55 protein-coding genes, 1 tRNA gene and 1 pseudogene are annotated in these 55419 nt (G+C 65.5%); 20 read left to right on the top strand and 37 right to left on the bottom strand.

Going from position 1 to position 55419, the window contains the following annotated elements; translation table 11 throughout:
* The first annotated feature begins 24 nt into the window (after window positions 1–24).
* Together RIC54_RS23085 and ptsP are read left to right on the top strand one after the other, a co-directional pair.
* Window positions 25–294, top strand: a complete 270-nt coding sequence (locus tag RIC54_RS23085; RefSeq protein WP_350091804.1) for an HPr family phosphocarrier protein — start codon at window positions 25–27, stop codon at window positions 292–294.
* Window positions 284–2062 (top strand): phosphoenolpyruvate--protein phosphotransferase, encoded by a 1779-nt coding sequence (gene ptsP / locus RIC54_RS23080; RefSeq protein ID WP_350091801.1) that lies wholly within the window; start codon window positions 284–286, stop codon window positions 2060–2062. The genes RIC54_RS23085 and ptsP overlap by 11 nt, the downstream gene beginning before the upstream one ends.
* Before the next feature lie 22 nt (window positions 2063–2084).
* Here the strand turns inward: ptsP and RIC54_RS23075 are convergent, their stop codons facing one another.
* The 9 genes from RIC54_RS23075 to sdhC form a co-directional block, all read right to left on the bottom strand.
* Window positions 2085–2537: a GNAT family N-acetyltransferase gene (locus RIC54_RS23075; RefSeq protein WP_350091798.1), complete on the bottom strand. Its 453-nt coding sequence runs from the start codon at window positions 2535–2537 to the stop codon at window positions 2085–2087.
* A 5-nt stretch (window positions 2538–2542) separates the two neighbouring features.
* Window positions 2543–3694, bottom strand: coding sequence for a cell division protein ZapE (zapE, locus tag RIC54_RS23070; protein WP_350091795.1), 1152 nt, complete (start codon window positions 3692–3694; stop codon window positions 2543–2545).
* Entirely contained in the window at window positions 3681–4430 is a 750-nt protein-coding gene (locus tag RIC54_RS23065; RefSeq protein WP_350091792.1) for an SDR family oxidoreductase, read from the bottom strand. Before RIC54_RS23065 ends, zapE begins: the two co-directional genes overlap by 14 nt.
* Before the next feature lie 35 nt (window positions 4431–4465).
* Window positions 4466–5233 (bottom strand): hypothetical protein, encoded by a 768-nt coding sequence (locus RIC54_RS23060; protein ID WP_350091789.1) that lies wholly within the window; start codon window positions 5231–5233, stop codon window positions 4466–4468.
* Between the two features lie 146 nt (window positions 5234–5379).
* The gene (locus RIC54_RS23055; RefSeq protein WP_350091786.1) at window positions 5380–6216 is read right to left on the bottom strand and encodes an FkbM family methyltransferase; all 837 of its coding nucleotides are present in this window, start codon (window positions 6214–6216) and stop codon (window positions 5380–5382) included.
* A gap of 90 nt (window positions 6217–6306) precedes the next feature.
* Window positions 6307–7086 carry a succinate dehydrogenase iron-sulfur subunit gene (locus RIC54_RS23050; RefSeq protein WP_350151467.1) on the bottom strand — a complete coding sequence of 260 codons (780 nt, stop codon included), beginning with the start codon at window positions 7084–7086 and terminating at the stop codon, window positions 6307–6309.
* A gap of 45 nt (window positions 7087–7131) precedes the next feature.
* Window positions 7132–8922 (bottom strand): succinate dehydrogenase flavoprotein subunit, encoded by a 1791-nt coding sequence (gene sdhA, locus RIC54_RS23045; RefSeq protein WP_350151465.1) that lies wholly within the window; start codon window positions 8920–8922, stop codon window positions 7132–7134.
* 4 nt (window positions 8923–8926) lie between these two features.
* Window positions 8927–9325: a succinate dehydrogenase, hydrophobic membrane anchor protein gene (sdhD, locus tag RIC54_RS23040; protein WP_350091777.1), complete on the bottom strand. Its 399-nt coding sequence runs from the start codon at window positions 9323–9325 to the stop codon at window positions 8927–8929.
* A gap of 11 nt (window positions 9326–9336) precedes the next feature.
* Window positions 9337–9723, bottom strand: coding sequence for a succinate dehydrogenase, cytochrome b556 subunit (sdhC, locus tag RIC54_RS23035; RefSeq protein ID WP_350091774.1), 387 nt, complete (start codon window positions 9721–9723; stop codon window positions 9337–9339).
* A 235-nt stretch (window positions 9724–9958) separates the two neighbouring features.
* Between sdhC and RIC54_RS23030 the strand changes: the two genes are divergently transcribed.
* Both RIC54_RS23030 and RIC54_RS23025 read left to right on the top strand, forming a co-directional pair.
* Window positions 9959–10474: a pentapeptide repeat-containing protein gene (locus tag RIC54_RS23030; RefSeq protein ID WP_350091771.1), complete on the top strand. Its 516-nt coding sequence runs from the start codon at window positions 9959–9961 to the stop codon at window positions 10472–10474.
* 103 nt (window positions 10475–10577) lie between these two features.
* The gene (locus tag RIC54_RS23025; RefSeq protein WP_350091768.1) at window positions 10578–11354 is read left to right on the top strand and encodes an Hpt domain-containing protein; all 777 of its coding nucleotides are present in this window, start codon (window positions 10578–10580) and stop codon (window positions 11352–11354) included.
* Between the two features lie 12 nt (window positions 11355–11366).
* Here RIC54_RS23025 and RIC54_RS23020 read toward each other — a convergent pair whose 3' ends face one another.
* The 13 genes from RIC54_RS23020 to RIC54_RS22960 form a co-directional block, all read right to left on the bottom strand.
* Window positions 11367–12980, bottom strand: coding sequence for a phosphoenolpyruvate carboxykinase (locus tag RIC54_RS23020; protein ID WP_350091765.1), 1614 nt, complete (start codon window positions 12978–12980; stop codon window positions 11367–11369).
* 162 nt (window positions 12981–13142) lie between these two features.
* Window positions 13143–14336, bottom strand: a complete 1194-nt coding sequence (locus RIC54_RS23015) for a phosphoglycerate kinase (protein ID WP_350091762.1) — start codon at window positions 14334–14336, stop codon at window positions 13143–13145.
* 130 nt (window positions 14337–14466) lie between these two features.
* Window positions 14467–15639 carry an ABC transporter permease gene (locus RIC54_RS23010; RefSeq protein ID WP_350091759.1) on the bottom strand — a complete coding sequence of 391 codons (1173 nt, stop codon included), beginning with the start codon at window positions 15637–15639 and terminating at the stop codon, window positions 14467–14469.
* Entirely contained in the window at window positions 15636–16634 is a 999-nt protein-coding gene (locus RIC54_RS23005; protein ID WP_350151463.1) for an ABC transporter permease, read from the bottom strand. The genes RIC54_RS23010 and RIC54_RS23005 overlap by 4 nt, the downstream gene beginning before the upstream one ends.
* 7 nt (window positions 16635–16641) lie before the next feature.
* Window positions 16642–18600 (bottom strand): ABC transporter substrate-binding protein, encoded by a 1959-nt coding sequence (locus RIC54_RS23000; protein WP_350091753.1) that lies wholly within the window; start codon window positions 18598–18600, stop codon window positions 16642–16644.
* Window positions 18597–20498: an ABC transporter ATP-binding protein gene (locus RIC54_RS22995; RefSeq protein WP_350151461.1), complete on the bottom strand. Its 1902-nt coding sequence runs from the start codon at window positions 20496–20498 to the stop codon at window positions 18597–18599. The genes RIC54_RS23000 and RIC54_RS22995 overlap by 4 nt, the downstream gene beginning before the upstream one ends.
* Window positions 20495–21028 (bottom strand): hypothetical protein, encoded by a 534-nt coding sequence (locus RIC54_RS22990; protein WP_350091747.1) that lies wholly within the window; start codon window positions 21026–21028, stop codon window positions 20495–20497. Before RIC54_RS22990 ends, RIC54_RS22995 begins: the two co-directional genes overlap by 4 nt.
* Window positions 21025–21828, bottom strand: coding sequence for a polysaccharide deacetylase family protein (locus RIC54_RS22985; RefSeq protein ID WP_350091744.1), 804 nt, complete (start codon window positions 21826–21828; stop codon window positions 21025–21027). The genes RIC54_RS22990 and RIC54_RS22985 overlap by 4 nt, the downstream gene beginning before the upstream one ends.
* On the bottom strand, window positions 21825–22991 hold the full coding sequence (locus RIC54_RS22980) for a glycosyltransferase family protein (protein WP_350091740.1): 1167 nt from the start codon (window positions 22989–22991) through the stop codon (window positions 21825–21827). Before RIC54_RS22980 ends, RIC54_RS22985 begins: the two co-directional genes overlap by 4 nt.
* Window positions 22988–23578: a histidine phosphatase family protein gene (locus RIC54_RS22975; protein WP_350091737.1), complete on the bottom strand. Its 591-nt coding sequence runs from the start codon at window positions 23576–23578 to the stop codon at window positions 22988–22990. Before RIC54_RS22975 ends, RIC54_RS22980 begins: the two co-directional genes overlap by 4 nt.
* On the bottom strand, window positions 23575–24720 hold the full coding sequence (locus RIC54_RS22970) for a glycosyltransferase family 4 protein (RefSeq protein ID WP_350091734.1): 1146 nt from the start codon (window positions 24718–24720) through the stop codon (window positions 23575–23577). Before RIC54_RS22970 ends, RIC54_RS22975 begins: the two co-directional genes overlap by 4 nt.
* Window positions 24717–26015: a glycosyltransferase family 4 protein gene (locus tag RIC54_RS22965; protein ID WP_350091731.1), complete on the bottom strand. Its 1299-nt coding sequence runs from the start codon at window positions 26013–26015 to the stop codon at window positions 24717–24719. Before RIC54_RS22965 ends, RIC54_RS22970 begins: the two co-directional genes overlap by 4 nt.
* 2 nt (window positions 26016–26017) lie before the next feature.
* On the bottom strand, window positions 26018–27247 hold the full coding sequence (locus RIC54_RS22960; RefSeq protein ID WP_350091728.1) for a glycosyltransferase family protein: 1230 nt from the start codon (window positions 27245–27247) through the stop codon (window positions 26018–26020).
* A 177-nt stretch (window positions 27248–27424) separates the two neighbouring features.
* Between RIC54_RS22960 and RIC54_RS22955 the strand changes: the two genes are divergently transcribed.
* The 3 genes from RIC54_RS22955 to RIC54_RS22945 are packed head-to-tail and all read left to right on the top strand — an operon-like array spanning window position 27425 to window position 31077.
* Window positions 27425–30082 carry an ABC transporter transmembrane domain-containing protein gene (locus RIC54_RS22955; RefSeq protein WP_350091725.1) on the top strand — a complete coding sequence of 886 codons (2658 nt, stop codon included), beginning with the start codon at window positions 27425–27427 and terminating at the stop codon, window positions 30080–30082.
* Between the two features lie 18 nt (window positions 30083–30100).
* Window positions 30101–30559, top strand: a complete 459-nt coding sequence (locus RIC54_RS22950; RefSeq protein ID WP_350091722.1) for a cyclic nucleotide-binding domain-containing protein — start codon at window positions 30101–30103, stop codon at window positions 30557–30559.
* Between the two features lie 26 nt (window positions 30560–30585).
* Window positions 30586–31077: a class I SAM-dependent methyltransferase gene (locus tag RIC54_RS22945; RefSeq protein ID WP_350091719.1), complete on the top strand. Its 492-nt coding sequence runs from the start codon at window positions 30586–30588 to the stop codon at window positions 31075–31077.
* A gap of 9 nt (window positions 31078–31086) precedes the next feature.
* On the opposite strand, the gene RIC54_RS22940 is transcribed toward RIC54_RS22945, so the two are convergent.
* Both RIC54_RS22940 and RIC54_RS22935 read right to left on the bottom strand, forming a co-directional pair.
* On the bottom strand, window positions 31087–31881 hold the full coding sequence (locus RIC54_RS22940; RefSeq protein WP_350151458.1) for an exodeoxyribonuclease III: 795 nt from the start codon (window positions 31879–31881) through the stop codon (window positions 31087–31089).
* A gap of 1 nt (window position 31882) precedes the next feature.
* On the bottom strand, window positions 31883–32569 hold the full coding sequence (locus RIC54_RS22935) for a fumarylacetoacetate hydrolase family protein (RefSeq protein ID WP_350091713.1): 687 nt from the start codon (window positions 32567–32569) through the stop codon (window positions 31883–31885).
* Window positions 32570–33002: 433 nt separating this feature from the next.
* Between RIC54_RS22935 and RIC54_RS22930 the strand changes: the two genes are divergently transcribed.
* The 3 genes from RIC54_RS22930 to RIC54_RS22920 are packed head-to-tail and all read left to right on the top strand — an operon-like array spanning window position 33003 to window position 35918.
* Complete coding sequence (locus tag RIC54_RS22930) at window positions 33003–34031, top strand: TRAP transporter substrate-binding protein (RefSeq protein ID WP_350091710.1); 1029 nt, start codon at window positions 33003–33005, stop codon at window positions 34029–34031.
* Window positions 34032–34062: 31 nt separating this feature from the next.
* Complete coding sequence (locus tag RIC54_RS22925) at window positions 34063–34602, top strand: TRAP transporter small permease (RefSeq protein WP_350091707.1); 540 nt, start codon at window positions 34063–34065, stop codon at window positions 34600–34602.
* Window positions 34599–35918, top strand: coding sequence for a TRAP transporter large permease (locus tag RIC54_RS22920; protein ID WP_350151456.1), 1320 nt, complete (start codon window positions 34599–34601; stop codon window positions 35916–35918). Before RIC54_RS22925 ends, RIC54_RS22920 begins: the two co-directional genes overlap by 4 nt.
* Before the next feature lie 12 nt (window positions 35919–35930).
* Here the strand turns inward: RIC54_RS22920 and RIC54_RS22915 are convergent, their stop codons facing one another.
* The 5 genes from RIC54_RS22915 to RIC54_RS22895 all read right to left on the bottom strand — a co-directional run bounded on the left by RIC54_RS22915 (window position 35931) and on the right by RIC54_RS22895 (window position 41922).
* A complete protein-coding gene (locus tag RIC54_RS22915; protein ID WP_350091701.1) occupies window positions 35931–36719 on the bottom strand; it encodes a gamma-glutamyl-gamma-aminobutyrate hydrolase family protein in 789 nt (262 codons plus the stop codon).
* 75 nt (window positions 36720–36794) lie between these two features.
* Window positions 36795–37430 (bottom strand): LolA family protein, encoded by a 636-nt coding sequence (locus RIC54_RS22910; RefSeq protein ID WP_350091698.1) that lies wholly within the window; start codon window positions 37428–37430, stop codon window positions 36795–36797.
* A gap of 101 nt (window positions 37431–37531) precedes the next feature.
* On the bottom strand, window positions 37532–39964 hold the full coding sequence (locus RIC54_RS22905) for an FtsK/SpoIIIE family DNA translocase (protein ID WP_350091695.1): 2433 nt from the start codon (window positions 39962–39964) through the stop codon (window positions 37532–37534).
* Between the two features lie 259 nt (window positions 39965–40223).
* Window positions 40224–41561, bottom strand: coding sequence for an ammonium transporter AmtB (locus RIC54_RS22900; protein ID WP_350091692.1), 1338 nt, complete (start codon window positions 41559–41561; stop codon window positions 40224–40226).
* A 22-nt stretch (window positions 41562–41583) separates the two neighbouring features.
* A complete protein-coding gene (locus RIC54_RS22895; RefSeq protein ID WP_007677283.1) occupies window positions 41584–41922 on the bottom strand; it encodes a P-II family nitrogen regulator in 339 nt (112 codons plus the stop codon).
* Window positions 41923–42269: 347 nt separating this feature from the next.
* Between RIC54_RS22895 and RIC54_RS22890 the strand changes: the two genes are divergently transcribed.
* Together RIC54_RS22890 and RIC54_RS22885 are read left to right on the top strand one after the other, a co-directional pair.
* Entirely contained in the window at window positions 42270–43478 is a 1209-nt protein-coding gene (locus RIC54_RS22890; protein WP_350091689.1) for a UbiH/UbiF/VisC/COQ6 family ubiquinone biosynthesis hydroxylase, read from the top strand.
* 26 nt (window positions 43479–43504) lie between these two features.
* Window positions 43505–43891, top strand: coding sequence for a fluoride efflux transporter FluC (locus RIC54_RS22885; protein WP_350091686.1), 387 nt, complete (start codon window positions 43505–43507; stop codon window positions 43889–43891).
* Between the two features lie 6 nt (window positions 43892–43897).
* Here the strand turns inward: RIC54_RS22885 and RIC54_RS22880 are convergent, their stop codons facing one another.
* The 5 genes from RIC54_RS22880 to RIC54_RS22860 form a co-directional block, all read right to left on the bottom strand.
* The gene (locus tag RIC54_RS22880; protein ID WP_350091683.1) at window positions 43898–44281 is read right to left on the bottom strand and encodes a gamma-butyrobetaine hydroxylase family protein; all 384 of its coding nucleotides are present in this window, start codon (window positions 44279–44281) and stop codon (window positions 43898–43900) included.
* Entirely contained in the window at window positions 44278–44520 is a 243-nt protein-coding gene (locus RIC54_RS22875) for a Trm112 family protein (RefSeq protein WP_350091680.1), read from the bottom strand. Before RIC54_RS22875 ends, RIC54_RS22880 begins: the two co-directional genes overlap by 4 nt.
* Entirely contained in the window at window positions 44507–45172 is a 666-nt protein-coding gene (locus RIC54_RS22870; protein ID WP_350091677.1) for an LON peptidase substrate-binding domain-containing protein, read from the bottom strand. The genes RIC54_RS22875 and RIC54_RS22870 overlap by 14 nt, the downstream gene beginning before the upstream one ends.
* 12 nt (window positions 45173–45184) lie before the next feature.
* Complete coding sequence (trxA, locus tag RIC54_RS22865; protein WP_350091674.1) at window positions 45185–46117, bottom strand: thioredoxin; 933 nt, start codon at window positions 46115–46117, stop codon at window positions 45185–45187.
* Between the two features lie 92 nt (window positions 46118–46209).
* On the bottom strand, window positions 46210–46833 hold the full coding sequence (locus tag RIC54_RS22860) for a prolyl-tRNA synthetase associated domain-containing protein (protein WP_350091671.1): 624 nt from the start codon (window positions 46831–46833) through the stop codon (window positions 46210–46212).
* A 152-nt stretch (window positions 46834–46985) separates the two neighbouring features.
* Between RIC54_RS22860 and RIC54_RS22855 the strand changes: the two genes are divergently transcribed.
* Window positions 46986–47060 (top strand) — tRNA-Gly (locus tag RIC54_RS22855).
* 154 nt (window positions 47061–47214) lie between these two features.
* Here RIC54_RS22855 and RIC54_RS22850 read toward each other — a convergent pair.
* The gene (locus RIC54_RS22850; RefSeq protein ID WP_350091668.1) at window positions 47215–48102 is read right to left on the bottom strand and encodes an ImmA/IrrE family metallo-endopeptidase; all 888 of its coding nucleotides are present in this window, start codon (window positions 48100–48102) and stop codon (window positions 47215–47217) included.
* The gene (locus tag RIC54_RS22845; RefSeq protein ID WP_350091665.1) at window positions 48099–48422 is read right to left on the bottom strand and encodes a helix-turn-helix domain-containing protein; all 324 of its coding nucleotides are present in this window, start codon (window positions 48420–48422) and stop codon (window positions 48099–48101) included. The genes RIC54_RS22850 and RIC54_RS22845 overlap by 4 nt, the downstream gene beginning before the upstream one ends.
* 198 nt (window positions 48423–48620) lie before the next feature.
* Here RIC54_RS22845 and RIC54_RS22840 point away from each other — a divergent pair, with 198 nt between their 5' ends.
* From RIC54_RS22840 to RIC54_RS22815, 6 genes and pseudogenes are all read left to right on the top strand, one after another.
* The gene (locus RIC54_RS22840) at window positions 48621–49880 is read left to right on the top strand and encodes a nucleotidyltransferase domain-containing protein (protein WP_350091662.1); all 1260 of its coding nucleotides are present in this window, start codon (window positions 48621–48623) and stop codon (window positions 49878–49880) included.
* Entirely contained in the window at window positions 49856–50335 is a 480-nt protein-coding gene (locus RIC54_RS22835; RefSeq protein ID WP_350151453.1) for a type II CBASS E2 protein, read from the top strand. The genes RIC54_RS22840 and RIC54_RS22835 overlap by 25 nt, the downstream gene beginning before the upstream one ends.
* Complete coding sequence (locus RIC54_RS22830) at window positions 50316–51383, top strand: CBASS cGAMP-activated phospholipase (protein ID WP_350091656.1); 1068 nt, start codon at window positions 50316–50318, stop codon at window positions 51381–51383. The genes RIC54_RS22835 and RIC54_RS22830 overlap by 20 nt, the downstream gene beginning before the upstream one ends.
* A 36-nt stretch (window positions 51384–51419) precedes the next feature.
* Window positions 51420–51488 (top strand): annotated as a pseudogene (locus RIC54_RS22825) (SEC-C metal-binding domain-containing protein); the annotation flags it as partial.
* Between the two features lie 15 nt (window positions 51489–51503).
* Window positions 51504–53057: a hypothetical protein gene (locus tag RIC54_RS22820; protein WP_350151487.1), complete on the top strand. Its 1554-nt coding sequence runs from the start codon at window positions 51504–51506 to the stop codon at window positions 53055–53057.
* A gap of 55 nt (window positions 53058–53112) precedes the next feature.
* A complete protein-coding gene (locus RIC54_RS22815; RefSeq protein WP_350091653.1) occupies window positions 53113–54087 on the top strand; it encodes a DUF4917 family protein in 975 nt (324 codons plus the stop codon).
* Between the two features lie 182 nt (window positions 54088–54269).
* Here RIC54_RS22815 and RIC54_RS22810 read toward each other — a convergent pair whose 3' ends face one another.
* Window positions 54270–54878 (bottom strand): recombinase family protein, encoded by a 609-nt coding sequence (locus RIC54_RS22810; protein WP_350091649.1) that lies wholly within the window; start codon window positions 54876–54878, stop codon window positions 54270–54272.
* Between the two features lie 363 nt (window positions 54879–55241).
* Here RIC54_RS22810 and RIC54_RS22805 point away from each other — a divergent pair, with 363 nt between their 5' ends.
* Entirely contained in the window at window positions 55242–55370 is a 129-nt protein-coding gene (locus RIC54_RS22805) for a hypothetical protein (protein ID WP_350091646.1), read from the top strand.
* The last annotated feature ends 49 nt before the right edge of the window (window positions 55371–55419 follow it).

The following is a 55419-nucleotide window of genomic DNA, read 5'->3' as shown; positions in this document are numbered from 1 at the left end:
CCGCGCGGTCGCAGTGAGGCCGTCATGACCAACCGTCGTGTCCTGCTGATCACCAACAAGCGCGGGCTCCACGCGCGGGCCGCCGCGAAGTTCGTGCAATGCGCCGGATCGTTCGACGCCGAGATCACCGTGACCAAGGACGGGCAGTCGGTCTCCGGGCGGTCGATCATGGGGCTGATGATGCTGGCCGCTGCGCCCGGCAGCTCGATCGAGGTCGCTGCAGCCGGCTGCGAAGCACAACCCGCCCTGGAGGCGATCACGCTGCTGGTCGATGGCAAGTTCGATGAAGACTGAAACGCCCCGCAAGCGCAAGGCGACACGGGTTGCGTTCGACGGCATCGGGGTTTCCGGCGGCATTGCGATCGGGCCGGCCTATGTGCTGGACGGCGGAATCGCCCAGGTTCCCGAGTTCACCGTGGAGCCCGACGCGCTCGCAGCCGAGGTCGAGCGGTTTCAGGCGGCATTGGGCAAGGCGCGCGGACAGATCCGCAAGCTGCGCCGCAAGGCCGAGGCACTGCCCAAATCGGTGCTCGAAGAACTTGGCCCGCTGCTTGATGCCCATGGCGCCATGCTGGACTCCAGCCGTCTCGGTGCCGGTGTCGAGGCGATGATCCGGACCCGCGGCACCAACGCCGAGGCCGCCGTGCAGGCCGTGGTCGGCGATCTGGCGCGCGGGCTGGAAGCGGTCGGCGACGCTTACCTGGCATCGCGCGGCCAGGACGTTCGCGATGTCGGCGACCGGATCCTTCGGCACCTGACCGCCACCCCCTACCACGCGTTCTCGATGCTGCCGCCCGGCAGCATCGTGGTTGCCGAGGAACTGAGCCCGGCCGACACCGCGCTGATGGATCCGAACCAGGTGGCCGGGTTCGCCACTGCCCTGGGCGGCGCCGACAGCCACACCGCGATCATGGCCCGCTCGATGGGCATTCCCGCCGTGCTCGGGGTCTCCGCCCTGTCGTCCCGGGTACGCTCCGGTGTCCGCCTGATCGTCGACGGCGAGGCCGGCCGGATCGTGGTCGACCCCGACGCGGACACGTTGGCCGAGTACCGGCGCAAGGCCGAGGCCCGCAAGCGGCTGGAGCGCCAGTTGGCGCGGCTGCGCGCCCAGCCGGCGATCACCACCGACGGCGTGCGAATCGCCCTGCAGGCCAATCTGGAGCTGCCGCGCGACCTGGAGACCGCGCATCATGGCGGTGCCGAGGGCGTCGGCCTGCTGCGCACCGAATTCCTGTTCATGAACCGTCCGGACCTGCCGAGCGAGGACGAGCAGTACGCAACCCTGCGGCAGGTGGTCGAGTCGATGCAGGGTCGGCCGGTCACCATTCGCACCCTGGACGTCGGCGGCGAGAAGCTGGCAACCGCGCTGGGCGAACGTATCGCCGATTCGGCCAATCCAGCCCTCGGCCTGCGCGCCATTCGTCTCGCGCTGAAGGAGCCGAAACTGCTCGAGGCCCAGTTGGCAGCGATCCTGCGGGCCGGCGCCCACGGCCCGGTACGGATCCTGTTGCCGATGATCTCGTCGGTCAGCCAGGTGCGGGCGGTGCGGGTGATCCTGACCCGGGTCGCCAACCGCCTGAAGCGCCGGAAGGTCCGGATTGCCGATCCGATCCCGCCGCTCGGCAGCATGATCGAAGTGCCCGGCGCGGCCCTGACCGCCGACGGGCTGGCCCGCGAATGCGAGTTCCTGGCGGTCGGCACCAACGACCTGACGATGTACACCCTGGCCATTGACCGCGGCGACGAGCAGGTGGCCGATCTCTACAACCCCTTGCACCCTGCGGTCCTGCGGCTGATCCAGTTCACCGTGGAAGCGGCGATGCGCAACGGCATCCCGGTCAGCGTCTGCGGCGAGATCGCCGGCGATCCACGCTATGCCCCGCTGCTGGTCGGGCTCGGGGTGCGCGAATTGTCGATGGCCGGAACCGCCCTGCCGCGGGTGAAGCAGCGGATCCGCCGGCTGGCGGTCGGCCCCGCGACCCAGCGTGCCCGCGCCATCATGGACCAGACCGACGAGGGCCGGATCGCGGCTCTGCTGGACGACTTCAACGAAGGCCTGTGAGCGGCCGGGCTGCACGCCCCGCTCAAACACCGGTCTCCCGCACGAAGCGTTCGTCGTTGCGTTCTTGCAGCCCGAGGCGACGGTAGAAGGCGCAGGCCGGGTTGCTTCGGTCCACCAGAAGCTCCACGCGCGACCGCCCGGTCGCCCGGGCATGGTGCTCGACCACCGCCATCAGCGCCGTCCCCACACCACCGGTTCGGCAATCCGGATTCACCCACAGGTTCGCCAGATAAAACACCTCGTCGCCGCTCCAGGTCGAGTATTGACCGAAGCCCTGGGCGAAACCGATCGGTTCACTCGCCGAGGTTTCCGCGATCCAGGCATCGAACCGGGCTGGCTCCAGCCAGCCATGGTCGATGAAGGTCTCCCGACTGATCGACGCCTCGCGGCCATGGAACCGCGCCAACGCCCGAAGCATCGCGAACAGCGCGTTGGCATCGGCCCGTACCGCACGCCGGACCGCAATGTCCGACATCCGCTTCACGGCCGGTGCGGTTCAGCGAAGTAGTCGGCGGAACGCATTTCCATCAGCCGCGAGACGGTGCGGTCGAACTCGAAGCCCCAGTCGGTCCCGGCATACAGTTCGCCGGCCTCCGCTTCCGCCGAGCAGACCAGCGACACCCGGCGTTCGTACAGCGAGTCGATCAGCATCATGAAGCGGCGCGCCTGGTCGCGGATCGCGTCGGTCATGCGCGGCACATCGTCGATCAGGACCGCACGGTAGCGGCGGGCGATCGCCAGGAAGTCGCCGGGCCCGAGCGGACGGGCGCACAGCTCCCGGAACGCGAAGCGCGCAACACCCTTGGCGGCGGCCGGCACTGCCAGCTCCCGGCCGAGCACCACCACGCTGTCCGGCTCCGGCAGGGCACCGCCGGTCAACTCGCCAAACAGCCGGTCGAGCGCGGCGCGGGCCGCTTCGTCGGCCGGGGTGAAGAACAGCGGCTCGCCGGCGAGCCGGTCACGGCGGTAGTCGGTGCCGTCGCCCAGATCGATCGACGCCAGGCGATCCTTCAACAGGTCGATGAACGGCAGGAAGCGATCACGGTGCAGACCGCCGCGATACAGGTCGTCCGGCGGGCGGTTCGACGTCGTGACCACCACCACGCCGCGCTCGAACAATGCGGTGAACAGCCGCGAGAGGATCATCGCATCGGCGATGTCCTTGACCTCCATCTCGTCGAAACACAGCAGCGAGACCTGATCGGCAACCGCCGCCGCGGCCTGCAGGATCGGCGTGTCACCGGCCCCGCCCTCGGTGCGGAACCGGTGGATCGAGCCGTGCACCTCCTGCATGAACTCCTGGAAATGCACCCGGCGCTTCGCCGCCACCGGCGCCGCGTCGAAGAACAGGTCCATCAGCATGGACTTGCCGCGTCCGACCGGACCGTAGAGATACAGGCCGACCGGGGCGGCCACCTCCTTGGCGTGGCGCAGCCCCAGCTTGGACAGCCAGCCACCGGCGGACGCCGAGCGCGCCTGCCAGCCGTCGACCGCCCGCGCCAGAGCGTCGAGCCGCGCGGCGGCGGAGGCCTGGACGTCGTCCTCCTTCAAGGCCCCGGACGCGACCCGGGCCCGGTACAGGGCCAGCAGGCCGGACTTCGGCGACGGCGGCTCCGCCTCAGCGGCCGCCATTGACCGACAACACGGTGCCGATGCAGTAGCGTGCGGCGTCGGACAGCAGCCAGACCACCGCTTCGGCAACCTCGTCGGCCGTGCCGGCACGGCCGATCGGCACGGTGGCGCCGAGCCGCTGGGCGCGGTCCGGCGCGCCGGCCGTGGCGTGGATGTCGGTGTCGATCATGCCGGGCGCGACCGCGTTGACCCGCACGCCCTCGCCGGCCACTTCGCGGCTGAGACCCAGGGTCCAGGCATCCACCGCGCCCTTGGAGGCGGCGTAGTGCACGAACTCGTTCGGCGAGCCGACCCGCGGCGCAATCGACGACAGGTTCACGATCGCCCCGCCCGTACCCTTGCGCTTGGTCGACATCCGCCGCACCGCCTCGCGGTTGGCGATCATCACGCCCAGCACATTCAGGTCGATCACGCCGCGCATCGCTTCGACGCTCATGTCCTCGACCCGGGTGATCTTGCCGGTGATGCCGGCGTTGCAGACCACCCCGGTGATCGGCCCGAGTTCCTTCTCCGCGGTCTCGAACAGGCGCTGTATGTCCGCTTCCTGCGCCATGTCGCCCTGCACGACGATCGCCCGCCGACCGGCTTTACGAACGGCAGCGGCGGTAGCCTCGGCCGCTTCGGCATTGCCGGCGTAGTTCACCGCCACGTCCCAGCCGTCGGCTGCGGCACGGCGGCACACCGCGGCGCCGATCCCGCGCGAACCGCCGGTCACAATCAGAACTTTCGCGGACATCCCGCCCTCCCCAATGAGTTGCCTGGTGTGTTCCGTCAGCCGCCGGAAGCGACCGCGGCAAGGATGACCCGCGCCGAGAGCCGGGCCTTCTCGGCACCCGCCAGGCCGCCGCCGGCGTCGGCCATCTTGGCGGCACCCGCCGATTCGCTGCGCACCATTCCCATCATCTGCGGCTGCGGCCGGTAGTTCGGCGTGAAGTCGATCATCCGGATCCGGAAGGTCCGGTTGCCGAATGCGCTGTTCAGCGCGACGATTTCGCGCGCCACGCGGCCGTAGATCCGTGCCCGCAGCCGATCAACCACCGCCTCCCGCTCCGCCATGGTCGGGCTGTAGTCGATGCTCGCGACGGTCAGCGCCCGGCCGGGCTTGGTCGCCTCCTTGGTCTTGCCGGCGAGGTCGGCCAGGCTGGCTTCCGGCACCCTTGCCTCGGCCACCAGCCGCCAGCGCTCGAAGCCGGCGTCGTCACCCATTTTTCCGAAATCGACGATCCGCCACTCCGCCCCGGTGCCGAGCCCCTGAAGCGTTCCGACCAGATCCTGGCGGGCCGCGCCGAACCGGCCGGATTCGACGGCGAGATCGGCGGCGATCCGGACCGTCGCTGTCTTGGTCTCGACCCAATCCTCGACCTCGAACTCCAGCGTGACTTCGTCGTCGGCCGCACCCTCACGTTGGATGACCGTGTCGGACGCGGCTGATTCGATCGATTCGCTGTGTTTCTGGGCCGCCGCCGGGGTCGGCTGCAGCGGCAGTCCGAGGGCAGCGGCAACGATCAGGGAGAGGGGCAGGAGGCGGGCCTGGCGCATGATCTGTCCTTTCGTCCGAAGCGGTTACGGACGGCGAAGCGACCATAGCCAGGGGGCGAAAGGATGGCAATCTGGGGACGAGATGGTTTGTATCGTGCGCCGTGCGATCTCCGACCTGTCACCGAGCCGGGCAGATCCAACACAAATCATGAGAACTTACGGTCGAAATGCGCGAGATACTCGGATCCTCCACGGATCTCGCTGCCCCGGAACCCGGCCTGCCACCAGTCGGGGATCGCGGCGCCAAATCCGATCACGTGGACGTGCAGGTTGCGGCAGTGCACGCTGCTCGAATCGTAGTTCGGATTGGTCGCCGAGATCACCCTGAACAACGTCAGGTAGACCCGATACCCGAGTGCGATCAGGAGATCCACGGCTCGGGCACTCGTGTCGCGCCGATCCGCCTCCACGGACACGATCGGCGACACGCTCCGAAGCGTCTCCGTACCCCCCGCCAGCACCCGCGCCTCCATGCCCTCGACATCGATCTTGATGAGGTCGGGAACGATGGCCTGGCGGAGTAGGAATCCGTCGATGGTCGTGGCGGCAGCGGGATGCTGCCGGTCGGCGTGGCGAACGTTCGAAATGTCGAGCGCCCCGTAGTTGGCGACCCGGTCGGGGTGAATCTCCGCGACTTCGAGCAGTTCTTCACGGTCGGACAGCGCCAGCGGGTAGATCGATGCGTTCGGGAACCGCCGCAGGTTTGCCGCCGCGGCCCCGAAATAGCTGAGCTGTGGTTCGAACGCGACCACCCGGCGCCGCTCGTCCAGACTGGCCATGGCAACGCTCACCACTCCGACATTTGCGCCGATGTCGAGGAACGTCCCGGCATCGCCCAGAAGTCGATGGTAGAGGTCGATCTCGTAGGCGCCGTATTCGCCGAACCGGCGCAGCGCTTCCGACACGCCGGTATCGTTGGCAAAGCACACCATCGGCCCCCAGCGAGTATCGACCAGAGCCTCACCAGGGCGCAAAGGGGCCATCTCGATATCCTAGAGGCATTGCGGCGCGCCAAGATCGCCGACTGTGATCAGAGCGTCCGCGACACGCGGGCCTCGCAGGCCCGACCCATCCTACTGCCGCAGCACCATCAGCTTCTTGATCTCGGCGATCGCCTTGGCCGGGTTCAAGCTCTTCGGGCAGGTCTTGGTGCAGTTCATGATGGTGTGGCAGCGGTAGAGGCGGAACGGATCCTCCAGCGCGTCCAGGCGCTCACCGGTGAACTCGTCCCGGCTGTCGGCGATCCAGCGATAAGCCTGCAGCAGCACTGCCGGACCGAGATAGCGGTCGCTGTTCCACCAGTAGCTGGGGCACGAGGTCGTGCAGCAGAAGCACAGCACGCACTCCCACAGCCCGTCGAGCTTGGCCCGCTCGTCCGGGCTCTGACGGCGCTCCTCGGTCGGCGACGGCAGGGTCTGGGTCTGCAGCCACGGCTCGACCGACGCCAACTGGGCGTACGGCACCGACAGGTCGGGCACCAGGTCCTTGATCACCGGCATGTGCGGCAGCGGGTAGATGTGAACCTCGCCGTCGACCTCGTCGATCGGCTTCAGACACGCCAGCGTGTTGGTGCAGTCGATGTTCATCGAGCACGACCCGCAGATGCCCTCGCGGCAGGACCGCCGGAAGGTCAGGGTGGTGTCGATCTCGTTCTTGATCTTGATCAGCGCGTCCAGGACCATCGGCGCGCAGCTGTCCATGTCGATCTCGTAGGTGTCCAGGCGCGGGTTTCCGCCCTTGTCCGGGTCCCAACGGTAGATCTTGAACGTCTTGATCCGCTTGGCACCTTCCGGCGCCTTGTAGGTGTCGCCAATCTTGACCTTGGAATTGGCGGGCAGGGTGAACTCGGCCATCGATGATCCTCGGCTGGGGGTTGGAGCAGCGGTCCGGGCGCGGCGTCAGTAGACGCGGGCGACCGGCGGGATGCTCTCCACCTCGTTCGAGAGAGTGTTCATGTGGACGTCGCGGTACAGCACCTTGTGCTGGTTCTTCTCATCCAGCCACATGGCGGTGTGCTTCATCCAGTTCGCGTCGTCGCGGTCCGGGAAGTCCTCATGGGCGTGCGCCCCGCGGCTTTCCTTGCGCAGCGACGCCGACGTCAGCGTGACGATCGCCTGACTGACCAGGTTCTCCAGCTCCAGCGCCTCGACCAGATCCGAGTTCCAGATCAGCGACCGGTCGTTCAGCCCGACGTCGGCCATGCTGTCGGCGACCTCGTGGATCTTCTTGAGGCCGGCCTGCATCAGCTCGTCGGTGCGGAACACCGCGGCGTTGGTCTGCATGGTGCGCTGCATGTCGAGACGGATCGCCCCGGGCTTGCGGTCACCCTTGGCGGTGCGCATTCGCTCCAGCCTGGCAACCGCCTGCTCGCCGGCGTCGGCCGGCAGGGGCTTGTGGCGTTCGCCCGGGGTGACGACTTCGGCGGCGCGGTGGGCGGCGGCCCGGCCGAACACCACGATGTCGAGCAGCGAGTTGGTGCCCAGACGATTGGCGCCATGCACCGACACGCAGGCCGCCTCGCCGATCGCCATCAGGCCGGGGACCACCCGGTCGGGATCGCCGGCGGTCGGGCTCAGCACCTCGCCGTGGTAGTTCGTCGGAATGCCGCCCATGTTGTAGTGCACGGTCGGCAGCACCGGGATCGGCTCCTTTGTGACCTCGGCACCGGCGAACACCTTGGCGGTCTCGGAGATGCCCGGCAGGCGGTGGTGCAGGACCTGCGGGTCGAGGTGCTCCAGGTGCAGCATGATGTGGTCCTTGTTCGGACCGACGCCGCGCCCTTCATTGATCTCGATGGTCATCGCCCGGCTGACCACGTCGCGGCTCGCCAGGTCCTTGGCGGTCGGAGCATAGCGCTCCATGAAACGCTCGCCCTCGGAGTTGGTCAGGTATCCGCCTTCGCCCCGCGCACCCTCGGTGATCAGGCAGCCGGCGCCATAGATTCCGGTCGGGTGGAACTGCACGAACTCCATGTCCTGCAGCGGCAGGCCGGCGCGCAGCACCATGGCGTTGCCGTCGCCGGTGCAGGTGTGGGCCGAGGTGCAGGAGAAGTACGCGCGGCCATAGCCGCCGGTCGCAAGCACCGTCTCGTGGGCGCGGAACCGATGGATGGTGCCGTCTTCCAGGCACAGCGCCATGACCCCGCGGCACGCCCCTTCCTCGTCCATGATCAGGTCGAGGGCGAAGTACTCGACGAAGAACTCCGCGTGGTTGCGCAGCGACTGCTGGTACAGCGTGTGCAGGATCGCGTGGCCGGTACGGTCGGCGGCGGCGCACGCCCGCTTGGCCATCGCCTTGCCGTGGTCCAGCGTGTGGCCGCCGAACGGCCGCTGGTAGATCTTGCCCTCGTCGGTCCGCGAGAACGGCACGCCGAAGTGCTCCAGCTCGATCACCGCCGGGATGGCGTTGCGGCACATGTACTCGATGGCGTCCTGGTCGCCGAGCCAGTCGGATCCCTTGACGGTGTCGTACATGTGGAAGCGCCAGTTGTCGCCTTCGCCCATGTTGTCGAGCGCGGCGCCGATACCGCCCTGGGCGGCGACGGTGTGGCTTCGGGTCGGGAAAACCTTGGTGATGCAGGCGGTCTTCAGCCCCTCCATGGTCATGCCCAGGGTGGCGCGCAGCCCGGCACCGCCGGCACCGACCACCACCGCGTCATACTCATGGTCGATGATCTTGTAGGATTCCATGGCCTCAGCCTCCGAACGCCAGTCGCAGAACGGCGAAGATCGACGCGACGCCAAGGGCGATGGCCGCAAATTTCAAGACGATCAGCGCCGTCAGCTTGACCGCTTCGTTATGAACATAATCCTCGATCACCACCTGCACGCCGAGTTGGGCGTGCCAGTACACCGCGGCGATCAGCAGCACCAGCAGCACCGCGACCGGTGCCGAGCCGATCCAGGCGACCGCACCGGCATGATCCACCCCGGCGAGACCGGCAATCGACATCACGAACCAGATCGTGAGCGGCACCAGCGCAATAGCCGTCAGGCGCTGCGCCCACCAGTGATGCACGCCTTCCTTGGCGGAGCCGAGGCCGCGGACCCGTGCCAGCGGGTTGCGCATCGACTGCATGGTCTTTCCAGCCATCCGTCCCTCCCTTACGCCGACACGATGGCGATCGCCCAGGCGAGCACCGTGAGCGCCACCGACGCGATCACAACCGCCCATCCGGACCTGTAGACCGTATCAAGCTCGAAGCCCCAGCCGGCGTCCCAGAACAGGTGCCGGACGCCGTTGCACAGATGGAACATCAGCGCATAGCTGAAGCCGAACAGGATCAGGTAGCCGAGCCAGGAGCCGAGAAAGCCCTGAACCACGGCAAACGAATCGGGGCCCGCCGCCGCCGCAAGCAGCCACCACGTCAGCAGCAGCAGCCCGGCCGCGAGGCCGACGCCGGTGGCACGGTGGGAGATCGACAGCACGCTGGTCAGCTGCGGCTTGTAGATCTGGAGATGCGGCGACAACGGCCGACGGTCAGCGCTCATGCATACCCCCTCACGGCGTTCCAATCCGAGCGCGCGTCCCAATGGCCGCGACCCGGTCGACCCAAAGCCTAGCGCGAGCGCGCCCGGCGGTCGACGCGGCCGTTATAGACCATCGGCGGTCCGGCACAAACCCGCCGAATAACGCAGTGCAGCATTCTGGGTGTGGCGCGAAATTGCGAGCGGGCAGCGGTACGCACTCTTTTCCACCGCCGCGCACGTGCTAGGGTTCCAACCCATGGACCCCACAGTAAAAATCGCGCTTGGCGCTGCAGCCGTCGCCTTCGTGTCGCTCGTCGCCGCCACCGGGTCGGCATTGGCCGCCTGCACCGACCCGCCGCAGCCGGGCGTCGACTGGCGGCAATGCAGCTTCGATCGCTACGACCTCGCCCAGATCGACCTGACCGGCGCGCGCCTCGACAACGCCAGCTTCAACCGCGCCACCCTGGCCGGCACCACCTTCACGCGGCTGGAAGGCGGCCGGGTCCGGTTCCTCGGGGCCGATCTCAAGGGGGCGATATTCGATCAGGCGCGGCTGCGCAGCGCCGACTTCACCGAGGCCAATCTGGAAGGCGCATCCTTCCGGGACGCCGACCTGGCGGAGTCGCGGCTGGTCTCGGCCAACCTGCGGGGTGCGGACCTGACCGGCGCCAAACTGCGCGGCGTGGACTTCTTTCGCGCCAACCTGTCCGGCGTCACCTGGGTCGACGGCAAGCGGGTGTGCGCCGAAGGTTCGGTCAGCTTCTGCCGTTAGGCCCTTGCCCCGGCCTCGCACCGCCTGTCAGCGTTAACGGATCATTATCAACTGCGTCGGCATGATCCCGGCTGGGTCAACACGGACTCAAGAGGGATCCCGCATGGCAATCGCGGACGAAATTGCGGCCCGGCTTACAGGAGAGTTCCTGGACGACGCCGGCGACCGGCTGGCACGGGCCCAGATCGCGCTGAACAAGCTGGCAAATCGCCCCAAGGAAGCCCGTCCCCTGCTGCTCGATCTGGCGCGGGAAATCCACAACCTGAAAGGCACCGGCAAGACCTTCGGGTTCCCGACCATCTCGCTGATCGCCGACCGGTTCGAAGACTATCTGGAAGCCAACGCCGAGAAGACGCCGTTTCCGATCGCCGACCTGCAACGCTTCGCCGACGCCCTGAGCGACATCATCGAGCGCGGGCGCAACCCGGAAGCCGATCGCGCCACGTCCATTCTGCGCGGCCTGCCGTCGGTCTTCGACTTCGACCCGGAGGCGATCAGCGGCCAACCGGGCCGCGCCCTGGTGATCACCCGGGCACGTACCCTCGGTCACATGCTGGCCCGCGAGTTGGCGAACTGCGGGTACCGCACACAGACCGCCTCCGATCCGTTCGAGGCCATGCGCTTCGCGGTGGCCGAGAAGCCGGACATCGTTCTCAGCTCCGCCGTCCTGGACGGCATGTCGGGAATCGATCTGCTCCGGGCGATCCGCTCGATCCGGCCAACCGCATCATTGCCGACCGCCGTGGTCACCTCGTTCGACGCCGGCCATCCGGAACTGGCGGGCCTGCCAAAAGAGGTGTCGGTGATCCGGCTCGGCAAGACCCTGTCCGACGACCTGGCGCTGGTTCTGACCAACGCCGGCGAGGTGTCGCGCGCCTGACGGCCGCCCGGATCAGGCTGCCTGGCGGATACCGGCGGCCTTCACGCTGTCCTCGACGAACGGCTCGAACTTCTTGAAGTTCGCCTCGAAACGCCCGCACAGGTCATGGGCGGTGGCATCGTAGGCGCCCTTGTCGTTCCAGGCTCCGCGGGGCAGCAGCACCGAACTCGGCACATCCGGGCACGCCTCGGGCACCAGCAGGCCGAAGCGACCATCCTCATGCACCGGCGCGGACGACAGGCGCCCATCCACCGCCGCCCGCACCATCGCGCGGGTGTAGGCGATCTTCATGCGGTCGCCGCCATCCCCGGCACGGCCGCCGGACCAGCCGGTGTTGACCAGCCAGCAGGTCGCCCCGTGCTTGGCGATCTTGTCGCGCAGCATCGCGCCGTAGACCGACGGGTGCCTTGGCATGAACGGCGCGCCGAAGCAGGTCGAGAACGTCGCCTGCGGCTCCTTGCCGAGGCCCTTCTCGGTGCCGGCGACCCGCGCGGTGTAGCCTGACAGGAAGTGGTACATCGCCTGTTCGGGCGTGAGCTTGGCGATCGGCGGAAGAACGCCGAAGGCATCGGCGGTCAGCATCACCACGTTCACCGGATGCCCGGCCACGCCGGTCTCCGAGGTGTTCGGGATGAAGTCGATCGGGTAGCAGGAACGGGTGTTCTCGGTCAGCGAATCGTCGTCCAGCATCAGGGCTCGCGAGACCGGGTCGTGGACCACGTTTTCCAAAACGGTGCCGAAACGATGGCTGGCCGCCCAGATTTCCGGCTCGGCCTCGGCCGACAGGCGGATCACCTTGGCGTAGCAGCCACCCTCGAAATTGAAGATGCCGGTGTCCGACCAGCCATGCTCATCGTCGCCGATCAGGGTGCGCGTGCCATCCGCCGACAATGTGGTCTTGCCGGTACCCGACAGGCCGAAGAACACGGCGGCATCGCCCTTGGCGCCGACGTTCGCCGAGCAGTGCATCGGCATCACGCCGCGGTCCGGCAGCAGGTAGTTCAGCACGCCGAAGATCGACTTCTTGATCTCGCCGGCGTACCAGCTGCCGCCGATCAGGATCAGCCGCCGGTCGAAGTCGACCAGGATGAAGGTCCCCGAGTTGACGCCATCGGCCTTGCCGTTCGCGCTCAGCCCCGGCGCGTGCAGCACGGTGAAGGCCGGCTCGAAGCTCGCCAGATCCGCCGGCTTCGGGCGAATGAACATGTTGCGGGCGAACAGGTTGTGCCAGGCGGTCTCGGTCACCACCCGTACCGGCAGCCGGTACTCCGGATCGGCGCCGGCCCAGCAATCGAGCACGAAGGCGTCGCGGCCCTTGTAGTAATCGGTGACACGGGCGTACAGGGCGTCGAACCGCTCGCGGGTGATCGACTGGTTGATCGTGCCCCAGTCGACGGCGTCGTGCGTGCTGTCGCTGTCGACGATGAACTTGTCCTTGGGCGACCGGCCGGTGTGCTCGCCGGTTGTCACCAACAGCGCGCCGCCGGCGGTGACCACGCCTTCGCCGCGGCGGATCGCTTCTTCATACAGCGCCGCCGGACCCATGTTCCAACGCACGGACTTCAGATTGGTCAGGCCGACGGTGTCGAGCCCGACATGGCTCGTGTGACCGGTGAAGATCTGCACGATGTTTCCTCCAACCTTAACCTTGCGGGGCCGTGTCGCCCGACCCGCTCCGTTGCTGCCAGAAAGGGATAGGGGAGCGGTTCCCGGTTGGCAACGCTCGACGCCGCCCAGCGTTGCGCCGAACTCCGGCAGCGCCGGATCTGCGACGTTTGGCCGCGACCGTCAGAGCTTCAATACCGCGACCCCGGGCAGGTCCTTGCCTTCGAGCCACTCCAGGAACGCGCCGCCCGCCGTCGAGACATAGGAGAAGCGTTCCAGCACGCCGGCGTGCGCGAGCGCCGCGACCGTATCGCCGCCTCCGGCCACCGTCAGCAACCGACCCTGGTCCGTCAGCTCTGCCGCGGCCTTGGCCACTGCGTTGGTTCCGGCGTCGAACGGCGCTGTCTCGAACGCCCCGAGCGGCCCGTTCCAGACCAGGGTCCGGCAGGTTGCCAGGCGCTCCGACATGGCGGCGACGGTCGCCGGCCCGACATCCAGGATCATCGCGCCCGACGGTACCGCGTCGACTCCGACCACCGTCGTCGCCACACCCGGCGCCAGCTTGTCGGCAATCACCGCGTCGATCGCCAGCAGAACGTCGCAGCCCTTGGCCTCGGCCTTTTGCAGGATCGCCCGCGCGGTATCTGCGAGGTCGCGCTCGGCCAGCGAGGCGCCGATCTCGACTCCTTGCGCGAACAGAAAGGTGTTGGCCATGCCGCCACCGATCGCCAGCACGTCGACGCGCTCGACCAGATTGCCCAGCAGGTCAAGCTTGGTCGACACCTTGGCCCCGCCGACCACCGCCGCCACCGGGCGGGTCGGCGATTCCAGCGCGCGGCCGAGGGCGTCGAGTTCGGTCTGCATCAGCCGGCCGGCGTAAGCCGGCCGCAACCGCGCCACCCCGTCGATGGACGCGTGGGCGCGGTGGGCCGCCGAGAAGGCATCGCTGACATAGAGATCGCAGAGCTCCGCCAGGGCGGCCGCGAACCCCGGGTCGTTGGACTCCTCGCCGGCATGGAAGCGCAGGTTCTCCAGCAGGGCCACACCGCCGTCGGCCAGACCACCGACGGCCCCCGCTGCCGCCGGACCGATGCAGTCCTCGGCAAACGCCACCGGTCGGCCAACCGCCGCGGACAGCGGATCGACCAGCGGCTTCAGCGACATTGTCGGATCGGGTTTGCCTTTCGGCCGGCCATAGTGCGAGACCACCACGACCTTCGCGCCTTTATCGGCAAGTTCCTTGACGGTGGGCGCCGCGCGCTCGATGCGGGTCGCGTCGGTGACCCGACCGTCCTTCATGGGAACATTGAGATCCAGCCGCACCAGCACCCGTCGCCCCGCGACTTCCACCTGATCCAGGGTCCTGAACGCCGACATGGCTGTGCTTCCACCTCGTGTCACTGTCGGCGGGATGTGCCACACCGCCGACCGGGGAGCAAGAGCGGGAAAACTCCCACGCCCTGAAGCCGGCGTCGATCGTTGCTTTCCATCGCAAGCCGGCGATCCATCACCGGTACGGATCCGCCGCGTCGCGCAGGCCATCGCCGAAGAAGTTGAACGCCAGCACCACCAGGATGACCGGGATCACCGGGGTCATAATCCAGGGGTAGAGTTCCACCGCGTTGATGTTCTGGGCTTCGGTCAGCAGCACGCCCCACGACGTGATCGGCGGCCGCAGGCCGAGGCCGAGAAAGCTGAGCGCGGTCTCGCCCAGGATCATCGTCGGGATCGACAGGGTGGCCGAGGCAATCAGGTGGCTCATGAAACTCGGCAGCAGGTGCCGGCCGATGATCCGCCGGGGTTTGGCGCCCATGAGTTCGGCGGCGACGCAGAAATCCTCCTCGCGCAGCGCCAGGAGCTTGGAGCGCACCGCCCGGGCGAGGCCGGTCCAGTCGAGCAGGCCCAGGATCAGCGTGATCCCGAAATAGATCACGATCGGGCTCCAGGTCACCGGCAGGGCCGCCGACAGCGCCATCCACAGGGGCAGCTCCGGAAACGACCGGAGGATCTCGATGACCCGCTGGATCGATGCGTCGATCCAGCCGCCGTAGTAGCCGGCAACCCCGCCGATCACGATGCCCAGTACGAAACTGATGGCGATGCCGATCAGCCCGACGGTCAGCGAGATCCGGGTGCCGTATACGATGCGCGAGAACATGTCGCGCCCGAGCCGGTCGGTTCCGAGCAGGAACAGCGTCCCGTCCTCGGCCGGACAGACCAGATGCAGGTCGGCCTCGAACATTCCCCAGAACCGATAGGGGTCGCCGGAGCAGAAGAACCGCAGTTCCTGCCGCTTGTCCGGGTTGGCGACGTACTCCCGCTTCAGGGTCCGCAGGTTCAGGGTGTAGTCGAGCCCCAGCACGTAGGGCGCCACGAACCGGCCATCGTGAAAGACCTTCACGCTCTGCGGCGGCGCATAGATGAACTCGGTGTTGCGGCTGGCCAGCGCGTACGGCGCGATCATCTCGGAAATCAGGACGGAGACGTACAGCAACAGTAGGAACAGGCCGGAAACCACCGCGAGGCGGTGGCGGCGCAGCTTCCACCACATCATCCGCCACTGCGACGCCATGTAGTAGCGTTCCTGCTGCGGCGTCAGGACCTCGTCGGCGCTCGGATTGAACGGCGCCCGGTCGACGAAGTGGCGCGCGCGCGGGCGCGGCGTGTCGGAGACGCTCATCGCCCGGTCCCCGCGCCCAGCCGGATGCGCGGGTCAAGCCACGCCAGCGCCAGATCCGAAATCAGCATGCCCACCACGGTCAGCGCGGCCAAGAACATCAGGAACGACCCCGCCAGGTACATGTCCTGGCTCTGCAGCGCGGTGATCAGCATCGGCCCGGTGGGCGGCAGCGACAGCACCATGGCGACCACCGCGGAACCCGACACCACCTGCGGCAGCATGTTGCCGATGTCGGCGATGAACGGGTTGAGCGCCATGCGCAGGGGGTATTTGAGCAGCGCCCGCATCGGCGACAGCCCCTTGGCGCGCGCGGTGATCACGTACTGCTTCTGCAGCTCGTCGAGCAGGTTGGCCCGAAGCCGCCGGATCATCGCCGCCGTGCCCGCTGTACCGATCACGATGACCGGCACCCACAGGTGTTCCAGCACCGACAGCACCTTCGGCCAAGTCCAGGGCTGGTCGATGTAGGACGGGTCCATCAGCCCGCCGATCGAGGTGCCGAACCAGACGTTGGCGAAGTACAGCAGCACCAGCGCCAGCAGGAAATTCGGCGTCGCAAGGCCGATGAAGCCGAGCAGGGTCAGGCTGTAGTCGCCCCAGCTGTACTGGTGGGTGGCCGAATAGATCCCGATCGGAAACGCCATCAGGTAGATGAACAGGATCGTGCCGAAGTTCAGCACGATGGTCAGCATCACCCGGTCCCCGACCACGTCGGCAACCGGCAGCTGGTATTCGAAGCTGTAGCCGAAGTCGCCGCGCAGGAAGCCGATCGCCCAGTAGAAGTACTGCTCCCACATCGGCTTATCGAGACCGTACTGGGCCCGCAACGCGGCGATCTTGGCGACGTCGACGCTCTCGCCGCGGCTTTCCATCTCAGCGATCAGGGTCGACAGATAATCCCCCGGCGGCAGCTGGATGATGATGAAGGTGATGATGCTGATCGCAATCAGGGTCGGGATCATCACCAGCAGGCGGCGGGCCAGGTAGTCGAGCATATCCACCCTATCTCCGGCTGCGGACGGCGGCGGTCAGCACCGATTCCGGCGTGCGCGGGCGCGCCGGGCCGAAGAAGAAGGTGTCGGGCCGGTAGATTCCGAAATGCGCGCCTGGGTCCCAGGCATACACGCCCTGGACCGGCACGTTGTGCAGTTCCAGGTCCACCACGACCGGCTGCAGCACCCCGGCGATCAGCCCGATGCTGTAGACCTGCTCGGACCAGATATCGAGCATCTCCGCCCAGATCAGGGTGCGAGTCTCCGGCGAGTCGGCGGACCGCCAGGACCGATACAGCTCCATCAGCCGGCTGGCCTCGGGCAGGTCCGGCTTTTCGCCCGCCTTGCCGCCGGTCTGGTAGTACTGCCCCCATTTCGGCCACATGTATTGGATCTGGTCGGTTGGCGCGAACGCCTGCGGGCTGGTCTCGGCGGTGGCCAGGCCGTTCTCGGTTCCGGAAGAGATCGCCATCAGGGTCTTGCCGGCGAACACCCGGTTGCGGAACACCGTGCGTTGGGTCGGCCGGCTGTACAGCTTGATGCCGGCGGCCATCCAGCCGTCGTGGATCAGTTCCAGGACGTCGGTCTGCTCGGTGCTTTCACCGGCGGTCTCGACCACGATCTCGGCCGGCCGGCCGTCGGGAAGCAGCCGCACGCCCCGGGAGTCGCGCTTGGTCAGGCCGATCTCGTCGAGCAGCGCGTTGGCCGATTTCGGGGAATAGCTGGCCCACCGCTCGCGCAGCCCCTCGCGGTACAGCGGCGAGGTCGGCAGCAGCGTGTCGGCCCCGTCGAGCGCCAGGCCGTAGTAGATGACCTCGTTGATCTCATGCCGGTTGATGGCGAGCGACAGGGCGCGACGGAACCGGACGTCGCGCATCAGCGCGCGCCACACCGGATCCTCGGCGTTCATGTTCGGGAACAGAGCCAGATGCGCGCCGTAGGCGGTGCGCCACAGGTAGGTCTCGTACCCGGACCGGGTCTCGCTCTGCCGCAGGAAGGTGTAGTCGTCGAACGACAGGTAGCGGGCCTGCAGCGCGGATTCCCCCGCGCCGGTCTTGGCCGGGATCAGGCCGGGTGCCGCGACCTGGAACACCGCTTCGTCGATGTACGGCAGCTGCCGTCCCTCGGCGTCGACCCGGTGGTAGTAGGGGTTGCGGCGGTACACAAAGCGGTCCGACGGCGGCTCGGTCACCGCCATCCACGGCTGCAGGGTCGGCAGCGCCGGATTGTCGAACTTGTACATGTTGTCGAGCTTGTTGTGCAGCGCCGCCCAGTTGCGCTGGTGCCCGGATTTGATGCGCTTCTCCAGCTCGGCCGGGTCGGCATAGTCGCCGTGCACTGTCTTCAGGTAGTGCGCCGGGCGGTACAGGTACAGCGGGCTGGCGCCGGCCAGCGCCGGCAGGAACTCAGGATTCGGTTTCGACCAGGAATACCGCACTACCGTCGGCGACAGGATCTCGACGGTCGGGGCCTCGCCGTCAACCATCAGCTCGCTTGGCGGACCGGTCGGAGACAGCGCCGGGTTGTTCGCCACGTCGTGCCAGAAGTAGCGGAAATCCTCGGTGGTGAACGGCTGGCCGTCGGACCACCGATGGCCTTCGCGCAGCGTGAAGGTGAACACCCGGTCGTCCTGGACATCGACCTTGGCCGCCAGATCCGGCACCAGCTCGTAAGTCTTTGGCCGGTACACCACCAGCCGGGCGTAGCCATATACCACCATCTGCCGGGTGTCCTTGTCCCGGCCCATGATCATGGTCAGCGTCCCGCCGTACTGGCCCGGCTCCTTGTGCTCGGCGCCGAAGTCGACCACGGAAGGGTTGCGCGGCAACCGCTCGGCGACCGGCGGCAACCGCCCGGCCGCCACGTCCTCGGCCAAGACCGGCGGCTCGACAAAGGTCTGCGCGACCCCCGGCCGACTGGGCGTCAGCAACAGCAGGGCCGCCAATGCCAGAGCGAAGCGGCCGGTCACGAGGCCAACCTGAAAGTGAGGATCTGCGGGTCGGCGCGCACGAAGTGCTCGTCGCCCAGGTCCACGAACTGCGGCGTGTGCTGCGCGTCGATGGTGAACGGCGCCGGCCAGTCCGCGGGCTGCGACGCCCGCTCGTCCATGATCCGGGCGAAATCCAGCGGATGATCCAGGCTCGGGTCCGGAACCGCGGCCAGAAGCGCCTGGGTGTAGGGATGCACCGGGTTGCGGAACAGTTCCTCGCGGGTCGCCAGCTCCACCAGGCGGCCCGCGCACATTACCGCGATCCGGTCGGCGATGTAGTCCACCACCGCGAGGTTGTGGGAGATGAAAAGATAGGTCAGCCCCAGGGACGCCTTCAGGTCCTTGAGCAGGTTCAGCACCTGGGCCTGGATCGAGACGTCGAGCGCCGAAACCGGCTCGTCGCAGATCAGCATCGGCGGCCGCAGGGCCAGGGCACGGGCAATGCCGATGCGCTGACGCTGGCCGCCGGAGAAGCTGTGCGGGTAGCGGCTGAGGTGGCGCGCGTCGAGCCCGACCAGCTTCATCAGCTCCGACACCATTTCACGCCGCCAGGCCGCCGTTCCGATATCGTGGATCACCAGCGGCTCGGCGATGATGTCGAACACCGGCATCCGCGGGTTCAGCGAGCCGAACGGATCCTGGAACACGAACTGCAGCTTGCGCCGGAACGCCGCCAGTGCCTCGCCCTCCAGGCCGAGCACGTCGACCGGACCGTCGTCATCGGTGAAGGTCACCCGGCCGCTGTCCGGCCCGATGGCCCGCATGATGACCTTCGACAGCGTGGTCTTGCCGCAGCCCGACTCGCCCACTAGGCCCAGGCACTCGCCGCGCCGGACCTCGAACGAGACATCGTCCAGCGCCATCACCCGCTTTGCCGCACCGCCGAACAGCCCGGCCTTGCGAATGGCGTAGGTCTTCGACACGCCTTCCACCGACAGCAACGGCTCGGTCTGCGGCGTGGCACGGGCCGTCTGGTTTCCGGTGTCGGCCAGCAGGTGGCCGGTCTCGGCCCTGATCTCGCGGATCGGCTTCAGCCGCTCGCCCGGCGCCATGTCGAAGCGCGGCACCGCCGCCATCAGCGACCGCAGATACGGATGTTCGGGCCGCCGGAAAATGTCCTCGACGTCGCCGGATTCCATGACCCGGCCGCGGTACATCACCACCACTTCCTCGGCCACGTTGGCGACCACGCCGAGGTCGTGGGTGATCATCAGGACCGCCATCCGCAGTTCCGTCTGCAGATCGCGGACCAGCTTCAGAATCTGCGCCTGGATGGTGACGTCGAGCGCGGTCGTCGGCTCGTCGGCAATCAGCAACGCCGGCCGGCAGACCAGGGCCATGGAGATCATGGCGCGCTGGCGCAGCCCGCCCGACAGCTCGAACGGATAGGTCTTCAGCGCCCTTGCCGGATCCGGGAACCCGACCAGGCGCAGCATATCGCGGGTCAGCTCGCGGGCTTCCGACCCGGAGACCGTGCGGTGCAGGCGCAACGCCTCGGTGATCTGGTCGCCGATGGTATGCAGCGGCGACAGCGAGGCCATCGGTTCCTGGAAGATGATCGAGATGCGGCCGCCCCGCAGGTCGCGCATCGGCCGGCCGTCGGGCGCCAACCGGACGATATCGGTGATCGTGCCGGGCTTGTCGGGGTCGGCGAACAGGATAGAGCCGCCCAGCACGCGGGCCGGCCGCGGCAGCAACCCCATGATCGCCTGGCTGACCACTGATTTTCCGGATCCGGACTCACCGACCAGCGCCACGGTGCCGCCGCGCCGGATCTGGAACGACACACCGTCGACTGCGACCAACCGCCCCTCCGGCAGGTCAAAACCAATGCGCAGGTCGTTAACGCGGAGCAGCGGCGTCGCGCGATCCTTCATTCCATCCCCACACGGCCGTCGTCTCCGGACGCCGTCTCCCTCGGCACCCCAGCGCCGGCGGACAAACCGAGCGCTTTCAAATTCTCTTGGGTGGCGTCGGAAAGTGCAAGTCGATTGCCGGCTGCCGCCTGCGCCGCCCGCGCCGTCACAGCCTCGAAGTCGTCAAGCGTGGATTCGAGCGACAACACGCTCCCGTCGCCCTGCAGGCGGAGCTGCATCCAGCCGCCTTCCTTGTCGCGCCGGGTGGCGAAATACCGCAGCTGCATTGCGGCCAGCGCATCCCAGCGGATCGCCCGTCCGAACGGCCCGGATGCGCGGATGCCGGTATCGTCGATCTCGATGACGGTAGCGCTGCGCTGCCAGGCCCGGAACAGGTAGACCGCGAACAGCAGCGCGAACACGCCAAAGGCCACGGCAAGCCACGTTACCATCGGCAGGAACACCAACGGTCCTGCGGTAACCAGCAGACCGAACCCGCCGCGCAGAAAGTCGCCTGCAATGGAGCCTCGTTCATAGCGGTGGGTGGTCACGCGGTCCTCCGAATGTCGCTTCCGGCTTCCACCGCCGGAGTGGTCGCAACCGCCGCCAGCGCCGCCGCCGGGTCCAGCCATCGCACTGCTGCATGCCGTGATAGTCCCGCGAGCAACGGCTCCCAAGCCTGCCACGTCCGTGCGTCGGTCACCAAGTGATGGGACAGGATTCCGATCGGTCCGGTGCATTGCGCGATCCGCAATCCAAGCGTCTCCGCTACGGCATCAATCGTCAGGGGCATCTGTCCGGCGCGCCAGTCGATCAGGTCGACATGGGTGTCCAGACGCGGCACATCGGACCGGGCCGGCGCGCGGTCCCATGGCGCGAAGCCCGACAGGGCCGTCACGCCGGTGCCGCCCAGGCGATCGAGCAGGTCGTCGCCGATCCGGTTCCAGGGAGGCACGAAACAAGGCAGCAGCCGGTCGCCCGCCAGCGCCGCCAGCCGCCGCCGGCCGCCGGCAATCTCGGCGAGCCGGATCTCGATCGGACGCTCCGGCCCGAACTCGGACTTCTTGGAGCCAACCGCCGAATGATCGGCATGCAGCCAGCCGTGAACGAACAGCCGCGCCGGCGTGCGCTCCAGCGCCGGCAGCACGTCGGCCGTCATCCGGCCCGACACCGCCGCCAGGGCCGGGACGATTCCATGTTCCGTCAAGGCGTCGAGCAGCGCGTCGAGTTCCGCCGACGGCCGCTCCAGGTCGTCGTCGCGCCACCACAGCTCGACGGTGCGTCCGGTCGCGCCGATCGCGTCGAGCGTGGAACGCAGGCGGTCGACGCCGTCGGTGCTGCTACCGGTCATGCCGCCGTCCGCTCGCGCACCACCCGCGCCACCAGCTCGCCGGTCGCTTGGGCGCCATCGAGATCGACCGACGGCACCGCGTCGCGCGGCCGGGCCATAGCCCGGTTGATCGCCGTCGTCAGGGTTTCAACGCCAAGTTTGGCCTCGGCGACCACTTCCAGGGCGCCGACATCGGCCAGCAGGTCGGCGCGCAGCCGCTGCTCGGTCTCCACCCCGCCTTCGAACGGCACCACGACCGCCCTGGCGCGTACCGCCAGCAGCTCAAGCAGGGTGTTGTACCCGGCCTGGCTGATCGACAATGCCGCACCGGCCATCAACGCCGGCAGGTCCGGCCGCATGGTCTCGACCACCAGGTTCGGCCGGTCGAGCGCCCGAAGGTAGTCGAGGGTGTCCGCGCGCATGTGGTGCCCGGTAACGAACCGCCAGGTCCGGTCGGCCAGCGGCAGGTGCGGCATGGCGTCGGCGACCTGGCGCATGAAGTCGTGGCCGACGGCGCCGCCTCCGGCCGAGACCAGGACCTCGCCAGCCGCCAGCGGGTCGGCATCCGGCACGGCCAGGTCGTCGGCGTTCACCACGTAGCCGGTATAGGTCAGCGGCACACGGATGTCGGCCGCCATCGGGAAGGTTCGCTCGAGCCGGATCAAACGGGGGTCGGCGTGGATCAGGGCCGCGTCGTAGTAGGCGTTCAGGGTATCCACGATCTCCTGGTTTCGGTCGGCCCGCGGCTTGGTTACCAGGATGTCGCGCATCGACGAGAACACCGCCGGCCGCCAGACCGCGGCTCGCGCCGCCTGCAGCAACGGGATCAGTTCGAACCGCATTTGCCGACGCCCGAACGGAAACAGTTCGGTGATCACCGCCGCCGGCCGCCGCTCCTGGAGCAGGCCGAGCAGCTGGTCGCGGCGGGCATCCCGGAAGGCATCGTCGATCGGCTGGTCATGTTCATCGACCAGGACCTTGAACGCGTCGTCAAGGGCCCGGACCGGTGGCAACTGGACCAGTTCGGCACCGCCCAGCGGCAGGTGCGGTACCGGCATACCTCCGGACACGAAGTCGACCGTCAGGCCATGCGCCGTCAGGCCGCGCGCCACCGCCGCCGCCCGGCGCAGATGGCCGATGCCGAGCAGGTTCTGGACGTACAGCAGGACGCGCGGTGCGCTCATTCGGACGGCTCCAGCGGAATGTTGGCGCGTTTCAGGCTCCAATGCCCGGTCGCATCGAGAAGGAACAGATGGGCTGCCCCCCAGTCAAGCCGCACCGGCGGCTTGCCAGTCATCCCCCAGCCCGTCGCCAGGGCCAGCGCGGCTCGGATCACGCCCTTGTGCGACACCGCCGCGGTGTCGCGGCCGTCCGCCAGCAGGCGCGTCCCCAACTCTTCGAGGCGAGCCTGGATCTCGCGCGGGGTCTCGCCCTCCGCCGGCCGGAAATCCAGGCCAAGGGCCTCGTTGAGAGCGACAGCCTCGGGGTTCTCGGCCCGCACCTGCGCCAGCGTTCGCCCCTCCCAGGATCCGAAATCCATCTCGATCAGCGCGGGCTCGATCTCGGCGGTCACGCCCAGCAACGACGCCGTCTCGCACGCGCGGGACAACGGGCTGGTCAACCACCGAAACTCCCGGAACCCGGACGGCAGCACCTTGCGCCGCACGGCCTGCCGGCCGAGAGACGACAGCGGGATGTCGGATCGACCCTGCAGGCGTCTGGCCGCGTTCCACTCCGTCGGCCCGTGCCGCAACAGGACAAGCTGGATCACCTCCGGCCATCCCCGCGGCGCCCGACAGCCGCGCGAAGCCAACGGTCGAGCGCGATGGACGCGCCGTCGAGCGTGTGTTCGGCCAGCACCGTTCGCCGCGCCGCCTGGCCCATCGCGTGCCGCCGAGCCGGGTCATCCAGCAGCGCCGCCACCGCGAGGGCGAAGGCGCTAGTGTCGCCCTCCGGGGCCAGGATTCCGGTTCGCCCACCGCGCACGATGTCCGGCACGCCGCCCACATCGCCCGCCACCACCGGCAGGCCGGCCGCCTGGGCCTCCAGCAGCGCCATACCGTATGCCTCCTGAACCGCCGGCCAGACCATGAGGTCGACAGCGGTGTAGATCTCGTTCATGCGAGCCGCTTCCACGGTACCGATCATCCGAATCCGATCACCAAAAGGCTCGAATGCGGCCATCACTTGGGCCTTGGCCGGGCCGTCGCCGACCACGATCAGCCGCCACGGGCGATCGGACAGCGCGTCCAACGCCCTCGCCAGCACCCGATAGGACGCGGTCTTGGCGCCCGGCCGCATCATTCCGACCGCCAGCAGCCACGGTTGATCAATCGGCAGGGCAAGATGTTGCGCCAGACCTTCGCGCGCGGCCGTATCGGCCGGCTCGGTCGGCAGTTCCAGGAACGGGCGAAGCCGTTCGTAGCGGCCCTCGGCACCGAGCGTCGGTTCAACTGCGACGGCGTCCCGGCTGTTGAACCCGATCACCAGGTCGGCCCGCGCCAACGCCGCCAGCACCGCGCGATGGCTGCTGTCCCAGGGACCGCCGGCGCGTTTGCCTGCAACCGACGCTTCGGCCACGACGTAGGGGATGTCCAACGCGTCGGCAACCGCCGGCCCGACCCAGTCCGGCGCCTTATAGTACAGGTGGTAGGTGAACCAGAGGTCGGGTGCTGGCCGCCGGCCCGACCGTACCGACCGGACGTAGCGATCCGCCAACCGCCGGCCGACGCCGGCGATGCGCCGCTGCCGGTCCGGGATTCCCGCCGCATCGCGGCTGCGCAGCCGCGCCGCCAGTTCAACCGTGTGCCCCGCCTGTCCCAACGCGCGTACCAGCAACCGCGCCATTGTGCGGTCGCCCGACGGCCGGTCGGAATCGGGCGGCTTCAGCGGGGCGTAGAACGCGACCCTCATGCGACGTCAGCAAGCCCCGCGCCGGTGTTCAGGCCGAAGCGCGCAGCAAGGCTGTCCAGGCCGGAATCGTGACCAAAGGCGGTGCGAACCCGATCGCGACCGGCGCTCGCCAACACTGCCCGCCGATCCGGATCGCGCGCCAACTCGGCCAGGGCGGCCGCCAACGCGGCCGGGTCCGCCGGTGGCACCAGCAGGCCGGTCACACCGTCGTCGACCAGTTCCGGGATCGCCGACACCCGGGTCGCCACCGTGGCCAGGCCGGCGGCCTGCGCCTCCATCAGCACGTTCGGCAGGCCGTCACGGTCGCCGTCACCGGCAATCTTGCTGGCCAGCACGAACAGGTCGGCCTCCGCCAGTGCCGCCAGCACGGCGGCGCGCGGCTGGGCGCCGCGCCAGCTTATACGGTCGTCGATACCCAGGCGCCGGGCCTGGTCCCGCAACACGTCCTTCAACGTACCGCCGCCGATGTGCACGAACCGCCAATGCAGATCGGACGGCAGCTTGGCGAGCGCGGCCAACAGGTCATCGTACCCCTTCTTCGCCACCGCCCGGCCGATCGACACGATGGTCACCGGGTCGTCGGCACGGCTTCCGTTGCGCGACGGCCGCGGCGGCGGTGTCGGAAAATCGGTGAGGTCCAGGCCGTGGTACAGCAGACCCACCCGGTCCCGATCCGGTGCGAGCGCTGCCAGATGCGCGGATCCGACGGCGGTGCATGTAACGGCCCAGGCCGCATCCGCCAGCTTTTCGCGTTTCTCCCACTCGGGCGTGGTCCAGATGTCCTTGGCGTGGGCCGACGCCGACCAAGTCCGCCCGGTGATCAGCGCGGCATAGCGCGCGACCGAGGACGGCGTGTGCAGGAAATGGGCGTAAAGATGCCCGACGGCCGGATCCAGTTCGGCTGCCAGCACGCAAGCCTGCCCGAAACGCCGAATCCGGTTGGGCGTCGGGTCGCGCAGCAGGTCACGCCACCACGTTGCAAAAGCGGAACGATATCCGGACAGGCGCCGCACCAGCCGCCAGCCGCGCAGCACCCGCAACGGTTCCTGATACAAATACTCCGGCAGGTAGCTGACCGGGGCGGTGATCGCCGCATGCACCGGGTGGATGCTGCGGTCGGTCGGGTGGCGCAGCGCCACGATCCGAAAATCCAGCCCCCGGCGCTGCAGGCCCAGCAGTTCCTGGGCAATGAACGTCTCTGACAACCGGGGGTAGCCCTTCAGGACCACCGCTACCGGTCCGGGAGTGACGCGCCGGCTCTGCGCGGCCGCCGACGCGGGGACCCCAGCCGACATGATCACGCTGGCTGGCGGAACGGCACGACCGGTCGCGCCGCCCGCGCCGTGACCCATCGGTCGACCAGCTGTGCCACGCGGTCCAGCCCGTCGAGCAGCGGCAGCCCGGTCGCCTCGGACGGCAGCTTCTGGGCCGGCAGGCGGCGCAGTGCCTCGGCCATCGCCTTGGGATCGCGGTCGCCATCCTCGACCATCACGCTGAGCAGGCCGAGTTCCTCGGCCCGCTTGGCCCGGATGTACTGTTCGAGCCGCGGTTCGGTGCGCGGGACGATGATCGCCCGTTTGTCGAACGAAAGGATCTCACAGAACGTGTTGTAGCCGCCCATCGCCACGATTGCCGCGCACCGCGACATCAGCGCCTCGATGCGGGAATCGAAGGTGATGACATGGACCCGGTCCAGGCGCTCGGCGCGTTCCATCAATTCGTTCTGCTGCTCGTGCGGCATGAACGGGCCAAGCACCATCAGGACCGGATAGGGCAGCTGGGAGTCCTCCTCGTACGCCCGAAGCACCCAGTCCATCATCGGCTCGCCGTCGCCGCCGCCGCCGGCGGTCACCAGCAGGTACGGTTCGTCGCCGAACGGAATAGCCGGGGCCGGCGTTGCCACCTTGGAAGCGTGCCTGCGCAGATAGCCGGTATAGCGGGTCTTCAGACGGACCGAGGCGGGGATGTCCACGCCGTCGAACGGATCGCAGACCTCCTTCACGCCATACACCCAGATCTCGTCGTACAGATCCTGCAGGGCCGGCAGCACCTTCTTGCGCTCCCATTCCGGTACCAGCAGCTCCGGCTCGTCCATCACGTCGCGCAGGCCAAGGACAAGCGGGGTGCCCCGCGCCTTCAGCATTTCCAAGGTGTCCTTGACCTCGCCGCGCAGGCCCCAGGGCTCCTTGTCGACGATGAACACGTCCGGATCGAAATACTCAGCGGTGTGCTTGATGATGGCAGCGCGCAGCTGCACCGTCTCCTCGATGTCCATGTGCAGGGACAGCGAGGTGTAGTCGCCGTTGCGCAGCTTGATGACGCCAGGAATCCGCACGAAATCAACGCGCGTGCGGAAATCGAAGCTGCCGATGATCGGCGAGCCCGACAGGATCAGCACGCTGATCTCAGGGTCGGCTTCGACAAGCGCGTGCGCGATCGCACGACACCGCCGCAGATGGCCAAGGCCCAGCGTGTCATGGCTGTACATCAGGACGCGCGCTGGCGTCCGACGTTTGGGATGACTCATCGGCCTCCTCGCGACCGTTGCCGGAACTCACGACGATCGGCTGCGATCCCCCGCCGGCCGACTATGGCACAATGACCCTGCTCCGGAAATGGTAACCTTTTCAGGCGCTGCAGTGTTGAACGGTGCTACGAATATCCCCAAACTCGATCTGCTTCCACAGTCGACGGGCCGACCATCATGGAACCGAGTATCTACCGGTTCATCTTCCGTCACAGCAAACGCGAGCAGATCGTTCTGCTGATCATGACGGCGTTGTCGTTCCCGTTTCTGTACTATTCACTCGATCTGCCGAAGAAGATCATTAACGAGGCTCTGGGTGCCAAGGGATCGGCCACGTTCCCCGTCAATTGGCTCGGGTTCGAGTTCGGCCAGCTGGAGTACCTCTGGACCCTGTCCGGCCTGTTCCTGGCGCTGGTCTGCATCAACGGCGCGTTCAAATACGTCATCAACGTCTATCGCGGCCAGCTCGGCGAACGGATGCTGCGCCGGCTGCGATTCGACCTGTACGCCCGGGTCCTGCGGTTCCCGCTGGGCCGTTTCCGGCGGATGAGCCAGGGCGAGATCATTCCGATGGTGACCGCTGAGGTCGAGCCGCTCGGGGGCTTCATCGGCGACTCGATCTCGCTGCCGGCGTTTCAGGGCGGCACGCTGATCACGATCCTTACCTTCATGTTCATCCAGGACCCGATCCTGGGCCTCGCGGCGATCTCGCTCTATCCCATCCAGGGCTACGTGATCCCGAAGCTGCAGCGCCAGGTGAACCTGCTCGGCAAGGAGCGGGTCCGCACCGTGCGCGCCATGTCCGACAAGATCGGGGAGACCGTCTCGGGGGTGCAGGAGGTCCACGCCAACGACAACGCCCGGCTCATGCTGGCGCGTTTCGCGGAGCGGCTGAACCGGATCTACGACATCCGTTTCGAGATCTATAAGAAAAAGTTCTTCATCAAGTTCCTGAACAACTTTCTGGCCCAGCTGACCCCGTTCTTCTTCTATTCGATCGGCGGGTACCTGGTGATCCGCGGCGACCTGTCGCTGGGCGCCATGGTGGCGGTCCTGGCAGCGTACAAGGATCTCTCCGCCCCCTGGAAGGAGCTGCTCGGCTACTACGAGCGCAAGGAAGATGCCCGGATCAAGTACGAGCAGGTGATCGAGCAGTTCGACCCGCCGACGATCATGGATCCGGCATTCCAGGCCGGCGACGCGGATGCCGGTCCGGCAGAGTCGGCCGGTATCCGTTCGTCAAACCTGGGCTGGATCGACGATGACGGCGAGGTGCAGGTCGAGGGCATCAGCATCAGGATCGAGCCGGGCGAGCGGGTGGCCCTGCTCGGCCCGCCGAACGGCGGCAAGGAGGCGCTGGGCCTGCTGCTCGCCCGCCTGGTGTTGCCGACCAGCGGCAACCTCAACTTCGGCGACCGGGACATGGCGACGCTGCCGGAGGCGGTCACGGGCCGTCGCCTCGGCTACGTGGGACCGGCGGCGTTCGCGTTCTCCACGTCGATCCGGGAGAATCTGCTGATCGGCGCCATGCATCGGCCATTGGTGGAGCCCGAGCGGGACACGGCGGCGCAGGCGATCGCGAAGCGCGCTGCGGAGAACGCGGCGATCGCCGGTAACTCGACCGACGACCCCCAGGCCGATTGGGTGGACTACGCGGCGATCGGGGTGGACGACGCGGGGGGGCTCTCGAAGCGGCTGGTCGAGCTTCTCGACGTCGTCGATCTGTGGGACGACTGCTACCAGCTCGGTCTGCGCGGCACCCTGGACCCGCAAAAGCGGCCGGACATCGCCGAGCGTATCCTGGAGGCCCGCCGCAGCTTTGCCGATCGCCTCGCCGGCGATCCCTCGCTGGCGGAACTGGTCGAGCCGTTTGCCGCCGACCGCTACAACTCCAATGCGTCGGTGGCCGAGAACCTGTTGTTCGGCACGCCGGTCGACGGCACGTTCGCAAGTGAATCCATCGCCACCAGTCCCTATGTCCGCCAGATCCTCGACACCGTGGGTCTGACCGGCGATTTCCTGACCATGGGCCGGGACATGGCGGCCACCATGGTCGAGCTGTTCGCCGATCTTCCGGCGGACCATGAGTTCTTCTCGCAGTTCAGCTTCATTTCGCCCGACGACCTGCCCGAGTTCCAGGCGCTGGTCACCCGGGTCGATCGAAGCGGGGTCAACGGCCTGTCGGAGGAAGACCGCAGCCGATTGCTGTCGTTGCCGTTCAAGCTGGTCGCCGCTCGCCATCGGCTCGGGCTGCTCGACGATGCGATGAAGCTTCGCATCCTGGAGGCGCGCAAGGCGTTTGCCGAGAACCTGCCGCCGGACATGGCCGGCGCGGTCGCCTTCTTCACGGCCGATGCCTACAACGCCGCCGCCTCGGTTCAGGACAACCTGCTGTTCGGCAAGATCGCCTACGGACAGGCCGACGCATCGGCCCGGGTCGGAAAGGTGATCGCCGAGGTCCTCGAAAGCCTCGATCTGCGCGCGACCGTGATCGAAGTCGGTCTTGATTTCGAGGTCGGCATCGGTGGCTCCCGGTTGACCGCCGCACAGCGCCAGAAGATCGGGATTGCGCGCGTTCTGCTGCGCCGGCCCGAGATCTGCGTGTTCAACGACGCGGTCGGCAGTATCGAATCGGCCGCCCAAAGCCGGGTAATCGACCGGGTTCTCGCCGAGACCGAGGGAGGAACGGTGGTCTGGACGCTGCAACACCCCGATCTGGCCCGCCGGTTCCAGAGGGTCCTGGTGTTGCGCGGCGGCCGGGTGGTGGAAGATGGCACACCCGACAGCCTTGACCGTAGTGGGACCGAATTCCACGCCATGGCAGCTGGCAGCTGACCGGGAGAGAAGCAAGCGATGAGCATCAATCAGGAAGTCGAACTCCTTCGGAACATTCCGCTGTTCGCCAAGATCGAGCCGGCCAAGCTGAAACTGCTCGCCTTCACCTCTGAGCGTCTCACCTACCAGCCGACCCAGACCATGTGTCACCAGGGCGACATCGGGGACGCTGCCTACATAATCATCGACGGCGAGGCCGTGGTTCGCATCGGCACGTCGGCGGGGGAGATCGAGGTCGCGAGGCTTGGGAAGGGCGATGTCGTCGGCGAGATCGCCATCCTGTGCGACGTCCCCCGCACCGCCACTGTCCAGGCGGTTGACCGGGTGACGGTCCTCAAGATCACCAAGGAACTGTTCTTCCGATTGGTCAACGAGTTCCCGCAGATCGCGATCGAGATCATGCGGGAACTCGCCGCGCGGCTGGAGCGGACGAACGCCCAGCTCCGGGACGCCGTCAGCCGCAACGGCACCACCTGAACTGTCTCGAAACCAAAGGTAAGCTCATGAGTCGACTGGACAGCGCGATCCGCCGGCTGCAGGCCCAGAAGGCCGCGCTGGAAGATGCCGCGCAGCGGACCGCCGACCAGCGCGGCATGGTGCTGGAGTTCGGCTTGGGCAACGGCCGCACCTACGATCACCTGCGCACGATTCTGCCGGGCCGGCGGATCGTGGTGTTCGATCGCCAGGTCGCCGCCCACCCGGACTGCATCCCCCCGGACGAGGATCTGTATCTCGGCGATCTGTTCGAGACACTGCCGCGCGCGGTTGCCGAGCTCGGTCGCGCCGCGGTTGTCGCCCACCTCGACATCGGGACCGGCGACAAGGACCAGAGCATCGCACTGGTCGCCCGCGCGGCACCGCTGATCGCCGGCCTGCTGGCCGAACGGGCGGTCCTGGTCAGCGATCAGCCGGTCGAGGGAATACCGGGCCTGGTTCCGCTCCCGCTCCCCGACGGCATCGCCGCCGGGCGCATTCACATGCTGCAACGAGCCTGAGCGTCCGGATCAGGGCAGATCGAGGTCGACGATCACCGGGACATGGTCCGACGCCTTCTCCCAGCCACGCGCTTCGCGCAGGACCGACGCGTCACGCACCGCCCCGGCCAGCGGCTCGGTCACCCAGACATGGTCGAGGCGCCGGCCGCGGTTCGACTCGTCCCAGTCGCGCGGGCGGTAGCTCCACCACGTATACAGGCTCTGCTCCGGTGGAATGCGCCGGCGCACCGCGTCGACCCAGCCGAGACCCGCCTGAAGGGCGCCGAGCGCCTCGACCTCGACCGGCGTGTGGCTGACGACCCCAAGCAACTGCTTGTGTGACCACACGTCGGTCTCAAGCGGCGCGATGTTGAGATCCCCGACCAGGATCATCGGCTGTTCTCGGGTGCGGGCCGCGGCGAACCAGGCACGGCTCTCGGCCAGGAAGTCCAGCTTGTGCGCAAACTTCACGTTGGCCACCGGGTCCGGAACATCGCCGCCGGCCGGAACATAGAAGTTGTGCAGCTCCGGGCCCCCGGCGATCCGCACGGCGACATGGCGCGCGTCGGCCTTGGCGCAGAAGTCGCAGCGGTCGGTCTCCTCGATCGGCAGCCGGGAGACCACCGCGACCCCATTGTAGCCCTTCATGCCCGATACCGCCTGGTGCGGGTATCCAGCCTCGGCGAACGCGGCCGCCGGAAACTGGTCGGCCATCGCCTTGGTTTCCTGAAGGCACAAAACGTCCGGCTGCACCGTGGCGATCAGTTCCAGCGCCCGGGGCAACCGCAGGCGCACCGAGTTGATGTTCCAGGTGACAACCCGCACGTCAGGTGATCCGGACGTGCAGGTCGCTCAAGCCGTCGACATGGCCGTGCAGGACGTCGCCGCGGCCCACGGCGGCCACGCCTTCCGGCGTGCCGCTGAAGATCAGGTCGCCCGGGTGCAGTTCCACAAGGCCGGACAGGTAGCTGATGGTTTCCGACACCGACCAGATCAGCGCCTTGAGCGTCGACTGCTGCCGGCGCTTGCCGTTGACGTCGAGCCAGATCTCGCCGTCCTCGATCAGGCCGGTCGCGCTCACCGGGTGCAGCGGGGCGATCGGGGCCGACTTGTCGAACCCCTTGCCCATGTCCCAAGGCCGACCGAGTTTCTTGGCTTCGCCCTGGAGATCGCGCCGGGTCATATCGAGACCGACACCATATCCCCAGATCAGGTCGCTCGCCGCCGACACCGGGACGTCCCGCCCGCCCTTGCCTAGCGCGACAACCATTTCGATTTCGTGATGAAGATCCGAAGTCGCCACCGGGTAGGGCATGTCGGCACCGCCGGTGACCAGTGCATCGGCGGGCTTCATGAAGAAGAAGGGCGGCTCGCGATCCGGGTCATGACCCATTTCACGGGCATGGGCGGCGTAGTTGCGGCCCACGCAGTAGACCCGGCGCACCGGAAAGCTGGCGTCGGTTCCCGCAACCGGGACGGCAGCTCGCGGCGCTGGATCGATTACATAGCTCATTATTAAATCTCACCCTTTTGGATCGTTATGCTCGTCCGACCAAGCGTTCTGAGCGTTGACTGACAGCTTGGAACTGATTGTTCCACCGAATCTGGCCGGCATTTGAAAACGAAACCGGTTCGCGGTCCAGTGCCCGAATGCACCGAATGATGCATCGAATGCCGTGCGCGCCCGTCGGCCGGCCCGCGCCGACACTGGAGTGGACGTCAGGAGCGGTCGTAGAGTGTTCGGCAACCACAGTGGTGGGCTTGGTCATAACCAAACGTTAGTCCTATAGTTTTCGTATGGTTATGTATAAGTTTTGATCTAATCAAAACTAGCTCGTTGACACGCGATGCGACGGTTTTCATAGTCCTCGGTATCCGCCGCCGAGCGAGAATCGCGAGCCCGTCTGAAGAACGGGGAGCGGAACACCATTGTGGGAGGATTCACCATGCAGACTCGCCGTCTCGTGCTCGGCGCGCTGACTGCCGCCGCGCTTGCCTCACCGTTCGCAGCCGCCCAGGCCGCCGATGTAACCTTGCGGGTACACCACTTCCTGCCGCCGATGGCCAACACCCAGACCAAGGTGCTGGAGCCCTGGAAGAAGGAGATCGAGGCAGCGTCGGGCGGCCGGATCGCCATCGAGATCTTCCCGGCGATGCAGCTTGGAGGCAAGCCGCCGCAGTTGATCGACCAGGCCCGCGACGGCGTGGTGGACATCGTCTGGGCGTTGCCGAGCTACACTCCGGGACGGTACCCGACTGCCGCCGTGTTCGAACTACCGTTCATGGTCTCGACCGCCGCAGGGACCACGCTGGCGGTGCAGGAATTCTACGAAAAGCACATGCGCGACGAGTTCTCCGACGTGCATCCGCTGCTGTTCCATGTGCACGCCCGTGGCGTCATCCACACCAAGAACCCGGTGGAGAAGATCGCCGATCTCTCCGGCATGAAGGTTCGCGCGCCGAGCCGTTCGATCGGCAAGGCTCTCGAGGCGATGGGTGCCACGCCGGTGTTCATGCCGGTGCCGGCGCTGCCGGAGGCGTTGTCCAAGGGCGTCGTCGAGGGTGCGGTGATTCCCTGGGAGATCACCATCCCGCTGAAGATCTCCGAACTGGTCGACAACCACGCGGTAACCCCCGGGCCACGCGGCCTGTACACCTCGGTGTTCGTGCTCGCGATGAACAAGGCGAAGTACGACGGCATGCCGGCTGACCTTCGCAAGATCCTGGACGACCATTCCGGCATGGCGATGGCCGGATGGGTCGGCAAGGTCTGGGACGAGATCGAGCTTCCGGGCCTCGCCAAGGCCAAGGAAAGCGGGACGGTCCGCGAGATGTCGCCGGATCAGGTGGCCAAGATGCGCGAGATCACCGCCAGCGTGACCGCCGAGTGGATTGCCGAGATGGACAAGGCCGGCAAGGACGGCGCCGCGCTGCTCAAGGACGCCAACGCCCTGATCGACAAGCACACCAAATGACCCGGCGGTTGGCGCCGGGACGCGCGCGTCCATGACGTCCGACACACTCGAACCCTACGCCGCCCCAACCGATCCGGTCGGGGCGGCGCTGCGCTTCCTGTCGGTGGCGTTCGCCGTGTTCGGCGGCCTGCTGCTGAGCGCGGGCGCGGTGATGACGGTCGTCAGCGTCACCGGACGCTACCTGTTCTCCACACCGATTCCCGGCGACATCGAACTGGTGGAGCTGGGAGCCGGCGCCGCGATCGCCGCGTTCCTGCCGTACTGCCAGATCACCGGCAGCAACGTCATCGTCGATTTCTTCACCGGCGCCATGGCGCCGCGCGCCCGGGCCCGGCTGGACGCGGTTCACGGGCTGGTATTCGCGTTCTGCGCCGGTCTGGTGGCCTGGCGCATGACTCTCGGCGGGATGGACGCATATCTGAACAACGATGAGACCATGGTGCTGGGCGCACCGATCTGGATCAGCTTCGTGGTCATGGTCCCGGCGTTCGGCCTGTTGTGCCTCGTGTGCCTGCATGGATCCGCGGTTCGCGTCATTCACGGCGCGCCGCCGCCGGAGGCCGCGTCATGAGTGGAGTAGGGCTCGGGTTGGCGGTGTTCGCCGGCATGCTGGCGCTGATGGCGATCCGGATGCCGATCGGGGTCGCCATGCTGGTCGCCGGCGCCGGCGGCTTTGCCTATATCGCCGGCTGGATCCCGCTGATCGCCCAGCTCAAGTCGAGCGCCTACTACCTGTTCTCGAGCTACTCGCTGACCGTCATTCCGCTGTTCCTGTTGATGGGCCAGTTCGCCACCAAATCCGGCCTGTCGCGCGGCCTGTTCGGGGCGGCCAATGCCTGGCTCGGGCATCGCCCCGGCGACATCGCCATGGCGGCGATCGGCGGATGCGGGCTGTTCGGTGCGATCTGCGGATCGTCCCTGGCGACCGCCGCTACCATGGGCCAAGTGGCACTACCCGAGCTGAAGCGGTATAACTACTCGGGAGCCCTGTCCACTGGAGCCCTTGCTGCGGGCGGGACTCTGGGTATTCTCATTCCGCCGTCAGTCATACTTGTGATCTACGCGATCCTGACCGAACAGAACATCGCCAAGATGTTCCTGGCCGCCTTCATCCCAGGCATCCTCGCTGCGCTTGGCTACATGCTGGCCATTGCCGTCTACGTGCGCCTCTACCCGGAAGAGGGCCCGGCCGGTCCGGAGCACCCGCTGTCGGAAAAGCTGCATTCGCTGATCGACATCTGGCCGGCGCTGCTGATCTTCGTGCTGGTGATCGGCGGCATCTACACCGGTGCGTTTACCCCGACCGAGGCGGCCGCGTTCGGCGCGGTTGCGACCGGTCTGCTGGCCGCGGTCAAGGAGGGCATGGGCTGGCAGGGCCTGAAGGAATGCCTGCTCGGCGCCGCCGGGGCTTCGGCGATGATCTTCCTGATTCTTTTCGGGGCCGAGTTCTTCAACAGCTTCCTGGCGCTGACCCGGATGCCCGACACGCTGGCCGACCTGATCGGCGGCAGCGGCCTGTCGCCGCTGCTGGTGCTGGCGGCGATGCTGGTGCTCTACCTGCTGCTCGGCTGCGTGATGGACAGCCTGTCGATGATCCTGCTGACCATTCCGATCTTCTTCCCGATCATAATGGCCCTGGATTTCGGCCTGACGCCGGAGGGCACCGCCATCTGGTTCGGCATCCTGGCGCTGATCGTGGTCGAGGTAGGGCTGATCACGCCGCCGGTCGGCATGAACGTCTTCATCATCAACTCGATGGCGCGCGACGTACCGATGCTGGAGAGCTTCCGCGGCGTGCTGCCGTTCCTGATCTCCGACGGCGTCCGGGTGGTGCTGCTGATCGCGTTCCCGCCGATCACGCTGTGGCTGGTACGGTTCCTCGGATGAGCGGAGGACGCCCTACTCGGCGGCGGCCGCACTGACGGGTATGGTGCCGTCGGCGGCCCGGCTCCGAACCGCCGCCGCGAACGCCTGAAACACCGACCGGTCGATGCCTTCGCAGGGCCGCGGCCATTCCGGATGCCACTGCACGCCGAGCGCGAAGCCCGGCGCGTCGGCGACGGAGATCGCCTCGACCACGCCGTCGGGGGCCGTTGCCTCGACCCGAACACCGGTACCGAGCCGGTCGATCCCCTGGCCGTGCAGCGAGTTGATCATGTGCGGGCCCGGCCCGGCGATGCGCTCCAGCAATCCGCCCGGAGTCACGGCTATGGGGTGCGCCTTGCGATACTTCCAATCGAACGGCACATCCCGGCGCATCCGGTGATCAAGCTTGCCGGTGTCGTCGTGTATCCGCTGAACCAGGCTGCCGCCGAACGCCACGTTCATCTCCTGGATGCCGCGACACAGTCCCAGGATCGGCACGCCGGCCGCCACCGCGGCCCGGATCAGGGACAGGGTCACGGCATCGCGCGCCGGGTCGTGTTCGGCGGAATTCTGCGATGGAGTGCCCTGGTAGTGCTGCGGATCGACATTGGAGGGACTGCCGGTCAGCAAGATGCCGTCCAGTCGGCGCACCAGGACCCGGGGGTCGATTCCAGCCTCCAGGGCGGGAATCATCACCGGGCAGCCGCCCACCTCATCGACCACCACGGTCACGTATTTCTCGGTGACCCGCTGATAAGCGTGCTCCTCGGTCTTCACCCGGCACGCGGTCACCCCGATCAGCGGCAACAACCCCTCAGTCATGCCCAATCCTCGCCCATTCGCGGCACCGCGACCCGTGCGCGGCCGTTGCAGGCTATCACACGGGGAGGGAGCGCGTCAGCGGCCGACCTCGTCGCCCGGCTTGCCGAGATCCTTGGGCCGGAACAGCTCGTTTGGAATGGTGACATCGAACTCAGGATCGAGCAGCGCAACCTTTACCGAAACCTGCTGGGCGTCGACGATGGTCCACTGTTTGAGCGCCAGCGGCTGATCCTGGAAAACCAGGGTTACGTAGCCCTGGTCCGGTTCCTGGCGCTGCCGGATCCGGACCCGAAGCACGTTGGACTCACGCTTGACCTCGTCGACGATCAACTCCTCGCCGAACTTCACGTTCTCGTCGACCAGCACGCTGAGCGGCGAGGAGAAGAGCGGGATCTGATTGGTCTGTTTCAGTTCAAGATCCTGATAAGTAATTAGAATTCCGTCCGATGTAATGAGAATCGGCGAGGGTGGATCATACTCGAAGCGCATCCGGCCGGGCCGTCTGAGCCACACCCGCCCCTTCGCGACAAGCCCGGTCGAGCTGGCCTGCAGGAAGTTGGAGCGCATCGAGGTGATGCCGTTGAAGTATGCCTCGACACGGGCCAGATGGGCCTTGTCGTCGGCACTCAGGGAGGCGGCCGTCGCCGAACCGGTCCACAGACCGGCGACAACCAGAACGCCCGTCAGGGCGCGTGTCAGGATGCGTCGCATGGCAGTTGATGTGCCCCTGGAGTCGCGCCGGATCAAGCGGCAATGTGCGGGCAGGTTCGTGGCTTTGTGAAGGCGCCGGCGCCGGCCGGCCCGCCGCTTTCTCAGAGATCGGAGTGATCGCCGACCAGAACCTCGCGCTTGCCGACGTGATTGGCCTGGCTGACCACGCCCTCGCTCTCCATCCGCTCGACGATGGTGGCGGCGCGGTTGTAGCCGATCTTCAGGTGGCGCTGGATGAACGACGTCGAGCATTTGCCCTCGCGCGCGACCACCGCGACCGCCTGGTCGTACAGGTCGTCGCCGGAGCCGCCGCCCTCGCTGCCGCCGGCCCCGAAGCCGAGCGGATCGCCGAGCGTGTCGTCGTCCTCGGTGATGCTCTCGTTGTACTCCGGCTCGCCCTGTGCCTTGAGGTGCCGGACCACGTCCTCGACCTCCTCGTCCGAGCAGAACGGGCCGTGCACCCGGGTGATGCGCCCGCCGCCGGCCATGTACAGCATGTCGCCCTGGCCCAGCAGCTGCTCCGCACCCTGCTCGCCCAGGATGGTGCGGCTGTCGATCTTGGAGGTGACCTGGAAGCTGATCCGGGTCGGGAAGTTCGCCTTGATGGTGCCGGTGATCACGTCCACCGAAGGGCGCTGGGTCGCCATGATGACGTGGATGCCGGCGGCCCGGGCCATCTGCGCCAGCCGCTGGACCGCGCCTTCGATGTCCTTGCCGGCCACCAGCATCAGGTCGGCGACCTCGTCGATCACCACCACGATGAACGGCAGCGGCGTCAGGTCGAGCGGCTCCTCCTCGAACACCGGCTTGCCGGTGTCGGCATCGAACCCCGTCTGGACCCGTCGCTTCAGGATCTCGCCCTTCTTGACCGCCTCGGCCAGCCGGGCGTTGTAGCCCTCGATGTTGCGCACCCCGAGCTTGGACATCGCCCGGTAGCGGCTCTCCATCTCGCGCACCGTCCACTTCAGGGCAACGACCGCCTTCTTCGGGTCGGTCACCACCGGCGACAGCAGGTGCGGAATGCCGTCATAGACCGACAGTTCGAGCATCTTCGGGTCGATCATGATGAACCGGCAGCGTTCCGGCGGCAGGCGGTACAGGAGCGACAGGATCATGGTGTTGACCGCGACCGACTTGCCGGAACCGGTGGTGCCGGCGATCAGCAGGTGCGGCATGCGCGCCAGATCGACGGCCACCGGGCTGCCGGCAATGTCCTTGCCGAGCGCGATCGCCAGCTTGCCGCCACTGTTGCCGTAGGCGTCGGCCTCCAGGATCTCGCGCAGGTAGACGGTTTCGCGCTTCGCGTTCGGCAGCTCGATGCCGATGACGTTTCGCCCCGGCACCACGGCGACGCGGACCGACACCGCGCTCATCGATCGGGCGATGTCGTCCGACAGCCCGATCACCCGCGACGACTTGGTGCCGGGTGCCGGCTCCAGCTCGTACAGCGTGACCACCGGGCCATAGCGGACTTTGCCGATGGTGCCCTTGACCCCGAAGTCCTGGAGCACCGATTCCAGCATTCGGGCGTTCTGCTCCAACGCGTCGTCGTCGGGTCCATGGCCGATAGTCCGCGGCTCGCTCAACAGCTCGAGTGCCGGATAGTCGTAGGTGCCGGTCGGGCCGAGATCCAGGCTGCCCTGGCTGGCGGTCGATTTGCGCGGCGAACGTGCCGGCTTCTCGACCCGCTTGGCGGCCCGCTGTGCCGCCCGGACCGCGACCGCCGGCCCGCTGTCGGAATCGGGATCGCTTGGGACCTCGACGTCGTCCGCCTCGAACGGCGGATCCTCTCGGCCCAGGCGCGGTTCCGGCCGCTCGTCCGTGCTGCGGGCCAGCGCGCGCGCGCCGAGACGAGCGCCCGCTCCGGCGCCGCGCCAGCCCAGCCGGGCGCCCGCGCCCAGCAGTGCCACGGCACCACGGCTGAGACCCCAGACGCCGACTGCCGCGTCACGCAAACCGTAGCCGACGCACCACAGCGCCAACCCGAGGGCCGTAAGGCCGACCAGTATGGCCACCGGCAGCAGGCCGCCGACCGGCTCCAGGTGCGGAATCACACGGCCCATCGGCTGCAGCAGCAGCTGGCCGACGAATCCGCCGAGACCGGCGCGCAATGGCCAGGTCGGCGGCACCGGTGCGGCCGCCGCGGCCAGCGTCGCCAGCGCCAATGCGATCGGCAGCAGCGCAACGCGCAGGGCCGGCCGCCCGATCGTCTCGTGGCGCAACAGCCGCCATCCCCAGATCGCCGGCATCAGCACCAGCAGCGCGCTGGCCAGTCCGAGAGACTGCAGCAGCAGATCGGCCGTGATCGCGCCGGTGATGCCCAGCGGGTTGGCAACCTGCGCGCTGCGGCTGGCGCCGCCGGCGGAATTCATGGACGGATCGGTGATGTCGAAGCCGACCAGCGCCACCGCCAGCGCCGCGGCCAGGGCGACCAGGCAGACCCCGATGATCTCCTCGGCGCGACGCCGCAGATACCGGCTCGCCACGTCCGGCAACAAGGTTCGTGTTTCGCCTCGGCTGCTGGCCCGCGCCATGATTTCGCCGTCCCCTGTCACGCCACGGAGCACCCTCCGATCCTGAAGGTTCGCCGTATCGGTTTTGTTCCAGATCCCGAACTACTCTATACGACAGTGTATTAGCGGGCAACCTTGAGGCTGAGCATCAGGAGTTTTGGGTGTTCGGACGCAAAAGAACAGGCCCGGAAGCGTCGCCGCCGGGCCTGAGTCGCAACAGAGTGGTCGCGGGAGAGGCAGGAGCCGGGCGGCCCCGGAACAGGCCGCCCGGTCCTGAGGGTCAGAAGGTCTGCGAGCCGCGCCCGAATTCCGGGTAGGCTTCCAGGCCCAGCTCGGCCCGGTCGAGGCCCATATCCTCGTCTTCCTCGCTCGGCCGAAGTCCCACAACGGTCTTCAGAACGAACCAGACGACGGAACTGGTCACCAGCATGAACACGCCGACCGCGACGATGCCGATGATCTGAGCCGAGAACGTGGCATCGGAGTTCGACAGGGCCACGGCAATGGTGCCCCAGATGCCGCACACCAGGTGCACCGGGATGGCGCCCACCACGTCGTCGATCTTCAGCTTGTCGAGGATCGGGACCGCGAACACCACCAGCACGCCACCGACTGCGCCGACGAACACCGCCATGCCGACCGACGGGGCCAGCGGCTCCGCGGTGATCGACACCAGCCCGCCGAGCGCGCCGTTCAGCGCCATCGTCAGGTCGACCTTCTTGTACATGACGGCGGTCAGGGCGATCGCCACCACGACGCCAGCCGCCGCCGCGATGTTGGTGTTCACATAGATCTTGGCGATGGCGACGATGTCGGCCGCCGATCCCATGGCCAGCTGCGAGCCGCCGTTGAAGCCGAACCAGCCGAGCCACAGCACGAAGGTGCCGAGGGTCGCCAGAGCCAGGTTGGAGCCCGGCATCGGGTTGACCGAGCCGTCCTTGTTGAACTTGCCGCGGCGCGCCCCGAGGATGATCGCCCCCGCCAGGGCCGCCCAGCCGCCAACCGAGTGCACGATGGTCGAGCCGGCGAAGTCGAGGAAGCCGGCTTCCGACAGCCAGCCGCCGCCCCAGCTCCAGGAACCCTGGATCGGGTACAGCACGCCGGTCAGAACGATCGTGAAGATCAGGAACGGCCACAGCTTGATGCGCTCGGCCAGCGTGCCCGAGACGATCGACGCCGCCGTCGCGACGAACACCATCTGGAAGAACCAGTCGGATGACGCCGAGTAGCCCGCCTCGTCGGCATTGAACACGAAGCCGTCGGCGGTGACCTGGGCGTCGGCCGCGGACCAGGGGCTGATCGACCCGAAGTAGCCGCCATCGACACCGGAATACATCAGGTTGTAACCGATGACCCAGTACAGCAGGCCGGCGATCGAGTAGATCGCGATGTTCTTGGTGCACTGCATCGCGGTGTTCTTGGTGCGGACCAGGCCGGCCTCAAGCATCGCGAAGCCGGCGGCCATCCACATGACCAGGAAGCCGTGCAGCAGGAAGGACAGGCTGTTCAGGATGAACACCGTCTCCTGCTCGACCGCCGCCGAGGCTGTGTGAGCGAAGCCGATGGTGGCGACGCTTGCCGCGATCGCCATCAGGCTGAAGCTCGTGAATTTCTTCATCGTGGTTATCCCCCGCCTTGTCTCAGAGCGCGTCCGCATCGGTCTCGCCAGTGCGGATCCGCACCGCCTGCGACACGTCGAGCACAAAGATTTTGCCGTCGCCGATCCGGCCGGTATTGGCGGATTTCTGGATTGCCTCCACCACCGAGGTGACGAGATCGTCGCTGACGACCACCTCGACCTTCACTTTCGGCAGGAAGTTCACCGAGTACTCCGCCCCTCGGTAGATTTCCGTCTGGCCCTTCTGCCGTCCGAACCCCTTGACCTCGCTTACCGTCAGCCCCTGGATGCCCAGGGCGGTAAGCGATTCGCGGACCTCATCGAGCTTGAAGGGTTTGATAATGGCCATGACGAGTTTCATGTCGCCAACCCTCGCGCCTGTGTTCCCCAAAATCCGGACGGCGTCCGGGCGGCCCCGATCTTCCCCCCAGGACTGCCCGCGCGCCGCACGGATCACCCGCGCACCGCGGGACGTAAGGCTGATTATCAAGATCCGTGCCGAACTCAATATTTCAGCTAAATCAATGCATTAATGAGTATCGGGCGATATCGCTGTGCAGTGCCGATCGTGAGTCGCGCTAAAATTTAGGCATATCCGAGTTTATGCCTATTTTTTAATCCGACCTGCGCGACGCCGAGTCACGCTTGCCCGGACGGCCGAGTCCGCTAGTGTCGGACCCGACGCACACCACACGCGGAGCCGCGAGCATGGAACGCACGGACGCCGTCGTCGCCGGCGCTGGACTGTCGGGGCTGTCGGCCGCCCTGGCGCTGGCCGAGGCCGGGCTGTCGGTGACCATGGTCGACCGCACCGACCCGCGCGCCGCGGTCGCCGGGAAGGGTGACGTGCGGACCACCGCGATCTCCCTGTCGTCACGGCGCCTGCTGGAGACCCTCGGCGCCTGGGCCGCTGTGGCCGATCGGGCCGAGCCGATCCTGGATATCCGGGTGTCCGACGCCGAATCGCCGATCCATCTGCATTTCGACCACCGCGTCGTCGGCGACCAGCCGATGGGCCACATCGTGGTCAACGACGACCTCAAATCATCCCTGCTCGACCGTCTTGAAGGCCATTCCGACGTGACGATCGCCGATCCAGGGACCATCGACTCCCTGGCGGTCACCGGAGCCGGCGCCGCCCTGATCCTGGCTGACGGACGTCGGCTCGAAGGCTCGCTGGTGATCGCGGCCGACGGGCGGGAATCGGCCGTCAGGCGTCTGGCCGGGTTGCGGACCACCCGGCTGCCGTACCGGCAGTCGAGCATCATCGACACCATCGGCCACGATGAGCCGCACCACGGACTGGCACACGAACGGTTCCTGCCCGGCGGGCCGCTCGCCCTGCTGCCGCTGTCCGGCAACCGCTCCGCCCTGGTCTGGACCGAGCGCAAGGCGGTTGCCGAGCGCATCGCCAAGCTCGACGACGCATCGTTCTCGGCCGCCCTGCTGGAACGGTTCGGCTCCTCGCTCGGCCGGCTGCATCCGCTTGGGCCGCGCCGGCTCTACCCGCTGGAGATGGTGACGGCCGAGGGTTTCATCGCCGACCGGGTGGCGCTGGTCGGCGATGCCGTGCACGCCATCCACCCGGTCGCCGGGCAGGGCTTCAACCTCGGCCTGCGCGACGTGGCCGCCCTGGCCGAGGTGCTGGCCGACGCCATCCGGGTCGGCCTCGATCCAGGCGCGCCGACGGTGCTGCGCGACTACCAGCGCCGCCGCCGGTTCGACAGCGTCAGCCTGACCGCTTCGACCGACGGGCTGGTCCGGCTGTTCTCCAATGACATCGGCCCGGTCCGCGCGGTCCGCGACCTCGGCCTCGGGATGGTGCAGCGCATCCCGGCGTTCAAGCGGGTGGCGATCCGGCACGCCATGGGCACGCTCGGCACCCTGCCGAGGCTGCTGCGCGGCGAGCCGTCCTAGCGCCGCGCCCGGATGGAGCACCCCCGATGATCGCCAACGTCATTCTGGTGGCGCTGGGCAGCGCGCTTGGCGGGGTCGGCCGCTATCTGCTCGCGGCAGCGCTGCCCTATGACCCGGTGGGCGGCACGATCCCGGTCGCCACCCTGCTGACCAATCTGTCGGGCTCGGCGGCGATCGGGGTGATCGCCGGCTTGACGCTGCCGGGCGGACTGCTGGCCAGCGCCCCCGGGGCCACCCTGTTCCTGGCGGTCGGCGTGCTCGGCGGCTTCACCACCTTCTCGGCATTCAGCGAGCAGACCGCGGCCATGTTCGCCGACGGCGAGCCGTTCCTGGCGCTGATCTACATGACCCTGTCGGCCTGGGGATGCGTGGCGGTGGCGCTGCTCGGCCTGATGCTCGGCTCGCGGATCTAGTAGCGCTCAGGCGCTCCGGCTCAGCCCTTTTGCGGCCAGTGCGGCGGTGTAGGCCGCCATGATCTTCTCGCCCTCAACACCGAGCTTGTGCAGATAGCGCCACGTGTAGATGCCCGACGAGTGGCCGTCGTCGAAACCGATCCGCACCGCGTAGTTTCCCACCGGCTCAACCGAGACGATGGCGACGTTGGCCTTGCCGCCGACCAGGGTCTTGCCGGCGGCACTATGGCCCTGCACCTCGGCGGAAGGGCTCTCGACCCGCAGCAGCTCGGCCGGAACCGTGACCGTCGGACCGTCCTGGAACACCACGGTCAGCGCGTGCCGATCCTTGGCCACCCGGAGTTCCGACGGCCAGAACGGTGTATCGAAACGCTCGTCGCCCAGGCTCACGGCATCACCTTGTCGGTCGCGTCCGGCTCGGCATCGAGCGAACGGGCTTCATCCACCAGCATGATCGGCACGCCGTCGCGGATCGGAAACGCCAGGCGAGCCGTCTCGCTGATCAACTCGCCGGCCTCCCGGTCGTAGGACAGTTGCCGCTTGGTGATCGGACACACCAGGATTTCCAGGAGCTTCGGGTCGACCGACGGGCCGCCTGCCGCAGCACCGCCGGTTTCAGTGCCGGACATGATCGTCTCCCTGATCGCCACCCGCCGTTCCCATCTCGAACAGCGCCTGCAGCAGTTCGGCCCGGGCCGCCAGCGAGCCGGCTTCCAGGATCGCCTGCTTCTCGCTCGGCTTGAACGGGCAGATCATCGCCAGCGATGTTACCAGTCGCTCGTCCGGAGTCGACTGGATCGAGTCCCAGTCGCCGGAGATGCCCTTGGCTTCGGCGTACCGGCGCAGCTGGCCCACCAGTCGCGCACGGTCCAGCTTGATGGTCTCCGGCGCGTCGATATCGTTGCGGAACCGGGTCCAGTCCGCCACCACCCGCCGATAGCCGCGCATCGAGGCGACTTCCTCAGTGATCGCGAACCGGCAGACCCCGGTCAACGAGATCAGATAGCGGCCATCATCGGTCTCGGCGAACTGGGTGATCCGACCGGCGCAGCCGATTTCGTAGAGTTCCGGTGCCTCGGCCCCATCGTTGCCGTGGCGCGGCTGGATCATCCCGATCAGCCGGCCGGCACCGAGGGCATCACGCGTCATGTTCAGATAGCGCGGCTCGAACACGTTCAGCGGCAGCTTGCCGTTCGGCAGAAGCAGCACCCCGGCCAGCGGAAACACCGGCAAGGTCGCCGGCAGTTCCTCGAACCGGGTGCTGAACGCGCTCTCCGCCATCGGTGCCTGCCGTCAGGAGAACAGCACGGAGGCCAGCTTGCGCCGCGCCGCCACGGTCACCGGATCGGTCGGTCCCAGCGCCTCGAAATACTTCAGGAGCTGCTTGCGCGCCGCTTCATCCTGCCATTTCCGGTCGATCCGGATGCTGTCGAGCAGCTGGTCGAGCGCACCCTCGGTGTCGCCGGTCGCGTACAGCGCCGACGCCAGGTCCAGGCGGGCCTGGTGGTCCTTCGGGTTGGCCTCGACCCGGGCCTGGAACGCCGCCAGCTCGCCGGCCGCCTTCGCCCCCTGCTCGGCCAGCTCAAGCTGGGTCGCCACCGCCTGCACGGCCTTGTCGGCCTTGAAGGCGTCGGTCGCCTGGGCCAGCACCGCCTTGGCCTCGTCGAGACGGCCGTCGGCGATCAGGCATTTCAGGAAACCGGCGAACGCCGGCGCGTTCTCCGCGTCATGCCCCAGCACCTGCTGGTAGATCGCGCCGGCCGACTGGTGGTCGCCCTGTTCGAGCAGCGTGTCCGCCTGCTCCAGCGCCTGCGCCACCGGGGAGTCGGAGGCCGCCCCGCCGGTCAGCCGGTCGATCAGCTGCTGGATCTGGCTCTCCGGCACCGCGCCCTGGAAGCCGTCCACCGGTTGGCCGTCCTTGAAGGCGTAGACGGTGGGGATCGACTGGATGCGCAGCTGCTGCGAGATCTCCGGGCTTTCGTCCACGTTGATCTTGACCAGCTTCACCGCGCCGCGCGCGTTGCGCACCACCCGCTCCAGCGTCGGGGTCAGCTGCTTGCACGGCCCGCACCACGGCGCCCAGAAATCCACCAGCACCGGGGTGGTCATCGACGCGTCGACCACGTCGGCCATGAAGGTCGCGGTGGTGCCGTCCTTGATGACGTCCGCGCCGGCCCCGGCAGGGGCCGCGGCGGGTGCGCCGTTCGGCATGATGAAGGATTCCATTGGTTCCTACCTCGCTATCGGTGAGGGTAATGTAAAGCGCACGGCCGCGCAGACAAGCGGTCGGCCAGCAGCGGTCCAGGTAGAATGCGGCATCAAGCGCCGGACGCTGGATCGAGGTCCAGAACCCGCGGCGTGTGTCCGCCGGCCTCCAGGAACCGGACCAGGTCCTCCGGCGACACGGCGATCGTCGTGGTGTTGACCAGCGGATGATAATTCAGCGGCCGGTGCTCCAGCATCGCCTTGTCCAGGATCACCTCGACCGCCGCCTCGGTGTCGTTGATCAGCGCGAACGGCGACACCGCGCCCGGCAGGACGCCGAGCACCCGCATCAGCCGGTCGGCGCTGCCGAACGACAGCCGCACCCCGCCCAGCAACTCGCCGAGCGCCTTCAGGTCGATCTGCCGGTCCTCCAGGCACACCACCAGCCACATCGCGCCCTTGCGGTCGCGCAGGAACAGGTTCTTGCAATGCCCGCCCGGCAGGTCGCCGCGCAACGCCTTGGAGTCGTCGACCGTGAACAGCGGCGGATGATCGTGGCGGACATAGCCCACGCCGAGACCGTCCATGTGCGCCAGCAGGGTTTCAGGACTGGTCGGCAGCTCGGCGGCGGTAGCGTCGGTTGCGGCGTCGGTCATCGGCTTGGCCTTGCGGTAACACGGCATGGATCGGCGCCGCCGGTTGTAGCCAACGCCCGCCCGGAAGGAAAGGTTCGTCACCCGCCGATCCGAAGCCGTTGTAAACATTCGGAAAAACCGCTCGCTTGCATCGAGTGTCGCAGGCTTGCGATTTTCGCACGAGACCGCTTGCATTCGGCAGACTCGCCGCTATTATCCGCCGCCTCGACGCTGCCTAACGGCGGCACTGGAGCGCGGGCGTAGCTCAGGGGTAGAGCACAACCTTGCCAAGGTTGGGGTCGTGAGTTCGAATCTCATCGCCCGCTCCAATTTTCCTGCACTTTTCGATCTATCAGTCCCCCACCGGGGGACCCGTGGCTACCACGGGGCTACCGGTGGAAAGCAGAATTGTGTCGTTTCAGTTGGTGGTTGCCAAGCAGTTCTGCAGCCGTTTCGGGTCTGCTGGCGGCGGGAGCGGCCCGATCACCAACGCAGCTTTCCTGACCGGTCAACCAAGTCCTCGATGGGCTCTTCCTCGGTTTCAGCACGAGGACCCGCGTTTTCGAGCAGGAGCAGCGACAGGCTGAGATCATGCCTCTCCGAAATCAACGCGTGCTCAACGACGGGCTCGCGAAACCACACGCCTGACGGGTGATCGACCTTGGGCACCATGCCAATAGAACCTACGTTGGAAGTGCAAGCCGCACGCTCTGGTACCGGGATCACGTTGTCAGCCACTCTTATGTAGGCACCTGATCGAAGTGCCGGTTCACTTGATCTGGCCCAAAGGATAAATCCATCCCTGCTCACAACCAGGACGGCTCTTTTTTCGGTGTACGACAGCCATCGAAGCGTCGCTGCCATCAAAGACACTTCATAACGATCCGCAACGCCACCAATACCTTCAAGATCGACCCACTCTCTCGCCGGTATCTGCGACCTAAAGTCGTCCAGAGGCATCAGCAGTGAAGCAGCGAAACGGTTCGCTTCAGCCTCGACGAGATTGTATTCGCTATCCCAGACAGCCATCTCCTCGGGCTTGCACTCAAGACCGTCCGGATATTTCTTTCTATGCAAGAGATAGTGGCCGAATTCGTGGGCTATCGTGAAGTTTCGTCGACCCGGTGACGTAATCGATGAAGAATATCCGATGCCCCATTCACCAGTACCGGGACGGGGAATGAGAGCACCTTCGAAACCTTCAAACTCTCTTTCGGAAACTCTCGTAATTCGCTCCGCAGGGAACGCTTGTTTCGTATACTCTTGAGCCAGCAAAGAGACGTTTATTGGGAAACGGTCGTCGCCGAACACATGCTTTAATACTAAAGATAGGTCGATTGCCCAACGCTCTGGGCTCTTATCGCGAGTCATTCGTCATCCCAGAGATCAAGCATTTTTCGCATTGTCTGTTGGTCTTCAGCCTTCAAACCAACGAACTTTCGGAAAAACACCTTATCCTCTGGTGACAGATCATCCTGCGTATTAATCGGCGTACCAATCAAGACATCAACAGTCGTGTCAAGCACGGCGGCAATCGAAGCGAGCTTCTCTGCAGACGGCCGAGGTGGGTTCTTGTTCTCCAGTTCCCAGACATAGCCCTTCGTGCAGCCAGCACGGTCAGCGAGTTGCTGAAGGGAGAATCCCTTCTCCTGTCGACGATTGCGAATCCTCTCCCCCATAGGCGTAGGCATGGTCATCCTCCCTGAATTCAACGTTCAGAGTAGCGGTATAGATCGTTGTTGACAAACGCGGCGAGGAGTCGCAACCGTATGTTCAGAGTAGGCATACGATTCGTGTGTTCAATTTTTCATGCGACATGATATGCTGAGGAACATGCTGTCGGACCCACAACATATGGGGTGTTGATAGCATCACGAAAGGACACTCGCATGAACACGTTCACCCGCCACCCGTTCAATCCATGGGATACCTTGGGTGAACGTCTCCTCGCCTCGACAGCGGTGAAGGTCGAGCTTCCACCCAGCCAGTACGCCAAGATGGTTGAGCGTAAGGCTGCGATCGAAAAGCACCTGCAGCGTGACGGAAGTCCGCTGAAGGATTTGATCCGAATTTTTTACCAGCAGGGCTCTGTGGCAATTGGAGCGACGATCAGAGCAAAGTTTCGGTCAGAAGGCTTCGACATCGACATCATCGTTGAGCTGCTCGTTGAGGGACTCACCCCTGCACGGGCACTCGATCTTCTCTATCACGCTGTCCGTGGCGAACCTGGCTCTCGGTATCATGATTGCATTGAACGTCAGACCCGCTGCATTACCATCAGCTACGCGGATGGGATGCACATCGACTTGTCGCCCGCCGAGCTGCTTGATCCTTATGATCCTCGCAAGAGCCATATCTTCCATTCAAAGCCCGACGAGCCGCGATGGAAGGACACGACCATCCTTACCAACAGTTTTGCCTTCGCGGAGTACTACAACGACCGCTGCCCTGTTGATCAGGCTTTCGCCGAGGAGTTTGGAAAACGGGTCAGGGCGTCCGACGCCCAACTCGCCGTCATGATGAAAGATGCCGACTCCCTGCCTGTCCCGGACCACTCGTCTGTGGTCGGCGGCAAATCGGCCGTCACCGTCGCCCTCCAACTGATCAAGCGAAACCGGAATATCCGCTGGCTGCCGCGAAACCGCCGGATGCCCGCCTCTGTAATGCTGTCATGTCTGTCACTGGAGGTCGCAGCATCAGGGCGAACCATCGGCGAGAATCTTCGAGTTATCGCCTCGCATATCTTAGATCGACTTACTGCCGCCAAGCGTGCCGGTAAGCTGATCCACGTTGAGAATCCGCGTTGCCAGGGAGACTGTTTTACGGATCGATGGCCCGAGAACTTCGGCGACCAGGACGTGATGATCAGCGATATGAAGCTGTTTCTTAACCAGCTCGACGTGCTCTTCGACGAACAGCGATCTTTCAAGGAACGCACTCAGGTCTTGGAGGCGATGTTCGGAGAGACCGTGGGGCGTCAGGTTCGCGATGAATTCGCTGACGAGCAAGGCTTCCTCATCCGGAGCGGCAAGCACAGTGTCGGAGCCGCTGGTGGGGTGCTCGCATCTCCGTCGCTGGTCTCGGAACGGCCTGCGGCCAAACCCAACACTTTCTATGGCAGATCATGGCCCGGAAGCCGAAATCGCTAGCCGCTCAAATCGACGCCATGAAGCGGCGATGGCCGGGCTTCGAGCCGACGCTCGGCTTGGAGCCGCAGACGGTCGTCTGGTTCGGTAACCTCCGCGGTTACGAACGGACATTCAGGGTGTCTGTCGAGTTCGGCAATCCAATGGCAGGGTCGGCTTCAATGTGCCGACTGATGCCAGTGGTCCGCGTCCTGTCGCCGAGCTTGATCATGAACTTCGATGCAGCTGAGGAAGCACCGCTACCTCACATCTACTTCGAAGGTCCGAACTACAAACTCTCGCCACTCTGCCTGTTCGATCCCAAAGCAGGCGAATGGGATCGTTCAATGTTGATCGCCAATACCACGATCCCATGGGCTGTCCGATGGCTGGCAGCGTACGAAATCTGGGAGGCTACAGGCCGTTGGGTTGGCGGCGGTCGCCACGACGCTCACAAGGATGCCAACGATGCCGCGTGACATCCGCTACGACCATACGGTCCCCCGACGGTCCGATGGGACTCGTCGGTCGCTTAGTCCCCCACAGCCATGGCCAGACGGTAAGCCCTTCCGGATTCTCTCTATCGATGGAGGCGGCATTAAGGGTTTGCTTCCTTGCTTAGTGCTGGCGGAAATCGAGGACCGGTTCTTGAACGGCGAACCGATTGGAAACCACTTCGACATGATGACAGGCACCTCGACGGGCGGGATCATCGTGCTCGGTCTAGGGCAGGGCAAGACCGCTCGCGAAATATCGCGGCTATATCTGGAGCGGGGCTCGTCGATCTTTCCGAACGGCAGCCGCTTCAGACGTACTCTTCGTGCGATATGGCAATGGGGATTCTACGCCTATGATCGCAAGGTCTTGGAGAATGAACTACGACGAGAATTCGGGCTAGAACGGTTTGGATCGTCGAGGGTTGCGACCTGTATTCCTTCGTTTGAGGGCCGATATAGCGAGCCTTATGTGTTCAAAACGCCCCATCACCCCGACTATGCACGTGATCAGCACGAGAGCCTTGTCGACGTTGGGTTATCTACCGCAGCAGCTCCCACCTTCTTCGCTGCAGTTGAGCGAGACGGATATATCTTCGCCGACGGCGGCATCTGGGCGAACAACCCCGTGATGGTCGGCCTGGTCGACGCACTCACCTGTTTTGACATTGATCGCCGTCAGGTCCGCATCCTCAGCCTCGGGTGTGGCCAGGAACGGAATCAGCTCGGACTTTGGCAGCGTATTGGCGGCTTTGTCCCATGGAGCAGGGCTTTCTATAGGTCCGCTATGAAGTCCCAATCCCACAATGCACTTGGTCAAGCGGGACTCCTGGTAGGAAGAGATCACTTGCTGCGTTTGGACGCCCCGGAGACCGAGAACCCGATTGCGATGGATGATGTTCGGCGAGCCTGCTCGGAACTACCAGATGTCGCTCGGGCACTCGTTGACGCTGCCGGTGATAGGATCAATGACCTGTTTGAGCTACGGACAGCAGGACAATCGACGACAGCTCTCGTTCAAGCGACGGAGTGAATCATATCCGCGTAGCATCAGTAGGCTCGATGACTAATGGGGAAAATCGGTAGAAACGCCCCGTGTCCATGCGGCAGTGGCAAGAAGTACAAGAAGTGCCATGGTTACCCCCTGCGGTCGATGGCTGAGCGTCTTTCGTCCCGACCGATACCTCCTCCCCTGTTGGATGCTCTCCGCCGCCACGAGTCCGATGAGGTGGTGCGACAAGCTCAGCAAGGGCTCGGCAGGCCTGTCGTCGCCTTCGAAGCGAATGAACACCAACTGGTTGCCGTGGGAAACACGATCCACTGGTCCAAGACCTGGAGAACGTTCGCCGACTTTCTGGAGGACTACATCAAGAAGACCCTCGGCGGAGAGTGGGGTCAGGCCGAGCTTGGAAAATCTCTGGCCGACCGACACCCGATCCTGCAATGGTACGATGCCTTCTTGCATCATAAAGCCGGTAATCCGAAGGGCAGCAATGGGTTGCATTCCGGGCCGATTACCGGTGCAGTCCGGTGCTATCTGGGCCTCGCTTACAGCCTCTATCTGCTTAGCCACAATGTGGAACTTCAGGCCAGACTTGTCGCCCGACTGAAGGACGTCAAACAGTTCCAGGGGGCCTACTACGAACTGATCGTGGCCAACTGCCTGATTCGGGCAGGGTTCTTGTTGGAGCTTGAGGATGAAGCCGACGAGGACATGAAGCACTGTGAGTTCGCGGCCCGATCCCAGACGACCGGGAAGCGATATTGGGTCGAAGCGAAAATGCGAAGCGTGGCTGGCCGCCTTGGCAAAACAAAGCAGGACGGCACAACGTCGAAGGACCCAACCTCGCAGATGACCAAACACATCCGTGGGGCATTCGGGAAGCCAGCTCCAGATGAACGTATGATCTTCGTTGACCTGAATACCGAACCTGAGTCTGGCGGCGGCGAACCTATGTGGGCTGACAAAGCTATAAGGCGATTGACGGACAGTGAGCGGGGCAGAGGTGATGGCCAAGCCGCCTACATATTCACTACGAATATGCCCTTCCATCTGATGCTGGCTTCACCTGACCCTGGTGCTGCCGTTCTGGCCTATGGAATGGGAATCCCTGATTTCGCCAAACCGGAAAAACAACGCATATCCGAGTGGTACCGACAGAAGCAAAAGCACATTGACGCCTACAATGTGCTCCGAGCGATCCAGTCCTATCCCCAGATTCCTGAAACGTTTGATGGTCGTCCAGCATCCGAGGTCTTTGACAAGAGCAGACGCCTTCGCATTGGAGACACCTACTTCTTCGAAGACGCCGGTGAGAATGGCCTCGTCGGGGAGGTCACATCGGTCGCAGTGGGCGAGGAAGACAAGGAACTCTATGTGGCGGTGCTACCAAAAGATGGCTCAGATGGCGTCATCCTGACGAAGTCGATCACGGAATCGGAATTGGAGGACTATCGAAAGTACGGGGACGCATATTTTGGAGCCAAAGAGGTAACGCGGTCCGAGGCTAAGGATATCCACGAACTGTACGAGTCGATGGTGAAGAGCTATGTAGATAGCCCCCTCGAACGGCTCCTAGAGTTGGCGGAGGGGCGACCGGATATCAAACACCTAAAGAGCTTGGGTCGAGATGATATCGTCCTTGAGTTATGCGAAGGTTGGGTAGCTGCTATTGCTCGGGCACCTCAAGCACCGGCGTCCAAATAGCTCTGATGCGGCAAGAATGGTCCGTAGATATTGCTGAGTGACAGCGGGGGAGAAAATGCCCGTCATAGATTTCGAAGAAGCACTTGAGCTCACGGACGGGGGCGACAGGTGCATTTTGCTAGGAAACGGTTTCTCGATAGCCCAATCGGGCAATAATTTTACCTATAGAAACCTATTGGATCGATCCGGCCTTGAAAATGGAACACCGATAAGGAATGTATTTGATGAATTTGAGACTACTGATTTTGAAGAAGTTATGTTTGCCCTTGAGCAAGCAGCAGACGTCGAAACTGCATATGGAAATGATGATCAAGCTGATCTCTTTCTCGAAGATGCGGGTCGAGTTCGTGAAGCTCTAATTCGAGCTATTCATACCGTTCATCCTGAAATTCAATTCGATATACCCCAGAATCAGTTAGCTGCTTGTGCTGATTTTTTGAACAATTTTGAAGAAATTTACACACTAAATTATGATCTTTTACTATATTGGACGATACTAAATTCACAAGAACTTCGGTTCAGTGATGGATTTGGATTGGGCCAAGAAGTTAATGGATTCCGTACATTTTCACCTGAAGCACATTGTAGTATATACTATCTCCACGGTGCCCTACATATTTTTGTCGACGCACAGAAAGAGACACAAAAGCGAGTCGTGACGGGGGATACTATTATTTCGGATATCGCACGCACCATCCGCAGACAAAGAAGACTACCATTGTTCGTGTCTGAAGGGACCACTGGTCAGAAATTATCTAAAATCAATTCCGTTCCGTACCTACATCACGCACACAATAAGCTTAGGGAGTTGCAAGGAAGTATGTTCGTGTTTGGTCACTCAGCACACCAGAACGACACTCACGTCTACCGAGCAATTTTCTCTAGCGGCATCTCTAACCTGGTCGTTTGCGTCCACAATCCTCACGAAAATTTGGAGGAGATTGAAGACCGTATTGCTCACTTTGCTCGCCGAAGAGAACACATAGACATCCGCTATGTAGATGCCGCGTCGGTCGCTGTTTGGGGATAGGCAATCTCTTTGGGTCTTCGGCTGCTTTAAAATTAATGTTTCCGGGGTGTCTCATTGCATCTGGGTCTGAGGCCACCGAACATCTGCTTCCTGGCTCTCAGAACTGTATCTCAGAACCCTACCTCTCGATCTCGCCCATTAGAACGTTATCGAGAATCGCTATGCGAACTCCATGCCCAACCCTACCGTTGGTCATTAACGACCGTATTCTTGATCTTCTGAACGGTCCCGCTTCCAACTCCAATCTCCCGGCAAATGCGATGGATGCCATGGCCTTCAAATAAGGCTTGCTTGATCCGGTCGACCTTAGCCTCCGGTATCGACGGTCGCCCCAATTTCTTGCCAGAGGCTCTCGCTCTCTCTAGTCCGGACTTCACCCTTTCGCTGATCATCGACCGCTCGAACTCGGCGAACACTCCGAGCATGCCGAACATCGCCCGTCCAGCTGGGGTGCTGGTGTCCAGGCCTTGTTTGTGAAGATAGAGATCGACGCCGCGTGCATTGATCTCGCCGAGGAATCCGACGAGGTCCTGCAAACTGCGTCCAAGACGGTCGACGGACCATGCGGCGATCAGGTCGATCTCACGACGCGTGACGGCCTTGTGCAGCTTGTCGAACCCTGGACGTCGATCCCGTCCCTTCGCACCCGACACGCCTTCGTCGGCCAGCACCAGGACGACGTTCCACCCAAGACGGTTGGCAACCTCTTCCAGGTCCCTCCGCTGGTTCTCGATGGTCTGGTGGTCGGTCGACACACGCAGATACAGGGCGACACGCTTTTCTCGGATCATGCAGGAATCATTATCATACAAACGTGCAGAAATCAAATATTTTCGGCACAGCCAAACTTACCCCGACAGACCCGCAGAAATCTTGGTGTGCTGAAGCGGTAGATCACACGGGTTTTCTGCATGCCGAACTGAGGCTAGGTGATCCCCCTCTTCGGGAGGGTCTCTTTGTATCGGAGGGGCACGAGCTTGAGAGTAAAAATGGAAATGATCCGACCGGCGGAAGCCTTGAGCACGGTAAATACATCCGCTTCGGTCAGGTGGATGACGTCTGATGGACGCAAAATGGACCAGTTTTCTATATGGTACATAGTTCAATGACCATTCTGACACAGAAAGATACTGATCCGCATTGGAGGTATCGCGATGAGTGGAGAAAAACGTCTTGCTGGTAAGACCGGATTCGTCATCATGATCAGCGAAGTCAACGTCTTCGCCACCACGCTCGTCTCTGAGCCAGGACCTGAACCCAAACTCGAACCTAATGCCCTTTAGACCATTCGAACGAATCTTCTCGTAGGTGCTGATCAGGTCGATCACATCG

Source organism: Thalassobaculum sp. (genome assembly GCF_040219215.1).
GTDB lineage: Bacteria > Pseudomonadota > Alphaproteobacteria > Thalassobaculales > Thalassobaculaceae > Thalassobaculum_A.
The sequence above is the reverse complement of the archived record's forward strand: the minus strand, read 5'-3'. Positions and strand labels throughout refer to the sequence as shown.

Excerpts from the sequence above, each read along its gene's own strand:
- RIC54_RS23085 (WP_350091804.1), top strand. The coding sequence starts at position 25 with ATGACCAACCGTCGTGTCCTGCTGATCACCAACAAGCGCGGGCTCCAC.
- ptsP (WP_350091801.1), top strand. The coding sequence starts at position 284 with ATGAAGACTGAAACGCCCCGCAAGCGCAAGGCGACACGGGTTGCGTTC.
- RIC54_RS23075 (WP_350091798.1), bottom strand. The coding sequence starts at position 2,537 with ATGTCGGACATTGCGGTCCGGCGTGCGGTACGGGCCGATGCCAACGCG.
- zapE (WP_350091795.1), bottom strand. The coding sequence starts at position 3,694 with ATGGCGGCCGCTGAGGCGGAGCCGCCGTCGCCGAAGTCCGGCCTGCTG.
- RIC54_RS23065 (WP_350091792.1), bottom strand. The coding sequence starts at position 4,430 with ATGTCCGCGAAAGTTCTGATTGTGACCGGCGGTTCGCGCGGGATCGGC.
- RIC54_RS23060 (WP_350091789.1), bottom strand. The coding sequence starts at position 5,233 with ATGCGCCAGGCCCGCCTCCTGCCCCTCTCCCTGATCGTTGCCGCTGCC.
- RIC54_RS23055 (WP_350091786.1), bottom strand. The coding sequence starts at position 6,216 with ATGGCCCCTTTGCGCCCTGGTGAGGCTCTGGTCGATACTCGCTGGGGG.
- RIC54_RS23050 (WP_350151467.1), bottom strand. The coding sequence starts at position 7,086 with ATGGCCGAGTTCACCCTGCCCGCCAATTCCAAGGTCAAGATTGGCGAC.
- sdhA (WP_350151465.1), bottom strand. The coding sequence starts at position 8,922 with ATGGAATCCTACAAGATCATCGACCATGAGTATGACGCGGTGGTGGTC.
- sdhD (WP_350091777.1), bottom strand. The coding sequence starts at position 9,325 with ATGGCTGGAAAGACCATGCAGTCGATGCGCAACCCGCTGGCACGGGTC.
- sdhC (WP_350091774.1), bottom strand. The coding sequence starts at position 9,723 with ATGAGCGCTGACCGTCGGCCGTTGTCGCCGCATCTCCAGATCTACAAG.
- RIC54_RS23030 (WP_350091771.1), top strand. The coding sequence starts at position 9,959 with ATGGACCCCACAGTAAAAATCGCGCTTGGCGCTGCAGCCGTCGCCTTC.
- RIC54_RS23025 (WP_350091768.1), top strand. The coding sequence starts at position 10,578 with ATGGCAATCGCGGACGAAATTGCGGCCCGGCTTACAGGAGAGTTCCTG.
- RIC54_RS23015 (WP_350091762.1), bottom strand. The coding sequence starts at position 14,336 with ATGTCGGCGTTCAGGACCCTGGATCAGGTGGAAGTCGCGGGGCGACGG.
- RIC54_RS23010 (WP_350091759.1), bottom strand. The coding sequence starts at position 15,639 with ATGAGCGTCTCCGACACGCCGCGCCCGCGCGCGCGCCACTTCGTCGAC.
- RIC54_RS23005 (WP_350151463.1), bottom strand. The coding sequence starts at position 16,634 with ATGCTCGACTACCTGGCCCGCCGCCTGCTGGTGATGATCCCGACCCTG.
- RIC54_RS22995 (WP_350151461.1), bottom strand. The coding sequence starts at position 20,498 with ATGAAGGATCGCGCGACGCCGCTGCTCCGCGTTAACGACCTGCGCATT.
- RIC54_RS22985 (WP_350091744.1), bottom strand. The coding sequence starts at position 21,828 with ATGACCGGTAGCAGCACCGACGGCGTCGACCGCCTGCGTTCCACGCTC.
- RIC54_RS22980 (WP_350091740.1), bottom strand. The coding sequence starts at position 22,991 with ATGAGCGCACCGCGCGTCCTGCTGTACGTCCAGAACCTGCTCGGCATC.
- RIC54_RS22970 (WP_350091734.1), bottom strand. The coding sequence starts at position 24,720 with ATGAGGGTCGCGTTCTACGCCCCGCTGAAGCCGCCCGATTCCGACCGG.
- RIC54_RS22965 (WP_350091731.1), bottom strand. The coding sequence starts at position 26,015 with ATGTCGGCTGGGGTCCCCGCGTCGGCGGCCGCGCAGAGCCGGCGCGTC.
- RIC54_RS22960 (WP_350091728.1), bottom strand. The coding sequence starts at position 27,247 with ATGAGTCATCCCAAACGTCGGACGCCAGCGCGCGTCCTGATGTACAGC.
- RIC54_RS22955 (WP_350091725.1), top strand. The coding sequence starts at position 27,425 with ATGGAACCGAGTATCTACCGGTTCATCTTCCGTCACAGCAAACGCGAG.
- RIC54_RS22950 (WP_350091722.1), top strand. The coding sequence starts at position 30,101 with ATGAGCATCAATCAGGAAGTCGAACTCCTTCGGAACATTCCGCTGTTC.
- RIC54_RS22945 (WP_350091719.1), top strand. The coding sequence starts at position 30,586 with ATGAGTCGACTGGACAGCGCGATCCGCCGGCTGCAGGCCCAGAAGGCC.
- RIC54_RS22935 (WP_350091713.1), bottom strand. The coding sequence starts at position 32,569 with ATGAGCTATGTAATCGATCCAGCGCCGCGAGCTGCCGTCCCGGTTGCG.
- RIC54_RS22930 (WP_350091710.1), top strand. The coding sequence starts at position 33,003 with ATGCAGACTCGCCGTCTCGTGCTCGGCGCGCTGACTGCCGCCGCGCTT.
- RIC54_RS22925 (WP_350091707.1), top strand. The coding sequence starts at position 34,063 with ATGACGTCCGACACACTCGAACCCTACGCCGCCCCAACCGATCCGGTC.
- RIC54_RS22920 (WP_350151456.1), top strand. The coding sequence starts at position 34,599 with ATGAGTGGAGTAGGGCTCGGGTTGGCGGTGTTCGCCGGCATGCTGGCG.
- RIC54_RS22915 (WP_350091701.1), bottom strand. The coding sequence starts at position 36,719 with ATGACTGAGGGGTTGTTGCCGCTGATCGGGGTGACCGCGTGCCGGGTG.
- RIC54_RS22910 (WP_350091698.1), bottom strand. The coding sequence starts at position 37,430 with ATGCGACGCATCCTGACACGCGCCCTGACGGGCGTTCTGGTTGTCGCC.
- RIC54_RS22905 (WP_350091695.1), bottom strand. The coding sequence starts at position 39,964 with ATGGCGCGGGCCAGCAGCCGAGGCGAAACACGAACCTTGTTGCCGGAC.
- RIC54_RS22900 (WP_350091692.1), bottom strand. The coding sequence starts at position 41,561 with ATGAAGAAATTCACGAGCTTCAGCCTGATGGCGATCGCGGCAAGCGTC.
- RIC54_RS22895 (WP_007677283.1), bottom strand. The coding sequence starts at position 41,922 with ATGAAACTCGTCATGGCCATTATCAAACCCTTCAAGCTCGATGAGGTC.
- RIC54_RS22890 (WP_350091689.1), top strand. The coding sequence starts at position 42,270 with ATGGAACGCACGGACGCCGTCGTCGCCGGCGCTGGACTGTCGGGGCTG.
- RIC54_RS22885 (WP_350091686.1), top strand. The coding sequence starts at position 43,505 with ATGATCGCCAACGTCATTCTGGTGGCGCTGGGCAGCGCGCTTGGCGGG.
- RIC54_RS22875 (WP_350091680.1), bottom strand. The coding sequence starts at position 44,520 with ATGTCCGGCACTGAAACCGGCGGTGCTGCGGCAGGCGGCCCGTCGGTC.
- RIC54_RS22870 (WP_350091677.1), bottom strand. The coding sequence starts at position 45,172 with ATGGCGGAGAGCGCGTTCAGCACCCGGTTCGAGGAACTGCCGGCGACC.
- trxA (WP_350091674.1), bottom strand. The coding sequence starts at position 46,117 with ATGGAATCCTTCATCATGCCGAACGGCGCACCCGCCGCGGCCCCTGCC.
- RIC54_RS22850 (WP_350091668.1), bottom strand. The coding sequence starts at position 48,102 with ATGACTCGCGATAAGAGCCCAGAGCGTTGGGCAATCGACCTATCTTTA.
- RIC54_RS22845 (WP_350091665.1), bottom strand. The coding sequence starts at position 48,422 with ATGCCTACGCCTATGGGGGAGAGGATTCGCAATCGTCGACAGGAGAAG.
- RIC54_RS22840 (WP_350091662.1), top strand. The coding sequence starts at position 48,621 with ATGAACACGTTCACCCGCCACCCGTTCAATCCATGGGATACCTTGGGT.
- RIC54_RS22835 (WP_350151453.1), top strand. The coding sequence starts at position 49,856 with ATGGCCCGGAAGCCGAAATCGCTAGCCGCTCAAATCGACGCCATGAAG.
- RIC54_RS22830 (WP_350091656.1), top strand. The coding sequence starts at position 50,316 with ATGCCAACGATGCCGCGTGACATCCGCTACGACCATACGGTCCCCCGA.
- RIC54_RS22820 (WP_350151487.1), top strand. The coding sequence starts at position 51,504 with ATGGCTGAGCGTCTTTCGTCCCGACCGATACCTCCTCCCCTGTTGGAT.
- RIC54_RS22815 (WP_350091653.1), top strand. The coding sequence starts at position 53,113 with ATGCCCGTCATAGATTTCGAAGAAGCACTTGAGCTCACGGACGGGGGC.
- RIC54_RS22810 (WP_350091649.1), bottom strand. The coding sequence starts at position 54,878 with ATGATCCGAGAAAAGCGTGTCGCCCTGTATCTGCGTGTGTCGACCGAC.
- RIC54_RS22805 (WP_350091646.1), top strand. The coding sequence starts at position 55,242 with ATGAGTGGAGAAAAACGTCTTGCTGGTAAGACCGGATTCGTCATCATG.